The following is a 56,706-nucleotide window of genomic DNA, read 5'->3' on the forward strand; positions in this document are numbered from 1 at the left end:
CACCATCGTGTCCACAGACTTCATCAAGTCAGAGTCCAAACGTCACGACTTCCTGCGCACCGCGCCGGATCTGATCATTGTCGATGAGGCCCATGGCGTGACCGCCGATGACTCCGGTAAGGGCGGCTCGGGTCGGACCCTACGCTACGAGCTGGTCCGTGGCTTGGCCGACAACCCGGACAGGCACCTGGTCCTGGTTACAGCCACTCCCCACAGCGGGAACGATGCCGCCTTCAGAAACCTCATTGGACTGTTGGACAGCAGCTTGAAGACAACCGACCTCTCCGGTGAAGCGGGTCGGAGGAAGCTAGCGGACCATATGGTTCAGCGCCGCCGGGTGGACATCCGCACCTACCTGCAGTCTGACACCAAGTTCCCCAAGGACCGTGAAACGGTGGAGGTTCCCTACAAGCTGTCACCTGAGCACCGCGCCTTCTTCGATGCCGTCCTGAACTACGTACGGGGCCGTGTTCAGGACAAGACCGGGACGAAGCTGGAACAGCGCATACGTTGGTGGTCGGCATTATCGCTGCTGCGTTCCATGGCGTCCTCGCCTGCCGCAGCCGCGGCCACCCTGAACACGCGGGCCGTTGCAGACGAGTCCGAATCCGATGCAGCCGCCGAAAAGCGTGGCATGACCGTCGTCATGGACCAGGTAGAAGACGACGGCGGCGAGGCCATCGACGTCGTACCCGGGTCCCGGCCCGAAGGGCTGGAGGAAAGCTCCGGCGAGAAGCGCCAACTCAACGGGTTCCTTCGGACAGCTCAGGAACTGAGCACGAATCCTGCGAGCGACGCCAAGCTCCAGTTGCTCCTCGGCAGGATCCGAAAGCTTGTCAATGAGGGCTTTCAGCCCATCGTCTTCTGCCGCTTCATACCCACCGCCCACTACGTTGCCGAGTTTCTGCGGGAGTCACTCAAGAAGAAGTACGACGTCGAAGTGGTCACCGGCGAGCTCCCCGCCGAGGAACGAGCGGCGCGGATCGCAAACCAGGCCGAGCGCGCTGGAGACCTGCCGAAGATTCTCGTCGCTACTGACTGCCTCTCCGAGGGTGTAAACCTTCAGGACGGGTTCCAGGCCGTGATTCACTACGACTTGGCGTGGAACCCTACCCGCCACGAGCAGCGCGAAGGCCGTGTGGACCGATTCGGGCAGCTTGCCGACAAAGTCCGTGCGCTGACCATCTACGGTGATGACAACGGCATCGACGGGATCGTGCTGGATGTTCTCTTGCGCAAGCACGAAAGTATCCGGCGCGACCTGGGGATCAGTGTTCCAGTTCCGCCTAAGAGCGACCAAGTACTGTCCGCGCTTCTTGAGGGCATCCTGATGCGGGGCCAGAACGGCGACCAGCTGGAGCTGTTCAGCATGACCCCTGAGGCGGAGCAGCTGGAGGCGGACTGGCGCAGCAGCGCACAGGAAGAGAACGTCAGCCGTTCCCGCTTCGCGCAAAACGCCATCCACCCGGAACAGGTGCAGGCCGTCGTCGACGCCGCCCGCCGCAGCCTGGGAGACCCCGGCGACGTCTCCGTCTTTATCCGGGCTGCCTTGGAAGAAACAGGCGCGCATGTCGAGGACACGGCGGACGGTCTCAGGGCTGAGCTGCTTGCCGCGGTTCCGGGTATCCGTAACGCACTCGGCGCCAGGTCTGAGGCCAAATTCGTCAGGGACTTCCCGGCGCCCCGGAACTCCTCAGTTCTGGTGCGAACCGATCCGGCTGTAGCCAATGTCGCGCAGTATGTGTTGAACTCCGCACTCGACGAGCAGCTCGGAGGCAAGGAACGGCCCGCCCGCAGGTGCGGTTTCATCAAAACGCACGACGTCGACAAGCTCACCGTGGCGCTGCTGGTGCGTTTCCGCACCAAGCTGATCCTGCCGGCCCGGCTTGGCGACCGCACAGACATGGCCGAGGAAGCCCGCGTCCTGGCCTTCACCGGCACGCCCAACAGCCCCTCGTGGCTGGACGACGCCGAGGTGGACAAGCTCCTGCTGTCCAAGGCATCAGCGAACGCCGGCGACGTCAGCAACATGATGTCCAACATCCTCGGCACCCTTCCGTTGGTGACCGACACACTGAACGCCAAGGCCCAGGCGGTAGCCGAAGAAATCCGGGACGCCCACCGCGAAGTCCGCATCGTCGCTCGAGGCGACCGCGCTGGACAACTCGGCATCAGAGGCCTGAGTGTCGAAGCCAATCTTCCCGTGGACATTCTGGGCGTGTATGTTTACAGCCCCGCTGGAGGCAACAAATGAGTACGGCGTTTCAAGCGATTTCCGTTGTCGGCGGCGTGGTTCCGCCGTCGTTGCTGGGCCGGATCCAATCCGGAGAAGTCAACGACCCCAAGAGCCTTGACCCTGCCACCTACCACCTCATGGGCACCGAGACTGTTCGGGACGCGTCATCCCGCTCCTGGGGCTATCTCCGGACTGCCTGGCAGTCATGGCGTGAGCTCGATGCGAAGAAACGTCCGGACGGCCAAGGCGCTGGTACCGGCGACGCGCGCCAGAAGTGGCTCCTGATCCTTTTACGCGAGTTCGGTTACGGCCAGGTGCCTGCCACGGGTGGTGGGCTCCAGGCTGCGGACACCACCTATCCGATTTCGCACCGCTGGGAGTCCGTACCCATCCACCTGTTGGGACCCGGCGTCGAACTGGACAAGCGCTCACCGGGGGTGGAGGGCGCGGCGAAGCGTGCCCCCCAGGCCATGGTTCAGGAATTTCTCAACCGCGAGGCCGACTATCTGTGGGCCATCCTCAGCAACGGACTCAAACTCCGCCTGCTGCGGGACTCCACTGCCCTCGCCGGTTCCGCATACATTGAATTCGATCTTGAAACCATCTTCGACTCGGATCTCTACCCTGAGTTCCAGATTCTCTGGCAGCTCTGCCACCAGTCCCGCCTCGACAAGCGGGGCGGGGCTGAGGGCTCGCCGGCCGACTGCTGGCTCGAATCCTGGCGGGCTGAGTCTGTCGACGCGGGTGCCCGTGCACTCGACAAATTGGGTGTCGGTGTCGAAAAGGCTTTGGACTATCTGGGTACAGGATTCCTCCGGCACCCCGAGAATGGATGGTTGGTTGATGCCCTGCACACCGGCGAGCTAAGCCCGCGGGACTTCCACAAGGCCCTGCTACGTACTGCGTACCGCCTCCTGTTCTGCTTTGTTGTGGAGGACCGCAATGCGCTGCTGGTTCCCGATGCTCCGGCAGTTTCTAGAGATCGCTACGCCAGGTATTTCTCGACGCAGAGGCTGCGAAAGCTTTCACGCAGCCGGGACGGAGGTCCGCACCCGGATCTCTGGCGGACTCAGAAGCTTGTACTCTCCGCCCTCGGTGGCGACGGACTGGAAGCCGTAGGCTTGCCCGCACTGGGCGGCTTGTTCGACCCGGATTCGCGCGCTAAAAGACTTGAGCATCAGCCTCACGAAGACCTGCTCATGGGCGCAGAACTCGCCAATCAGGACTTCCTCAAAGCGATCCGGCGCCTGAGCTGGGTGCTGGGCAAGGGGGACCGGCTCCAGCCGGTGGACTACCGGCACCTCGGCGCGGAGGAGCTGGGTTCGGTCTACGAGTCCCTGCTCGAACTCATTCCCCGTATCGACACAGAAACACGCAGCTTTGAACTCGTCCGTCTGGCCGGCAACGAGCGCAAGGTCACCGGCTCTTACTACACGCCGCCCAGTCTGGTGTCGGCACTGCTGGACACGGCGCTGGACCCGCTGCTGGACGACGCAGTCAACGGCGGCACAGATGCTGCAGACCGAGAAACTCGCCTCCTAGCGCTGACGGTATGCGATCCCGCCTCAGGCTCCGGCGGCTTCCTAGTCGCAGCAGCACGCCGCATCGCACGCCGTCTCGCCGAAGTGCGCGCGGGAGAGAACGAACCCACGCCCGCCGACATCCAGCATGCTCTGCACGATGTCGTGGAACGGTGTATTTACGGCGTGGACATGAACGATCTCGCCGCCGAACTCGCGAAGGTTTCCCTGTGGCTGGAAGCCATGGAGCCAGGCAAAACGCTGGGCTTCCTGGACGCCCGGATCAAGATCGGAAACAGCCTGCTCGGGACTACACCGGCGCTGCTGGCCGGGGGAGTGCCGGACGAAGCGTTCGGCGTGCTGGAGGGCGACAACAAGAAATACGCCGCTGAAGTAAAGAAGCGGAACAGGGCAGAGAACTCCAGGAAGGCTGATAAGCTCTTCGGCTCACTGGGACAGGAAACCTTTAGCTTTGGAGGTACGAAGACGGGCGTCGCCGAGCTGATCGGCCAACGCCAGGAACTAGTAAAGCCAGTGTCCACCGCAGCTGAGGCTCGATCCCGGGCCAAAGCGTATGAAGCCTTCGATCATTCCGCTGGCATGGAACAGCAGCGCCTCCACGCAGACGCCTGGAGTGCTGCATTTGTCTGGCCGCTTAACGCCGGATCCGCCGAGCCGCCGACGTCCTCCATCGTCCGGCAATTGGCAGACATCGGGGAGTCAGCAGGATACGCCGACACGGTCATCACCGTGAGGCAGCTCGCGGAGGAATACCGCTTCTTCCACTGGCACCTGGAGTTCCCGGAGGTTTTCGGCGATCCCGCGTCCGGGGACATAGGGGCCGAAGGGTGGCCCGGGGGCTTCTCCTGCGTGCTCGGCAACCCGCCGTGGGAACGGGTCAAGCTTCAGGAGCAGGAGTTCTTTGCAGCCCGCCACGAGGCCATCGCGAAAGCGCCCAATGCTGCCGCACGAACGAGACTAATCAAAAGGCTCGTTCAAGAGGATCCGATGCTGCACAACGAATTCATCCGTGCGAAGCGCAATGCTGAGGGTCAGAGCGTCAGCATGCGTACGTCAGGGAGGTTTCCGCTTAATGGCCGCGGCGACGTCAACACGTACGCCGTTTTTGCCGAGCTGTTCCGAAGTCTCACGGGACCGCATGGCCGCTCCGGTGTAATCGTCCCGACAGGTATCGCCACTGATGCGACTACGCAGTATTTCTTCAAGGATCTTGTCGAGACGAGCACGATTGCGGCGCTGTACGACTTCGAAAATGCGAAGCCGGTCTTTGAAGGAGTGCACCGGAGCTTTAAATTCTGCCTGCTGACAATGGCCGGTCGGCTGGCAAAGGAGGAGACGGCTTCCTTTGCCTTCTTCCTCCATGACCCTGCTGACGTTTCAAAATCCGAGTTCGCGCTGACGCCCGACGAAATCAAGCTCATCAACCCCAACACCGGCACACTTCCAATCTTCCGGACCCGCCGTGATGCAGAAATCACACTCGGCATTTACCGCCGAGTTCCAGTGCTGATTAACGAGAACGATGCCGTCAATGGCAATCCCTGGGGCGTCTCGTTCATGAGAATGTTCGACATGTCCAACGACTCCCACCTCTTTCGCACCCGCGAGCAGCTCGAAGGCGACGGCTGGACGCTTGAGGGAAATGTGTTCGAACGGATGGTTAATGGCTTGCCTGAAACGATGCTTCCGCTCTATGAGGCGAAGATGCTTCACCAATTCGATAGAGCTTGGGCAACTTACGACGCTGCGACTGTTCGTGACACGACCGAAGGGGAAAAGAGTGACCCATGGTTTGAGCCGCTTCCACGGTATTGGGTTCCCCAGACCGAGGTTAAACGGCGAATCGGGGATCGCCCAGCGTCTGACTACTATTTCGGGTACAGAAAAATCGCCCGCACGACGGACGAACGCACCGTTATCAGCTATGTCCATCAAGCGGCAGGGGTGGGAGACTCGGGCATCATGATGTTCTCGGGACACCCTTTGCGGCTCGCGCTTTACGCTGGCTTTTCTTCCTTCGTTTTTGACTTCGTAATGCGGCAAAAGCTAGGGGGCACAAATATTGGGCATTTCATTACTCAGCAGATGCCAGCCCTGGCCCCTGAGATTTACGAGCGGGCAGCCCCATGGGACTCCAATGTTTCGACAGGGGAGTGGATCTTGGAACGTGCACTCGAGTTGTTCGTTTCTGGCTATAGCCTGACTGCCGTAGCTTCTGAACTCCGAGAGCCCGGCGGCCCGTTTGTCTGGGAGCGGCAGAGAAGACAACAGCTCCGGAGCGAATTGGACGCAGCGTTCATGTACCTATACCGAATTCCTCGGGATGATGTGGATTTCCTTTTGGAGTCTTTCCCCATTGTCAGGAGGAAGGATGAAGCGGTTCACGGAGAGTACCGAACAAAGCGACTGATCCTTGAGGTCCATGACGCGATTCAACAGGCAATAGACGCCAACGTCCCCTATGAGTCGCCGGTCAATCCGCCACCAGGGCAAGGTCCTCGTCATCCGGCTAGGGTGAACCACGTATGACCGACGCGCGCTGGCACGACTTCATGGAGTTCGCCGCCCTCTTCACTAAGACCGTTGATTTGGATGCCGACGAGTACAACTACAAACTGGCTTTGGCAGAACGTCTTAGGAAAACCAGGGAGATATACCTAAGCCGGGAGCCCGAGTGGTTCGAGGTGCTTCGGCGCGACATCTCGTCGTCGAATCTCATGAACCAGTACTTCATGATGCGGTTGGTGGATCTGGGCCGTTCGAAGCCTGGAGATCTGCGCCAAGCCATCGACTTGCTTTGGGAAGGGGAACCAGACGTCCGGCGAATCGACGAGTTCACAGCGCTGCTCCGTCCATATAATCCGGAGCAGTTTTCGGTCGGCGGCGTGGTGGGCTTCGCCTCGATTCTTCTGCTCGCCCGAGATCCGTACACCTATCCCCCTTATCGTGCCCGCGCCGTCAAGAAGTTTCTCAAGCTGGTCGGCTGGGAAGACCGTGGCGCGAATGGAGATCCGGCACGCAGATATGAATTGCTTCTGGAGTCGCTCGATGAACTTATCCGGCTGGCACCGGAGTATGGCATCAAACTCCGCGACCGCTTGGACGCCCAAGGACTGATGTGGACAGTGCTCAACGTTGATCCGACCGATGAATGGAGCTCCACCGATAGCGCAGCATTTCGAGCCTGGAGGGGAGACAAAGTGATGGCAGAAGACGTAACGGAGCTTGGAAACAGTGGTGCTAGCAAGGCACCCGAGGTCGAATCGACAGCGCGGCTGCTCCTCAGCGCTGGCCTACGTGGAGAACCGTCGCCGATGGACGTCAGCACTTCCACCTGGACGTCCGCAGCAGCAGCAGACCTGGCCAGCCGCATCGCCAACCCAGATGTCGGTACGGGCTCATTGATGTCAAAGCTGGAACGCCAGCTGGTCACCGCCTCCCGAGAGACAGTACTTTTGGCCGCGGAACTCCTCTACCTGCAGGTTTTGCCCCTGAGCAACGTGACACCAGCAACGAAGATCGCCCGCATTGAAAAGGTGCTGTCTTGGGTGCCCGGCGCCGCCGTCGAGCTTTCTGCGGAACTCCGCAAGGGCCTCGAGGCGCCCGGGGCGTTCAACGGGGGAGTGGGCTTCAACATTCAGGTCGCTGACCACCTCGGCTGGCTTACGCGGTTCGTGGAGCACGTCGCAGAGCAGCCGATGAGCCTCATCAACGAAGCCCTTGAGGACCCGTGGAAGTTCATTGAGCTGACGCGTGGCGTGCCCAAAGACTGGCCCACGATCCGCTACAGCATCGACTACTTGGCGTGGCCGGGCTACCTTCAACCGGTGGTCAAAAAGGATCACAGGATCAAGATCCGAAATGCTTTTGCCGACATCATCGGAGGCCCTACAGGTGATTCCGAGACTGACATCGCCAAGGACCTGCACCACATTAGGCAGGCTCAGCAGGGCGAATCCAGTGACTTCATTGAGTGGTACCGCGAACCGTACCTAAGCGAGTGGCAGCCCTCCGGTGAAGACGCCGGCCAGCGTGCATGGCTCGTCCGGCAGAACCAGGGAGGGATCGCGATGCTGGATTCCTGGCTGCAGGGTGAATTCGTTTCCACCCGGGCGCAGCACCTGGGTTCCCCGAAGCCTGGAAGCAGCTATGACCAAGTGCAGGCCGCCGTCAACGCTGGCTATCAGCACATCGACTATTCCGAGCGGAAGGCGCGGGCTCAGGAGTACTACCGCTTCCTGAGCCAGATGAAGGTGGACGACTTCGTCCTCACCGCCTTTGAAAGCAGTCTCTACCTCGGCGTCGTCACAGGCGAGGCCGAGTACGTGGATGATGAGACCTCCCGCCTGCGCCGGAGTGTTGCATGGCGGAAAAAGCCCCTGGAAAACGGAGACCTTCCTGCCCCGATGCCGCGCCTGCTCGAGGAGCAGGGGTCGGTGGTAGACCTGACAGACGGGCTCTCCGTCATAAGCGCTTGGTACGCGGAAGAGGAGCCCGGGGAGGTCCCGCCGGAAGAGGAACCGATCGCACAGCCGCAGATCGCCGTCGTGCCTCAACTCCGGGACGCGACCCCGGAGCTGGCCGCCAAACTCCATGTGGAGCGGAATGATGTCCAGGAAGTCATTCGGCTGCTTCAGACTCGGCAGCAGATTGTCTTCTACGGACCGCCGGGAACAGGCAAGACGTACCTAGCCGGAAAAATCGCCCGATTCCTCGCGGGTGAGGAACACGGGGACCACGTTAAAACGGTCCAATTCCACCCCTCGTATGCGTATGAGGATTTCTTCGAGGGCTATCGGCCCGCCAAGACGAACGGCGATAACGTCGGGTTCAGCCTGGAACCGGGGCCGTTGCGAAGGATTGCCGCCGAGGCTTCCTTGGATGGGAACCGGGACAAGCCGTATTTCCTCATCATCGATGAAATGAACCGCGGGAATCTAGCCAAGATCTTTGGCGAGCTGTACTTCCTGCTGGAGTACCGCGACCAGGGCATTAATCTGCAGTACAACCCCCAGCAGACGTTCGTGCTGCCGCCGAACCTGTTCATCATCGGCACCATGAACACGTCGGACCGTTCCATCGCGATGGTGGATGCAGCCATCCGACGACGATTCGCGTTCGTGGAGCTGCATCCGCAGGACGGGATGATTTCCGGAATGCTGGAACGATTCCTCGAGGCAAACGGCAAGCCTTCATTGCGGGCCGAGCTGCTCAATGCTCTGAACAGTGAAATCGAGGCGACGAACCGTGACCTGATGATCGGGCCGTCGTACTTTATGAAACCGCACGCCGAGTCTGACCAGGGACTGGAAGAGATTTGGAAGTACGAGCTTCTTCCGCTGCTGGAGGAGCAGTACTTCGGGCGCTTGAACCGGGACAGGGTGCGGGAGAAGTTCGGGCTGGCTGCCATGCGGAGGAAGGTGGGCGTGGAAGTAGGGCCCGTAGATCCTTCTCTGGAGCCCGGCAACTCCGGTGCCGGCGCCGGGGACGCCACAGTTGGCCCGCTGTCAGAATCTGACGAAACTGAGACGTGATGCCGTCCGAGATTGTCCTGGACGAGCTGCAGACGGTCGCTGAGCCTGTCGAGTTGGAGCGGGAGGTCGCTGCGACGTTGCGGGACACCGGTCTGGTGTCGGTGCTTCCGGCGCACGGGGGCCTCTGGACGGTGCTGCCCGCGGGGAGGGTCGGTGCGGTTCAGATTGGCGACTTGCTGGTGCGGGTGAAGCCGAAGGAGAAGGTAGGGCTGAGCCGGCTCCTGTTCCTGCTGGGCTACGCCATCAATCCGGGTTTCCGACCGGATGATGTGGCCGGCGAAGAGGATGATGACCTGTTTGCTGCCTTGGGGGAGTCGCTGACGCGGCATTGCGAGCGGGCACTGGATCGTGGGGCTTTGAACGGGTACGTGCATGTAGAAGAAGCGCTGCGGACGGTGCGCGGGCGGATCCGGGTAGGAGACCAGATGACCCGGCGGCCGGGAATGCTCCTGCCGCTGGAGGTTGCCTACGACGACTTCACGGTGGACATTCCCGAGAACCGGATTTTGAGGGCTGCCGTCCGGCTGATGATGCAGGTGCCGCGGCTTTCTGAAGGGGTGCGGGAGCGGCTGGCGCACATTGATTCGAAGCTGGACGGAGTGTCCGCTGTGCGGTTCGGGGCCCCTTTGCCCGCCTGGACGGAATCCAGGCTTAACGAACGGTATGTCCCGGCTCTGCGCCTGGCTGAGATCATCCTGCGGAACATGTCTGCCGAGGCGGGCCTGGGGCAGCACGTGGTTGCGTCGTTTGTGGTGAATATGGCGACTGTGTTCGAAGATTTCGTGACGACTGCGGTCCGCGAAGCTTTGGATCTGTATCCGGGAGAGACGCGCGGGCAGTACGAGACGTACATGGATGAATCCGAAGTGGGTTACCGAAATGGAGACCGGGTGCGGATGTTCGTGGACATTGTTCATTCCGTGGGTGGGGTTCCAGCAATGGTATTCGACGCGAAGTACAAGGCCGCTTCCGTTGCGGGAGCTTACCCGAACGCGGATCACTATCAGATGTTGGCTTATTGTACGGCGTTGGATGTACCGAGCGCTTGGCTGGTTTACGCGGGATCCGGAGAGGCTCGCAGACGCAGGATCCGTAACACGGCTGTATCGGTTGTGGAGTTTCCCATTGATATCTCTCAGCAGCCAGAAGCCCTGCTCGAAAGCATCCAAAGCCTTGCTGATCAAGCCTTCCGGGAGTTTGTGCAGCGCCACGGAGCTCCGATGCTCATGCCGGTGCAGCATAAGCAGTATGGCGCGGGTGACAGCGCTCTCGTAAGGTAAGAGTTGCACGTCTGCCTTGCCCGGGAAACGAGGGGGAATTTGTGACCAGTGAAGGTGCGCCCTCGGCTTCAGATGCCGCGTGGATCGTTCTGGACTATGCCCTACAAGGCGGCCCGTCCGGCTTAGACGAGGATACGATCACCTGGTCGAAGTCAACAGCAGCCGAACTTGAGCGGGTCGTAATTGCCATTCAGGATTCAGACGATTTCGGCTCGAAACTTGCCGACGCTATGGCGGGTTGTAAAAGGGAAATCTCGCTCTTGGCTGTCGAGCTAACTGCGCTAGCGTTACTTCCGTTGGAGCGCCCTGGCCCGGATCTGGAAGCCCTATTCGATCGACTCATTCACGTCGTTACTGGATCTCCCCCTGTTGTGCCCCCAGCGCTGCTAGACGGCATACGTGGACTCGGTTTTCGACAGGCAGGACCGGGTGACTCATTGCCTGATCGGCTCCTGTATCTGATCGGCTATGTGGACGCGTGTGGAAGCTGTCCCGATTATGACGCCCTGGTCGAACGGGGGGACGACGAATACCTTGGACACGAAGATCTCCACACTAGATGCCTTGGTGAACTAATAACGGAAAGCCCTTGGGCATGCGCTGAATTCTCAGGGTTAGTCGGTTATGAAAACTTAGACATGCGATACGATCTGGACCACATGCTATGGCCCGATTTTCTAGCGCCTCCTCATATTAGGAGATTCGCGGCACAGATCCGCAACGAGCAGTCCGACCTGCTGCAGGGCGAATTGGACCTGTCCGAAGTAGGGCTTCAAAAGGATCTATATCTGGTGAAGCAGCTGATGGGATCGTGGGGTGACTTACTCACAAAATGCGACTATCGGCCGCTTTAAGTGGGGGGTGCCCGTACGAAACTGCTGTTCCGAGGTTGAGCTGAAGGCCCCACCTTCAGTTGTTCCACCACCGTCGAAGTCGTTGGAAAAGTGGCTCTCGAGTTGCTGGCCGCTTCCGTTGAATCGCCACGCTCACGACCTCGCCGAGGCCTTCATCCATGTAGGACATAGAGCCCTTGTCCAAGAACACCAGCTGTCCGACTGGAACGGAGACTTGCCGTGCTGTTATCCAGTCCTTCGGAGATGCATTTTGATAGATCGGTTGAAGGCCGAGTACCGTGCAATCGCCAGCGTGTGCAAGGTGGACAACCGTGAAAGCCTTTCTTCTTATGGCGTCGGGTACAGGACGAAGCCGGCCGTCACTGCGATCAGCCGGTGGTCGCGAGCTTCCGGCGTTGGCCGGACCGCCGTGCCAGCAGCGTCATTCCGGCGACACCCACCAGTATGAGGAGGCACGCGGCAGAGCCAGCAACAGGCACGATTCCGGTGGATGAACGCAGCGCCCCCGTGGGGCAGTCCATGCCGACACAGCCAACGGGCTGCAGGTTATGCAGGAAGGCTGCCAAGGCAGCAAGCGCTCCGCCTAGCATGGCTGCCGCGCCGGCCCACTTGGGGAACTGCCCTGTCCAGAAAGTGTCGTCGAATCTTCCCTGGGCCACCACGGACTCCTAACTCTTCCCCGGCATGGAAAGGAATGACGGCGGCGGGACGCAAGTGCCGCCGTCGTCCTCGCCCTTCCTTCGCCTGGGGCGCCGTTGTAATGTCATGGCGTGATCGTGCCCGAAATCTCCCAGAACGCCGTGGCGGTCGCGGATCACTACGACGAGCTCGATCCCATTTACCGGCGAGTGTGGGGCGAGCATGTCCATCACGGGCTGTGGACGACGGGCCGCGAGACACCCGGCGAGGCCGTCGAGGCGCTCGTGGATACGGTCGGCGACAGGCTGGGCCTTCTGCCCGGCCAGGCGTGCGTCGACATCGGCTGCGGCTACGGCTCCACCGCAAGGCGGCTCGCTGTGACGCGCGGGGTCCGCGTCACCGGCTTCACGCTTTCGACTGAGCAGGCCCGCTACGCCGCCGCGCATGCCACACCGGAGGTAGACATCCAGGTCCGCGACTGGCTGGACAACGGGCTGGCCGATGCCTCGGCCGATGCCGCCTGGGCGATCGAGTCGAGCGAGCACATGGTGGACAAGCCCCGGTTCTTCGCCGAGGCGCACCGCGTGCTCTCGCCCGGCGGCCGCTTCGTCATTTGCGCGTGGCTCGCCGGGACCGGCGCCAGCGGGTGGAAAGTCCGCCACCTGCTCGAGCCGATCTGCCGCGAAGGGCGCCTGCCCTCGATAGGCACGCGCGAGGAGTACGAGGAGATGGCAAGGCAGGCCGGCTTTACGGTCACCGGTTACGAAGATGTCAGCCGCCGGGTCGCCCGCACCTGGCCGATCTGCGCCGGCCGCCTCGTGAAGGCCTTGCTCACCGACCGCGGGACACGGCGGCTTGCCCTTGGCGCACGCAACCGCAGCTCGTTTCTGGGCATCCCGCGCATGATCCTGGCCTACCGCACAGGAGCCATGCGCTACGGGATCTTCACGCTTACCAAGGTTGGGGAGACAGGGCGGTAGCCGGGCACACACCACAAACCAGGTTGACCGCGAACACCCTGTTGGAGCTCTGCCTCAGGGCAGCGGCTGCCGTTCGCCCACGCTGACGGAGGCCGACGGCGGCAGGTGCTCCCGCCGTCGTCGTTCCATCCGGCGCTGCTGGCCCGGCGACGGGATCCGGGCACGCTTGGCGCGGTTGCACCTGGCACAGGCCGCAACGAAGTTCTGCAGGCTGGTGGAACCGCCCTTGGACCACGGGTAAAAGTGGTCGCCGTGCTCGGCCGGGCGGGCGCAGCGGCGCCCGAACCCGCCTTCCAGCTCGCACAGCCCGTCCGCGCGGGCCATCCCTTCGCGGCGCTGTTGGCGCGTGAAACGGCGTACAGGATCCCGGCGCCGGACGTCCCGGCCGGTGATGACGGCGGCGGCAATACCCAGCACGACGGCGGCCACGCCGGGGAGCGCAACCGCGGCGGCAACGCCCTCCACCATGCCGCGCAGCACCCCTGCGGCGGCGGACGGACCAGCTCCGGTAGCCGGTGCTGCCTTGGCCGTGAGCGCCGACATCACCGCGACAGCGAGCCAAATCATCACCGCTGAGTACGCCAGGCGAAGCCCCTGCCGGGTCCAGTAGATGCGGCCGAGTTCCGGCATTGATTCCCCCATGTCGCTGCGCCGGTAGCCCTTGGCCCCGGATGTCCAGGAAATCGTATAGGCCTGGCGCAGGCCGGCGCCCCAGGTTCAGCTCAGTTTTTGCCCAGTTTCCGTATCCATGAGCGGCCGGATAAGCCGCAGGTGGTCCGAATCTGGGCGGAGCCGCGTCCAACAATGGCGCCATGACCCACGAACAGCACGAATCCGCGGAGCCCGCACTGGACAGCACCGAAGGCTACCGGGACACCACGCTGTACACCACCCTCGCCCCGTGTGCCATGTGCGCCGGGACCATCATTCAATTCAAGATCCCCCGCGTGGTGGTGGGGGAGGCGCGCACGTTCGACGGCGAACTGGAGCTCCTGCGGTCACGCGGGGTTGAGGTGGTGGTCCTGGATGATCAGCGCTGCGTGGACATGATGCGCACCTTCCAGGCCGACAACCCGGAGCTGTGGGCGGAGGACATCGCAGAGTAGCCCTCAGCCGCCGTCGTCCGTTTCAGGGTGTTGACCCGCGCGCAGGACCCGGCAGCGGCGGGGACCTTCGCCCCTTCCCTGCAATGGCTCCGGTCGCGGAGACTGGATGGCAAAAGGGGGAGCAGGGAGGTGGCTGGCGTGAGTAGCTGGGACTTGGGAATCGGCGGATTGGCACTGTTGGCGGTCATGTCGCTGGCCTTCGGCCTGGTGGCGCAGTTGATCGTCGGCTGGCACGTGGCCCGCTGGCTCTGGCTCTATTCGGCTCTGGCCTATTTCGTGGCGGGGATCCTGGTCAGCGAAGCCTGGTTCGGCTGGGCCACCGAGGAGGAGCTGCAGCCGAACATTGACGGGCTGTCCTTTGACGAAGTGCAGCTGGTGACCCTCGCCGGCCTCATTGCAGCCGTCACCGCACGGCTCGTCCTCCGGCGCAGAGGCCGCGCCGGCGGATCCGCCGGGAAACCGGCCAGCTGAACCCCTGCCCCCGGACTTAGCAGCGGGAGTCCAGGGCGTCGAACTGCTCCTGCCACAGGGACAGCTCGCGGGCCTTGTAAAGCCTGTGCGACGGGCTCCACTTCGGCCAGATCCCGGACGCGGGCTCTGCTTGCGCCGGCGGCCGGTTCTGGACGCGGGCGACTCCCGGCGGGGAGGGCGCGCGCTGCACGTTCCGTCCGCTGGCCACGGCGGGCCTGGCCAGCGCTTTTGGCCGGGTTCCGGGTCCGGCGGGCAGGGGTTTCAGGTCCATCGCCCAGAGAAACAGCTTGCGGCCCGTCCAGATGATGCCGAACAGGACCATCGCGGCGAACAGGACGGCAATCCACAACAGGAGTCCGATCGCGGACAAAATTACCACCATGGTCCATTTTACGGACGTGGCCGCCGTTAAGGGGAGGGCTGAATCTCCCGAAGAGGGACCGTGGCCCCCACGAGTTGGAGCGTGAACACCCACAGCAGCACGTCCTCGCCCGGCACGTACCAGTCCCGCTCCGGTGCCCGCCGGAAGCCCAGTGACTCATAGAGGCGATGAGCGCGTTCCATGAACGTGGCGCTGGTGATGCTGATTGCCCCGATGCCGGGAAGCTGCCGGGCGTGGTCTACCACCTCGCGGACCACCGCGCGCCCCACGCCGCCGCCCTGGCACGCCGGGTCCACCGCCAGCATCCGGAACTCCAGCTCCCCGTCCCCGGCGATCTCGCTGTACGGCTGGCCGGCGAACGTCAGCGTCACCGCCGCCACCACCCGCCCGCCGGCCTCCGCCACTCACACCTGCGCATGCTCCGCGCGGTGCTCCACATCCTCCAGCACGCCCATGTACGGGTGGTCCGCGGCGAAATGCCCGGCCCGGAGGTAGGCATCGCGCGTGATCCGCCGGACCTCCGGAAAGTCCGACGGCGCCGCCCGCCGGAGCGCGACGCTCACCGCACGCCTGCGGTTGCGGCGGTCCGCTCCACGTAATGGCCCAGCTGTGCCAAATCCGGCTGCGAGGACGGATCGCCCACGGCATCGCCGCCCACCGCGTTGGCCACCGCCAGTGCCCGGGTGTAATCCAGCCCGCTGCGCAAAGCCAGGACCAGGGCGGCGCAGAACGCGTCCCCCGCGCCCACGGTGTTTGCCACCGTCACCGCGGCCGACGGCGCCTCGGTCACCTTCAGGCCGTGCTGGAACATCGCGGAGCCGTCCCCGCCGTAGGTCACGGCCACCAGCTTCGCCGACGCAAGGGCGGGGATCAGGGCGTATTCGCTTTCGTTGACGATCACCAGATCGCACCGCTCCAGCAGCTCGGCCGGCAGGTCCATGGCCGGAGCGGCGTTCAGCACAAAATACCCCGGAGTCTTCCGGGCCGCCTCCAGCACCACCGGCAGGCCCACCTCCAGCTGGCACAGCACCGTCTCCTCCGGGCCGAACTCCACCCCGTCCAGGGACAGGTGCGAGTTGGCACCCGGGCACACCACAATCTGGTTTTCGCCGTCGCGGTCCACCACAATCAGCGCGGTCCCGGTGGCCCCCGGAAGGACCGCCACGTCAGCGGTGCCGACGCCGGCACCCGCCAGGGCGTCCAGCATCCGCTGCCCCTGGGCGTCACTGCCCACCGCACCCACCATCCGGGCGCTGCCTCCCAGCCGCGCGGCAGCCGCGGCCTGGTTGGCGCCCTTGCCTCCGGGCTGCTCGGACAGCACGGCGCCGCCGATGGTTTCGCCCGCCGTCGGGAGCCTTTCGGCGGTGGCGATCAGGTCCAGGTTGATGCTGCCGACGACGGTGACGGCAGGAAATGGATTGCTCATGGGAAGTCTCTCTCGAGGGGAAGCCGGAAGCGGCCGAATTAGGAAATAGTGTACGCCATGGTTGTACTTGTGCGTCATACATGGTTGTATAACAACTCGAATCGCCATTCAGGCGTATCCCCGTTCGAACAAAGGAGTTTGATGTGAACACCCCCACCCCGGTCACCGCCTCCCCGCCGGTTACCGCGGAACAGCCCGCCTTCGCCGGCCGCCGCGCCGCCCTGCTGATCTCCACCCTGCTGCTGGGCGTGCTGTCCTTCCAGCTCAACGCCAGCATGGTCACCCCCGCGCTGCCGCAGATCGCCGCCAGCTTCGGCCAGGGTGCCGACAGTGCAGCCCCCGTCCAGTCCATGTTCTTCCTCGCCGGGGCCATCGCGGGGCCGGTGATCGGCCGGTGGAGCGACTTCATCGGCCGCCGCGCCGCCCTGCTCCTGGTCCTCGGCATCATGGGCGCCGGCACCATCCTCTGCATCACCGCCCCCACCCTGCCGCTGCTCATCACGGGCCGGTTCCTGCAGGGCGTCTCCAGCGCCGTCTTCGCCCTTGCCTACATCGTGCTCAGCGAAAACCTGCAGGCCAAGGTCTTTGGCACCTCGGTGGGCATCATCGCCGCCATCAACGGGGGAGTGGGCGGCGTGGACGGCTACGTGGGCGGGCTCATGGCCGAGACCCTCGGCTTCCGGTCCATCTTCGTCGTGGTCCTGGTCCTCACGGCCATCGCCGCGGCCTGCATCATCAGGATCGTCCCGGCCGGACGCCCTGCCGGAGTGCGCGGTGCCATGGACTGGTGGGGCGCCGGATCCCTCTCCGTGTTCCTGGTCTTCATCACCTACTTCGTCTCCGGCGGCTCGGCCGCCGGCTGGACCGCACCGAGTACCCTGGCCCTGCTGGCCGGCACCATCGCGTCCTTCGCCGCCTTCTGGATCATCGAAAAGAAGCGCAGCCACCCGCTGATCGCCGTCCACCACCTGCGCTCCCGCCAGGTCTGGCCGGTCATCGCCACCACCGTCCTCACCCTGGCCGGCATCTTCGCCATCATCAACTTCACCGTGGTGCTTCTCAGCCAGGACGCCGGCGCCGGCTTCGGCCTGACCGCGTCCGTCTCCGCGCTCCTGTTCCTCACCCCGGCCGCGCTCATCGGCGTCTTCGCCGCACCCCTTGCCGGCTGGCTGGCCGACCGCCGCGGCTGGATCAAAACCCTCCGGATCGGCACCGGCCTGAGCCTGGCCTGCGCCATTGTTGCGGCCACTTTCTCCGAGAACCAGGTGGCGGTGCTGATTGCCGTCGCGGCCCTGGGCATCTTCTACAACGGCTTTTTCCTCACCGCCATCAACGGGCTCTCGGTGCTGCTGTCACCCAAGGAAGCCCCGGCTGCCCTGCCCGGCATCAACGGTGCCTCCTTCGGCATTGGGGCGAGCCTCGGCGTCGTGCTCGTGGCGCCGTTCGCAGCGCAGGCCACCGCCGCCGGGTACGCCGCCGCCCTCTGGATTTCGGTGGCCATCACGGCCGCCGCGTTCATCGTCAGCCTCTTCGTCGCCGCCCCCAAGGGCAAGACCCTCTGACCAACCCCACCCTCAAAGGAAAGATAAACACCGCCATGACCACCACCAGTCACCCGTTCTACCTGGACTGCGACACCGGAATCGACGACGCCCTTGCCCTGGCCTACCTTCTCGCCGCGCCCACGGCCGACGTTGTGGGGATCGGGAGCGTCAGCGGCAACGTCAGTGCCGCCGTCGGCGCCCGCAACACCCTGGACCTGCTCCAGCTCGCCGGCCACACGCACATTCCCGTGGCGCTCGGCGCGCACCATCCGCTGGCCGGGCAGTTCGGGGGAGGGGCGCCGTGGGTCCACGGGGACAACGGCATCGGCGGGGTGCAGCTGACGACGGCGTCTGCCGGGCTTGCGTCCGAGTCGGCGGCGGAGATGCTGGTCCGGCTCGCCCATGCGTATCCGGGAACGCTGCGGGTGCTGGCCATCGGCCCGCTGACCAACATCGCCGAAGCCCTCCGGCTGGAACCGGACCTGCCCGCGCTGGTGGACTCGGTCACCATCATGGGCGGCGCGGCCCTGGCCCCCGGAAACATCTCGCCGGTGGCCGAGGCCAACATCCACAACGACCCCGAGGCCGCCGCCCTGGTGCTGGCGGCTGGCTGGGATGTCATGCTGGTTCCGCTGGACGTGACCATGGCCTCGGTGCTGGAGGAGCCGCACCGGCAGGCGCTGCTGGCGTCCTCCGCGCCGGTGCCGCAGGCGCTGGGGGAGATGCTGGGCTACTACTTCCGGTTCTACGAGGGCATCTTCGGGCGGCCCTGTTCCGCCATGCACGATCCCCTGGCTGCGGCGCTCGCTGTTGGCGCGGTGCAGGCGGCTGTTGCACCCGTGGTGCGGGCCGCCGTCGACACTTCCGACGGGCCGGGCCGCGGGCAGACCGTTTGCGACCTGCGCGGGCTGTACGCGGGCTACCCGCCGGTGAAGGGCGCGCGGTGCCGTGTGGTCCTCGCGCTGGAAGAGGACTTCGCCCCGCACCTGGTGGAGACGCTCCTTGGCTTCTTTGAGGGCACGACGGCGGGACTCGCCTCAGCGGGCTCCGCCGCCTGACGCCCTCCTGCGGTGGGGAGAGCGCGTTGCCCGGCACGTCCGCAGGGACGAGCCGGGCAACGGTCGTTCAGCTCACGTGCTCCGGGACCGGCCGGGTGGTGTTCGCAACGGCGTGCGGGACCGCCACCAGGGCCAGCACCGCGAGCGCTCCGGCTGCTGCAAAGACGTAGAAACCCCAGGGATAGGCGATGCCGGCAGCGACCAGCCCGCCCGTCACCGCAGGTCCGGCGATGGCGCCGACGCGGCCCACACCGGCGGCGAACCCGAGGGCCGTGGCGCGCAGGCGGGCCGGGAACAGCTGGCTCACCCAGGCGTAAACGAGCACCTGGGAACTGAAGACAAACACCCCGGTGACGAAGACGAGGGCGTTGAGCAGGACGGCGTTCTCAACCTTGATGCTTAGCAGGGCAAGGCAGGCCGCGGAGAGGCCGAACCAGAGCAGCACGATGGGTTTGGTGCCGTGCTTGTCCGCCAGGATGCCGGCGATGATCAGGCCGGCTACGGCGCCCAGGTTCAGCACCAGAAGCAGGGAAAGGCCGGCGCTGACAGGGTAGCCAGCGGATGCCATGAGCTGCGGAAGCCAGGTGTTCAGGCCATAGACGAGCAGCAGCCCCATGAATGAGGCGGCGGCGATGGCCGCGGCAACCAGGGGGTAGGGCTTCTTCACCAGGTCCCGGAACCCGGTCTGTTCCTGCTTCTCGGCCGTCTGTGCGGCCGGCAGGGTCTCGGGCAGCTTGAACCACAGGAACGGCAGCAGGACAAGGCCGGCGACGCCTCCGACGACGAACATCGTGCGCCAGTCCGGGATGACCATCAGCGCCAGGAAAGCAGTTGCCACAGCCCCGACGTGGTAGCCGGTCATGGTGCGGGTGGTGGATTTTCCTGCGGATCCCGCCGGTGCGTAGTCGTTCATGTAGGCGAGGGCCACCGGAAGGCAGGCGCCCAGTCCGACCCCGGCCAGGAAGCGAAAGACGCCGAACATAGCCACGTTGGGCGCCCACGCCACCGCGAGGGTGAAGATCGAGAACCAGAGCACGCAGGCAACCATCAGTTTGCGGCGCCCGAAGCGGTCTGACAGCGGGGCGATAAAGAGCGCGCCGAGGCCGACGCCGACGAGGGAGATGGTGGCAACCAGGGTGGCGCCGACCGCGTCGAAACCAAGTTCGCCGGTCTTGATAAGTGTGGGAATGACGGTGCCAAGCACCACCAGGTCAAAGCCGTCCAGGACCATGGCCAGCCAGCAAAGCCACACGGGCCACTGGGACCTGCGGATGGAGGGTGAAGTTGTCATTTAATCCTCATTGATCAGGTAAAGGGATAGGCGCACGCCGCAGCTAACAGCCTCATCAGCTGATGTGATGCGCGGCATACGATCCGCCGACGAGGATACCCGAAAGTTCATTGAACGCACAAATGTTCGCATGTCGAACACTTAAGAGCATGGAGTTGCTTAGGCATGAAGCATTCAGGTTCCTGAAATCCTGTTAGCTGCCGGGAAACTCCGCGGTGGCGGGTGGGTTTAGGACTGGAACTGTTGCATCACCGAGAGGTGGCCGGCCCGTGCCGACACCAGGCACTTGGCCAAGTAGAAGGGCCGGTTGCCGTTCCGCACGTACTGCGTCAGGACCAGCACCGGGTCCGACGCGCGCAGGTCCAGCAGCTTAGCCCGGCTGGGTCCCACCTGGCTGAGGCTGATCTGGCACTCGCCCGGTCCGGCCAGCCGGCCCAGCTGCTTGTTGAGCGCGGCAAGCAAGGTGGCGCCGCCGTCGTCCTCTATCTCAAGGGGCGCGGCCGCACCCTTGCCAACGCTGACCGGCTGGGCGGTGACGTTTTCCTGCAGGTGGGCGATCGCCTCGCCGTCGCGGATCAGGACCGATTCCCAGAGCCAGCAGTCGGTGCCGGGCTCCACGCCGATGCCGGGGGCCACGAATTCGGAGGCCGCCTGCCGGACCACCTGCGTGCGTTTGACCTCCACCTGCTGCCCGGGGCTGCCGAGGACGTCCTCGAACGGCTGGATGCGCTCGATGCCGATGCGGGGGAGCGTGTCCGAGACGAATCGCCCGACGCCGCGCCGCGCCCTGATGAGCCCGTCCTCCTCGAGCAGCATAAGGGCCTCGCGGACCACGGTACGGCTGACCTTCATGTCCGTGCCGAGTTCGGTTTCGGTGGGGATCATGGACCCGGGCGTGAGCAGGCCGTTGCGGATGGCTGCGGCGATCCGCGAGTACACCGCGACGCGAAGAGGAGCGCCGGGCTGGGCGGCCACCGGCTGAGACAGGAACCGGGCGGCGTCCTGGTGCACGATATGCCTCGCTTGCTTGTGGGTGGTCCGGGGGTCGGTCCGGGGATTCCAGCCTAGTGCAAACGTCTGACGCGTGTGTTGGACAAGTGTGGGTTGCTGGCTGGGCCGTCGTCGTTCCTGATTCTTCCTGGTGGAAGCCTCTGCAGGTTTCTACTTGCGGGGGGTTGCCGGGCGGGCGCTGTCGCGCACCACCAGGGTGGGCGGAATGGGGGTGCGGTCCACGTCCCGTCCCTCCATGGCACCGAGGAGCACCTCGGTGCTCATCAGCGCCAGCGCGTTGAAGTCCTGGCGCACGGTGGTCAGGGGAGGCAGGAAATAATCCGACCCCTCAACATCGTCAAATCCGACGATGCTGACATCGTCCGGAACCCGGATGCCGTTTTCGGTGAAAGCGCGGATCAGCCCCAGCGCGGTGTGGTCGCTGGCGGCAAAAATGGCCTGCGGAACCTTTTCCTCGCGTACCAGCCGGAGACCCGTTTCGTAGGCCCACTTGGGGCTCCAGTCACCTTCGACGCAAAGCCCCGGCTCCAGTCCTGCATCCCGCAGCGTCGCTTCCCAGCCGCGCTTGCGGACCCGGCCATCGAACCAGTCCATGGAACCGGCAATATGGGCGATGTCCGTATGGCCCAGGTCTATGAGGTGCTGGGTGGCGAGCCTGGCTCCGAGCTCCTGGTTTTCGGAGTAGGTGAAGACATTGGGAGTTGAGGAGGCTCCGGCAGCGATCATCTCCACCGGTACGCGGCATGTGGCGTTCCAGACTGCTGCCGCCATATCAACAACCGGCGCGATGACGATGATCCCTCCGACGCCGGTATCGTCCAGGCTGTCGAGGGCGGCTTGCACAGACTCCTCATAGGGTTTCTCAACGCTGATGACCGTTGCCGCATAGCCCTTCTTCCGCGCAACGTTTTCCAGCGCCAGGAGCGTTCCCACCGGGCCGAACCGGGGCGAGCCGTCGGAAAGTATGCCGATGGACGTCGAACGGCTCGTAACCAGTGCCGTGGCCGCCCGGTTCCGCCGGTAGCCGATGTCCTTGATGATCTGGAGGACGCGTTCGCGGGTCGAGGCGCTGACGTCGGGCGCGTCGTTCAGGACCCGCGAGACAGTGCCAAAGGAGACGCCGGCCAGCTGCGCCACATCGTTGATGGTGGGTTTCCTGCGCGACGGCGTTGCCGGAGGCCCGTCATTGCCCTCCCGGCGGACTGCCATGCCTGCCATGCCTCTCCTTGTCCTGCACTGTGCCAGCTGAGCCTGGGACAGCTTGTGAGCCTGCTTAAGCTTACGTCCCTGCCCCCGCACCAGCCTGCCACGTGATCGTTGACACTATCTCCGTTAGCGTTTACGCTAATTACCGTAAACGTTCACGGAAGCGTCGTAAACGATAACGGAAGGCAACCGGGACGGAGAGTGAGCGGGATGAGCGACACAATCGCGGCCGCTCTTTCGCTACATCCCGGGGCCAGCTTTCGGAACGTTGATGAAGCCCAGTGGGCACATCTTGAGGTACTGCTTACGGGCACAGCATCTGATGATCTCGGAGCAGCTGTCCGCACTTTTGTCCCCGCCGGTTCCTCGGCTGTTGTCGGCGTGTTCGATGACAACACCCTGTGGGCAAGCCTGGTTGTTTCCCTCGACCAATCCGGCACGCCTGTGTCACTGACGACCATCCAGGGGTCAGTAGCCGAGGCCGCCGGCGGCATGGCAAAGGCGGCAGGGGAGGCGGTCAGGTGGGTGCAAGCCCACCACGGACCGTGTTCACTGGGCCTTTTCGTAGACAAGGTCCACGCGGAAGCCTTCGTGAAGGCTTCCGATAAGGCGGCCGCTGTCCGCACGGCCGCGGCCGCAGGCGGCCTTGTCCTGTCGCCGGTTCCCCCTGCCCTCGCCATAGCGCTGGCCTGACCCAAACAACCACACCACCCATTCCATACAAGCACTGGAGAACAACGATGATCCGCAGGCTTCCCCTGGTGGCCCTGGCCGCAGCTCTGTCCCTTTCCGTCGCATCCTGCAGCAGTTCAACCGCGAGCACCTCCAACGCCCCTGATGCCGGCGTTTCCGAGAAGGCCCAGCAGGCCCTCGACAAGATCAAGGGACAGGTCCTGAGCAAGGGCCCCAACGGTGAATCTCCGTCTCCGGCCTCAGTTGCAGACCTGACGCCGGAGGAGATTGAAAAGGTCAAGGCACTCAATGCCAAAGCCGCCATCGTGATGCACTACGGCGGCAACGACTGGGCCACCGCCCAGACCAACGGCCTCAAGAGCGAGTTCGAAAAGCTCGGCATCCAGGTGATTGCCACCACCGACGCGAACTTCAAGCCGGACAAGCAGGTCTCGGACATCGAGACCGTCATGACGCAGGACCCGGACATTATTGTGTCCATCCCCACCGACCCCGTGGCCACCGCCTCGGCCTACAAGAAGGCCGCGGCCGCCGGAACCAAGATCGTCTTCATGGACAACATTCCCCAGGGACTGACCGCCGGCACGGACTACGTTTCGGTCGTTTCCGCGGACAACTACGGCAACGGCGTCGTCTCCGCACACCAGATGGCCAAGGCCATCGGCGGCAAGGGCAAGATCGGGCTTGTATTCCACCAGGCTGACTTCTTTGTGACCAAGCAGCGCTACCAGGGCTTCAAGGAAACGATCACCAAGGAATACCCCGAAATCCAGATCGTCGAAGAGAAGGGGATCGCGGGTCCGGACTTCGCCGGTGACGCGCAGGCAGCCGCCAACGCCATGCTGAGCAAGTATGCCGACCTCTCCGGCATCTGGGCGGTATGGGACGTCCCGGCAGAAGGTGTCATGGCCGCCGCCCGCGCCGCGGGCCGGCAGGACTTGAAGATCGCCACCGAGGACCTCGGCAAGAACGTCGCCATCGCCCTGGCCAAGGACCAGCTCATAGTCGGCCTCGGCGCCCAGGTTCCCTTCGACCAGGGCGTCACTGAGGCCCGGCTGGCCGCAGGAGCCCTCATCGGCAAGCAGGCACCGGCCTACGTGGCGCTGAGCGCACTGCCGGTGGACCACTCCAACGTCCTGGAGGCCTGGAAGCAGGTCTACCACGAGGACGCTCCCAAGGACATCCAAGAGTCCTACAAAAAGTAGCCAGACCTGACGGTGCGGGGGCTGCCTGCCCCCGCACTGTCCCGAAAGGGCAACAATGAACACCGCAGACAATGCCGTCGAAATGCGTTCGATCTCCAAAGGCTTCAACGGTGTCTCCGTGCTGAAGGACGTCAGCTTCGACGTCCGGAAGGGCGAAGTCCACGCCTTGGCAGGCGGCAACGGCGCCGGAAAATCCACGCTCATGAAGATCCTCCAGGGCGTTTACCAGATGGACGCGGGCGAGATCCTCATCGGCGGGAAACCCACCGTCATCAACTCGATCCAGGAAGCCAAAGCAGCCGGCATCGGCATGGTCTTCCAGGAATTCAGCCTGGTACCCAGCCTGACCGTGGCCCAGAACATTTTCCTTGCCGCCGAGCCCCTCAGCGCGGGCGGGTTCATTGACGACAAGGCCTCGGCCCGGCGGGCCAAGGAAATCTTCGCCGAGATGGAAGTGGATGTGGACCCCCACGCGGAGGTCTCCCGGCTGGGTACCGCGTACTGGCAGCTGACCGAGATTGCCAAGGCACTCTCGCAGAACGCCCAGGTACTGATCATGGATGAGCCCACCGCCAGCCTTGCCCGGCACGAGTCCGAAGCGCTCTTCGAACTGATTGACCGGCTCAAGCAGCGCGGCATTTCCATCATCTACATCTCCCACCGCATGGACGAGGTCTACCGGCTCGCGGACCGGATCACCATTCTCCGCGACGGCCGCCGGCTCCTGACCGAACCGCTGAGCGCAGTGACCCCAGAACAGATCGTGGAAGGCATTGTTGGCAAGAAAATTGAAGGCCAGCTTGCATACCGCGAACGGGACACGGTGGCCGATGGGGGAGTGCCCCTGCTGGAGGTCCGCGGCCTGAACGTCGGCCAGCGGGTGAAGGACATCTCCTTCACGCTTCAGCCCGGCGAAATCCTGGGACTGGCAGGGCTCATGGGGAGCGGGCGCACCGAACTCGCGCGCGCACTGTTCGGCATCGACCGGCGTGACAGCGGTGAAATCCTCATCAGGGGGAAAAAGGGCACCCTAGCCTCACCGCAACAAGCCATCGACGCCGGCATCGCCCTCATCCCCGAGGACCGGCGTGCGCAGGGCCTTGTCCTGGACCATTCGGTCCGTGACAACCTCCTGCTGCCGCTGCTGGGCCAGATCAGGCGCGGACCGCTGCTGGACGCCACCAAAGGCAAGGAACTTTCGGCGTCCCTCATCAAGAAGTTCGCGGTCAAGGTGGCCCACCCCCACCGTCCGGTGCGGCTGCTCTCCGGCGGCAACCAGCAGAAAGTGGTCATCGCCAAGTGGCTGGGCACCGACCCGGACATCCTCATCCTGGATGAACCGACGGCCGGCGTCGACATCGGCACCAAAAGCGAAATCCTGGACATGATCCGCGAACTCGCCAGTGCCGGCAAAGCAGTCATCGTCATCTCGTCCGAGTACCCCGAACTACTCGCGGTCAGCGACCGCGTCCTCGTCCTCAAGGACGGCTCCATCATCCGTGACATCCCCCGCAGCGAGATCGCTGACGAGGAATATCTTCAACTTGCAGTCCAGGGAGTCTGACCAGTGAGCAACGCCAACACCATCACCCCCCGCGATGCCGCGGTAACCCGCAATTTTGGGTCCAAGCTGAAAGAGCTGGACTGGCGGCGCTACGTCATCTACATCGGCTTCGTCGTCGTCTTTATCTTCTTCGCCATCCTCCTGCGCGACCAGGGCTTCCTGTCCCCGCAGAACCTGCTCAACATCTTCCGGCAGACGGCCACCATCACGGTCATCGCCGTCGGCATGACGTACGTCATCTCGTGCGCGGAAATCGACCTCAGCGTCGGCTCCGTGGCCGGTCTCTCCAGCGTCTGCACAGCCATGGCGCTGGCACAGTGGGGCATTGTCCCTGGCATCCTCGCGGGCCTCGCCGTCGGACTCGTGGCGGGCTCCGTCAACGGCGCGCTGGTCAGTCTCCTCGGGATCCCCTCCTTCCTGGTGACACTGGGCACGCTGGGCATCGCCGTCGGCGTCGCGCAGTGGATTACAGCCTCGGCCCCGCAGCCGATCCTGAACGACACCTTCAACATGCTGTTCGGATCAGGAGACTTTGGCCCGGTTCCCGGCCTGGTGGTCTGGAGCGCAATCTTCGTCGCCATCGGCGCCGTCGTGCTGAACCGCACCAGGTTCGGCCGGCAGGTCCTCGCCACGGGCGGCAACCGCAACGCGGCCGAGTTCACCGGCATCAACACCAGGCGCATCAAATTCCAGGTGCTCCTTATCTCGGGCATGGTGGCCAGCGTTGCCGGCATGCTGTACGCCGGCCGCCTGCAGTCCGGCCGGTTCCAGTGGGGAGCAGGCGATGAGCTATCCGCCATCGCAGCCGTCATCCTGGGCGGAACCAGCCTCTTCGGCGGGTTCGGCTCGATCATCGGCACCCTCTTCGGCGCCCTGCTGATCGGCCTCATCAACAACGGACTGATCCTCGCCGGCCTCGACAGCAGCCAGCAGCAAGTGGTCCGCGGCGCAATCATCATCCTGGCCGTCGCGCTAGCACGAAAGAAGTAGCACCCGTGACCCCCACATCTTCCTCAGCAGCTGAAAGGCAGAAGCAATGAAACTCGGTTACTGTTCCATCACCTGGGGCGGCGTCGTCGGCCACCCCCAAGGTGTAACCAGCGTGAAGGACCTTTTCTACCTGACCCACGGATCCATGCGGGACGCCGTCGCGGACATCGCATCAGTGGGCTACCAGGGTGTTGAAATGTTCGACGGCAACCTCGCGGAATACGCGGAAAAGCCCGAAGAACTCAAGGAAATCCTGGATACTGCCGGCGTCGAACTGACAAGCGTCTACACCGGGGCGAACTTCATCTACGCGGACATCCTTCCGGACGAGCTGCACCGGATCCGCCGTGCCGCCGAGCTGGCTGCCGGCTTCGGAGCGGAACGGCTTGTGGTGGGAGGCGGAGCACGCCGCGCTGCCGGCACCACCGACGAAGACTACCGACGGCTCGCCGAAGGGCTGAACCAAGTAACCGATATCGCGGAAAGCTTCGGGCTGTCAGCCAGCTACCACCCGCATCTGAGCACCATCGTGGAGAGCCCGGACGAGCTGGACAAGCTGATGCCACTTACCCGGATCGGATTCTGCCCGGACACCGCCCACCTTGCTGCCGGCGGGGCGGACCCGGCCGCGGTCATCCGGAAATACCCGGACCGTATCCGGCACGTCCACCTCAAAGACTTCCAGCAGGACCCCTTCGCCTTCCTCCCGCTGGGGCAGGGCGAGCTGGACTTCCCGGACATCATCGCCGCCATCCGCGAAAGCGGGTATGACAGCTGGCTCATGGTGGAACTGGACAACTACGACGGCGACCCCCGCGAAGCAGCAGCCCTCAGCAAAAAGTACCTGGACAACCTCCTCTCCAACTGATTTTTCAACCGAAGGGGAGTGCCACAGCCGGCATCTGCCCCGCCTTCCGGAAGGAACAAGATTCACATGCAGAACCTCAACGTCGGCCTCATCGGAGGCGGCTTCATGGGCAAGGCCCACTCCCTGGCGTACGCCGCCATGCCCATGTTCTTCTGGCCTGCACCGGCAATGCCGGTCCGCAAGGTTATTGCCGAAGCCAACGAAGACCTCGCTGCCGAAGCAGCCCGACGCTTCGGCTTCGAAAAATCCACCTCGGACTGGCGCAGCATCATCGACGATCCGGACATCCACGTGGTGGACATTGCAACGCCGAACCACCTCCACGCCGAGATCGCCATTGCCGCGGCCGAAGCCGGCAAGCACATCATCTGCGAAAAGCCCCTGGCCCGTACCGGTGAAGAATCCAAGGCCATGTACGACGCGGTCAAGGACAAAAACATCGTCCACATGGTTGCCTTCAACTACCGGCGCACCCCTGCCGTTGCGCTGGCAAAGAAATACATCGAGGAAGGCGCCATTGGCCGCATCCTCAGCTTCCGCGGGACCTACCTGCAGGACTGGAGCGCCGACCCGAACTCGCCGCTCTCCTGGCGCTTCCAGAAATCCATTGCTGGTTCCGGTGCCCTGGGTGACATCGCAACGCACGTCTTCGACATGGCCCGCTACCTCGTCGGCGAGTTCAGCGCCGTGAACGCCGTCCTGTCCACCTGGATCCCCGAGCGGCCGCTCCAGTCCGGCGGTGCGGACGCATTGGGCACCGTTCGCGGCGAAGAAGGACCCCGTGGCGACGTTGATGTGGACGACGAAGTCATGACCATGATCCGTTTCGCCAACGGCGCAGTGGGATCCGTGGAAGCAACACGCAACGCCCACGGCCGGAACAACTACATCACCTTCGAGATCCACGGAACGGAAGGAAGCATCGTCTTCAACTACGAGCGGCGCGACGAGCTGCAGGTCTGCTTCGCTTCAGACCAGTCCGACCGCCGGGGCTTCCGCACCGTCTACACCGGCCCGGCCCACCCCTACGGAGAAGGACTCTGGCCCATCCCTGCCCTGGGCATTGGATACGGCGAAACGAAGATCATCGAGGCCTACGACTTCTTCAAGGCCATCGCGGAAGGCGGCAGCGTCAGCCCGAGTTTCGCCGACGGCTACCAGGTGGCACTGATCGATGACGCAATCGTCGAATCCGCCGCCAAGGAATCGTGGGTAGAGGTTCCGCTTATCAATTCATGACCGAACAGGAGGGGCGGCCAAGCCGCCCCTCCTGAACGCACAGGACCACCCGAGGACGTCAAAATTGCCACATACAACAGTCAGCCAAGAAGCAGCGGAAGTCTGGCTCATGCCAGTGTTCATCGCAAAAGAGGGGCACGAAGCGACACTTCGGGAAGCCCTCGGGGAGCTGGAGTCCGCGAGCCGCCAGGATGCCGGATGCCTGGAATACACCGTCTTCTCTGAAGACCAAAGGCCCGGCGCGTTTGTCCTCTTTGAGGGATGGGCACCCGCGAGGACCTCAAGTCCCACAATGAAAAAGACCATGTAAGGGAATTCGTGAAAGGTGTGGAGTCCCTGCTGGCCGCACCGTTCTCCGTAACTCCCATAACCCCTCTTACCGGGGCCTCCAGCTGAAACTGCTGAGCCTGGCGGGCCGGCGGGCCTGTTAAAGTCGGGAACCATGACCCATCCACGCAACGGTGCCGCCGGTAGAGTCGGCTTCCTCCACACGGCGCAGGTCCATGAGGCCACGTTTGAGGCCCTTGCCCGGGAGTACCTGCCTTCCGCCTCCACCGTCCACCGCGTGGATCCCGATGCCCTGGAGCTTGCGCGGCAAGACGGAACTGAGGAGAGCGTGCGGGCCGTCGTCGCCGCCCATCTCGCGGAACTTCGACGTGCTGGATGCGAGGTGGTCTTGTGCACCTGCTCCACGCTCGGCGAGGTAGCGGAGCACCTCTCCGGCGATGGGCTGGAAGTGGTTCGGATTGATCGGCCGATGCTTCGCCGTGCCGTGACGCTCGGTCCGCGCATCGGAGTCCTCGTGGCTCTCGCGAGCACCGTGGAACCAACCAGCCGTGTCCTCGCCGAGGAGGCTGTGGACGCGGAAGCCGGCATCACCGTGGAGGTCAGCGTTGTGGAGGGGGCGTGGGACGCCTTCCTGGCGGGGGATGCGGAGGCCTACCACTCGAGCATCGCCCAGGCGGCGGATAGGCTCGCAAGCCGCTCCGACGTCGTCGTCCTTGCCCAGGCCAGCATGGAACCCGCGGCGGCCCTGCTGACCGGGCTCGCAACGCCGGTCCTCACGAGCCCCCGATCCGCCGTCGAAGCAGTGGCACTGATACAAATCAGCAGCCCGCCGAAAGGCCCGTCCTAGCCGGAAACCTCAGCCACCTCAACCGCAACCCCCGCGTCCCGGAACTTCTGCACCTGCACCGGGTCGGCGCCGTCGTCCGTCACCAAGGTCCACGGCAGCGCCAGCCGGGCCCAGGCATGGAACGGCCGCAGGCCGAGCTTGGACGAGTCCGCCAGGACATACACAAGATTGCCGCGCCGGGCCATTAGCTCCTTGAGCCGGGTCTGCTCGTGGCTAGCCTCGCAGATGCCCTCCTCGGCGGTGACGGCGTCGGCACCCAAGAACACCCGGTCGAAGCTCATCCGCTCCAGCGCGGCCTCGGCCAGCGGTCCCACGAAGCTCTGGCTGACGGTGCGGAGCCGACCGCCCAGGCAGTCCACCTCGATGCCCTCCGAGTCCGCCAGTTCCTGCATGGTGTTGATGCCCGGGGTGGTCACGGACAGCTTGTCGAACCCGCGGAGTTCGTGGGCCAGGGCACCCACGGTGGAACCGGCGTCGAGCAGGATGTTCTCACCCGGCCGGATCACGGACGCCGCCCAACGGGCGATGGCGTGCTTCTGTTCGAACGCCTGGCCGGTGCGCTGCCGCAGCGACGCCTCGGGGTGCGCGCCGAGGGCCATGGCGCCCCCGTAGGTGCGGGCCAGCCGGCCCTGCCCGTTCAGCAGCGCCAGGTCGCGGCGGATGGTGGACGCGGTCACCTCGAACCGGGCGGAGAGCTCCTCCACGGAGGCCAGGCCGGTGGTCACGGCAAGACGGTAGATCTCCTCGCGTGGTCGTGGTATGCGGCCACCACCACGCCGTAAGCGCTCCGGCCGACGCGGGTTTAGGATCTCTTAGGGTGAACCAGCGGTGGGTACACCCCATCGGGGACATCCCGCTGGATGAGGCGGCGCTGATCGAGCCGCTGTCCGTGGCGCACCACGCGGTGGCGCGCAGCGGCGTGAAGGCGGGCGACACGGCGGTAGTGGGCGGGTTGGGTCCCATCGGCCTGCTCACCGCCCCGGTCCGAAGGGCATGGGGGTGACCACGATCATCAGCGAGCTCACCCAGGCGCGCAAGGACAAGGCCACCTCCAGCGGGGTGGCGGACCACGTCCTGGACCCCAGCAAGGAGGACGTCCCGGTCCGGGTGCGGGAGCTCACCGGCGGGACCGGGGCCGACGTCGCCTTCGAATGCGCCGGCGTAAACGCGGTGCTGGACACCATGCTCGACGCCGTCCGGCCAGGCGCCGTGGTGGTCAACGTGTCCATCTGGGGCGCGCCCGCCACCATCGACATGCAGAAGATTGTGCTCAAGGAGATCGACCTGCGCGGCACCATCGCCTACGTCCGCGACCACCCCGCCGTCATCAAGATGGTGCAGGAGGGCAAGGTGGACCTCAAACCGTTCATCACCGGCCGGATCGCGCTGGAGCACCTGGTGGAGCAGGGCTTTGACACCCTTATCAACCACAAGGACACGGCGGTGAAGGTGCTGGTGCACCCGTAGGAGTGCTTGAGGCTACGCGGAGTAACTGCACTGCAACAGTCGCGTAGCGCGGCATAGCAAAGCCCCCGCCTCTGGCGGGGGCTTTGCGAACTTCCTCTGAGTGTTATTTGGCTGCGACGAATACCTTGTCACCGAGCATGCCCGCCCTGACGGCGAGAACGCCTTGAGCCGCGGTGGCCGACGGCACTTCAAAAGCCTTGTTGCCTGTTGCCGAGCCGCCCTTAAAGAGCGCGTTCGAGCTGATGGGATCCGGTTCTACGACGGACTTGTCGTAGCTATTCACGGTCCTGCCGTCAGCTGTCACGTATTCGACTGACACGAACGAAGGCGTCTGCCCGTTAGCGTCATCGCCGATGTAGGTGACGGAGTAGTTCACGAGGATGTACTCCGAACCCGCGGCAGGCGGGTCGTTGAATTGGTTGGCAGCGACAACAGCGTCTGTGGCGGCAAGGGTGACCGAGTTGACCACAACGCGCCAGTCCTTGGATTCAATGACCGAGCCGATCGGATGTGGAGTCTCGCGGGTCCCGGTCTTGGCAGCGGGAGCCTCCGCTGCCTCGCCGTTAGTGGCACCCTCGCCGGACGGTGCTACGACTTTGGTGTCGCCGCTGCCGAATGCGTTGTCGAAGGACGACCCGACTACGGCAAAGAACACGACGACCCCGACAATTGTTCCAACGATTGACAGGATCAGGGCGGTGATACCCAGCCCTTTGGGCTTGTCCTTTAGGAACAGAGATACGAGAGCCAGAACGAATGCGATCGGCAACAGTATCCAGCCAACGATGAGGGCACCAGGCATACAGGCGAAGATGAACCCGAGCACGGCTGTGATGAGGGCGATGAGCCCAACGACGTTCAATGGCTTCTTTGCCCTCGTCGGCCGGGGCGGGAGGGTCTGCGTTGACGCCTCGTAAGCCGGCTGCGCGGCAGGTGGATGGTTGGGCGAAGCCTGCTGTGAGCCCGCCCCAGGGAACTCTGGTGTAGTCATGGCTCAAATATCGCAGACGCAGTAGGTTTTCCGGTGTTACGACAAGATGCAATCTCAAATATGACAAGCATGAGTGGCTTTTCATTTGTTATTTACAAAGAGTATGTATGCTTGAACCTTTGAATTTGAGTCTCAGATCCTTTGGCCGGGTGTAATGAGATCTGCGCCCGCACCGGACCCGGGCGGCACAAAGATGGACCCTCTTCGACGGATCGTTCCAGCGCTCATTGGGAACGTTGAAGGCCCCCGGCGCGATGGCGCCTAGGCCCGAATGGCAGCCATTCCGAGTCCGTTCCGTACCCGTAAATCGTGGTCGTGGCTCATCTCATGGCTTTCGACACCTAATTTCGACACACATGTATTTCAATCAATCGTGCCGTAATTTCTTCCCATGGAGCAGAATAAAGTCGCACGAGAGCAACAGGTTGCCGTATTCGGCAAGAGCGGAAGCGGCAAGACAGTGCTCTTGTCGTCCTTTTACGGACTCGCGGCAGCAGGTACTCTCCGTCACCGAGCTGTTTGACGTTCTTGCAGGCGATAACGCTCAAGGTCGACGTCTGCATCAAAACTGCCTCGGCATGAAAAATTCAGCCTTGCTACCGACGACGAATAGGTTTTCTGCCACGTCGTAGGCGTTTTCGATCAAACGGAAGCCGGGGACGAGTTCATGAAGTGCCTGTATGACGTGCTGCGGCCAGTGCTCCCGCAGCAGTTCCAGGACGTCGGCGACGTCATGCAGATGCCGCGGATTGTGCCAGAGCTCGGATGGAAGGGGCTGGAACGCCGGTAGACGAACTGCAGCCAGCACAAACACCCGCTGAGACACTTTGGTTGAGCTTGTCTAGACCCCGGGTTCCGGGACGGCCCAACCCCGCCGCAGTTTGTCTCTCCAACGTTCTCTCCCTTCCTGCACGTTTCCCAACGCTCTATCACTTTGGGGCCACAGAATGTCTAGTCCGAAATCCCGTCAACGAGAGTATGGCCAGGGATAACAGACGTTGAATGGTTCAAGCGGTCCCTGCGTTCAATGGCTTACTTTTGTTCGGAAGGGCTTGCCCGCCCCTGTATATCCGGATTGCGGCCAGAGTGGTTACGACGCTCGTTATCGCAACGACCGTCATGCTGATGACGAGTTCCAACAAGCTGATGTTTCCGAGTGCATTCCGGAACAGCAATGTACTGGGTGCAGTGAGTGGGAAATAGGTCATTGTCTGAACCGCCAGCGATCCGGGATTTTCCGAAATCACACCCAGAATGTAGCTCGGAGAGAACATCGCGATGATAAACAGAGTTCCGAATGCTGATCCTTCACGCACGCTCTTGATTTTTGCGCCAACAGCCGCATGAACCGCGATCATCATGGCGACGCCGAGCAGCAGCGTCGCGAAACCCACGAGCATCTTTGAACTGTCAAGGACCCAAGTGTTAAATGCCGGGAGTGGCAGTCCGAGACTAGGTCCGATGGCAAAGTAGGCGATTATGAGCGGAATTGCCATGATGGCAAGCTGAAGGGCTCCCAACACAGTGGTTGCGACCATCCTTGCAAGAAACACGCTCGAAGCGGTCACGTCGACGAACAGCACCTCGCGTATCTTCTGTTCGCGTTCCTCGGCAAAGCCTCCGATTATTTGGTTGCCGAGAAAGATCGTCATGGTGAAGTACACGAACAAGAACAGCATTGGAACCGCCACGGCTGCCAACCCTGGATCAGGAACTCCGTTTCGATAGCCGGCTCTGGTCACTTCGGCACTGGCAGTTAACGATTTCACAATCTGAGGCGAGTCGACGGTTCTTGCAACCGACATCTGGAGGAGTTGTCTGGCAAAAGCGGTTGACTTTTGATCCCCTACAAGACCCACATTGTTCTCGAAAATCTGGATCTTCCCGCGAGCCACGTCGCTCGGGTAGACGATCAGCGTCTGTATTTTGCCAATCTTCACTTCCTCTTTGGCCTTGTCCACGTTGGTAGCGATACTTCCACCAACCCGTTTGGCCAGATCAGCGTCGATCAAGCCGGAGTAGTCGGCGTAGTGAAACGCAAACGACGTTAGGCCGGATACGTCCGAACTCTTCCGGATGGCACTTTCGCTGGACTGGACCAGAAAACCCAAGAGAACCATGAATGCAGGCACCATTAGTGACGCAATCCAGAAACTCTTCCTTCTCAGATGGCGCCTGACGTCAAAAGCGACAAGCTGCCGGTTTGGGCCTGTCATCCGGTGATCTCATCCTCCACTTGCACCGATTCTCCATATGTGCGCACAAACACTTCATCCAGGGTTGATGACCGAGTCTGAAACCCAGTGAGCCGGACGCCGGCATTCATCAAGTCCGAAAGCAAACGCTCGGGCATCCCCTGACTATGCGTGTGAATCAAGGCAGCACGCCCTCGTCCTTGGCGTACTAATGGCCAGTCAGTTATGAGAGAGGGGAGGTCTCCAAGATATGTGAATTGCGTTCGGGTCTCACCGAGGTCGGTTTTGGCGTCATGCACCGTTCCCAAGTAATGCTGAGCCCCATTGTCTAGAAAGAGGATGCGCTCAGTTAGGTCTTCGACCTCCTGCATCTGATGAGTGACTAGGATCAGTGTCGCCCCTCGGCTAGTGCGTTCTGCCACGTACTTGTTGAAGGCGGCCTTGTTGACAGGATCAAACCCCCGTGTGGGCTCATCCAGCACCAACAGGTCAGGATTCCCCATGAAGGTGATTCCCAAATGGACCTTTTGCTGCTGGCCGTTCGATAGGGCCTGGATCTGTGTGAAGGCCAACGATCCCAACCCCATCTCTTCAAGATATTCGTGAGCCTGGCTATCGGCCGCCCTCGAGTCGAGACCCCGCAAGGTGCCGAAAAGCCGCAGCACGTCAATCACTCGGTCACGCTGAAAATGCCCTCGATCTTCTGGTAAGTAGCCGATCCGGGTCGGGTCGGCAGGCTGATACGCTCTCCCTGCAATATCCACAATCCCTTCGCTCGCTTCGACCAAGCCGAGCAAGCACCTGACCAGAGTCGTCTTGCCAGATCCGTTGGGCCCAACTATCGCCATCGACTCTCCTGCGTTGAGGTCGAATTGGATGCGTTCAATTCCTCGGACTGAGCCGTAATGCTTTGATAGCTCCTTGACTCTTACCAGTGCCATTTGCCCTCATTGGTTGGCTGTGTATGTGGCTCAACACGTGTCCGAGTCTGGAGCGGACCTCTGTCGACTCCAGACACAGCCACGTAGAGACGCAGTACAGACTTATTTTGCTTGCTTCTTGTAGACGAACCACGTCGCGAGACATGCCCCCGCCGCGGCCAGGGATAGGACCCCCATGATCTGGTTGCTAAAGAACGCAATGATGGCAACGATCGAGAAAATGACAGCCGCGGACAGGGTTAGAAATTTCATAGATCAGTTACCCACACCCCAAGGCCAGTGACAGGCCGCTAAGTGTGTACGAAATACCAGCAATGACAAGTGTTGCACCACCAGTAAATGCAGCCGCGATCAGCGAACCCGTCGTAATGATGTGTCCCAGGAATCCCAGTATGCAGTTGAATTGTTGCCAGTTCACAATTCCTCCAAAAGGTATGATTTCCATAATTTTGATTAGGAAAGATTGGCCACATATTGAACCCAATGACCGCTCCTTCCTGAAAGGAAAATACGGCCGTAAATTTCATCTAGGTATGGACTGGGTCATTTTTGGGCTGATCTGGGACCGATTTAGGTGTGATTCCCGCAAAGATAAGTGGAGAGCGGCCTGCTTCTAGGTGGAGGTCTGCGCCCCCTTGAGACGAGGTTGCCGTCGTCGGCTACTTCCTTCCGCTCTGGCAACCGTAGCCGCGACATTCTCCCGCGCAGGGTGGATCCGCACGGGAGACCTGCGCAAGAGCCGGAAGTACTCCTCCTACCTGGGCCTGCAGCTTAAGGCAGGATGGAAAGACTGGAGGCGCCACCGCCTGGCCTGCCGGGTCAAATGCCGGCATCCTGAACTCCAATTCGCCGTGGGCGGCGATCTCGGGCTGTGAGCACCATGGCATACGCTGGCCGCCCACGCCGCAGCAGGCACCGCCCTGCTGCTGCCAGGCCGCAGCCGTGTGTGTGACGGGCGGTCGCGTGGCTCGGCGCCCTCTAAATCCTGGGTATCTCGTGGGTACGGATCACGCGGGAGTCGTTCGGGCACCCGGACCGAGAGACCACCCCGCTGATAGCTTCAGGGCTTGTCCTGTCTATTGCTGTGGCGCTGCTCGAGCTCGGACGAAAGCGGCGGCAGCTGGCCCTTCGGCCACTCGTACGGGGGATTAGATCCTGTCGTTGTCACAGGTCGTGTGGACAAATTTCAGCGCCGGCCAGCCCAGGCGTTCCTTGTCCGAAGGCGGGCTCGTCCTCACTTCCGGCCCACACAGCACCGCCGCCAGGGCAAGGCATCACCTCGAACGCCAGGCCATCATGCTCGGCCCGCAGGTGGCGTCCGTCATCCTCAACCACTTCCCAGCCCGCCTCAGGCAGCGCTGCACGATAATGCTGCAGCACATCCACGTCTTCTGAGATCACTAACCACCGGACACAACCGCCCACACCACTTACGCCGCCACCGCTGAAAAGGCCGATGTGTTCGATGGAATCGAACGCCCGCTGGGACTCGCGGTCTGCACTTGCCATGGGCTCATCCGTACCCTCGGTCACGCACTGCGGAGAGGAGTCGTACTTCCCCACCTTCTGCGCCAAGGCCAAGGGGGTGACAGCGAGCATCACGAGCAGCAAAACTACCGGGATGGCCACGGCCGTCAGCCGCATCCACAGCCGTGGCGAGAGGACCAAACCGACCACGGCAACCACAGCGACCACACCGAGCGCCATTCCGGAGGGACCGGCCGTCAACCCCCAGGCGAGCGCCTCAAGTGCGGTATCGGTGACATTGCCGTATACGGACATGAAGCCTTGGTGGACCAGTACAGCCAGCAGGGCCAGTCCTGCCTCGACGGCGAGCAGTAGCACAACAGAGACAGCTCGGCCGGTTATGGGCATGGCTTATTGTAGGGTCCGCCTGACGAGCCGTACATGGGTCGACAACTCGCGGCAACGCGAACACCCGCCGATCAGATCCGGTCAGGCAAGGCGGGTGCCGTCGAGCAATTCGACGGAAAGCAGGTCACCCGTGGTGGTGCCGGGGAGAGCCTGGACAGCGAAGACGAGCGCCCCGGACACTTCGGTCCTTGCCTCTGCGGGGACGGCGTATTCAGTAACCTCGGCCCACTGCTCGACGCCGGAGCGCAAAGCCTCGGTCAGGGGCACACCATTGAGGCTGATCCGCTGTCCGCCTCCGGTGGCTGGCCGCATCCTCACCCGGACGATGGCAGCTCTGCCGCCGGGATCCTTGAGGACATACGAGAACCAGCCCGTCGCGTTGCGCCAGTGCACGCCGTCCTGACCGCCGGCCCGGGTGGCAACGCCCGCGAAGAAGTGGTCGGACTCCGGCTGCTGCTCACCCGCGGCAACGGCATCGATGACATCGCCTCTCGTGCCGGCTGCCGCGTCAATTGCCGCAAGCTCTGCCGTCCGCACCTCGGCGGAGGCACCCGTGGGCCAGTACACGGTGTAGCGCTCGTCGTGGATCCCGGCAAACGGCTCGAGCTTGAGCTGAACGGTTGCGCCGTTCCGGACGGCAGTCAGTTCCGCGGTGATGGCCGCCCGGTTGGACAGTTCGACGGCGGCTGCCGGGTCCGCGGAAACCACCACCGGTGTGCCGGCCAGGGGATCCTGGGGACCGGAGGCAACATGGCCCATCCGCTCGTCGGGCGCCTCCACGGCTTCCACACCGGCGGTTCCCTCCCGCGCGGCCAGGACCACGGGCCCGTAGAGGAAGGAAACCCAGGGAGAACCGTCAGGCAGGGTTTCGGCCGTCATTTCGGCCTGCAGCCGAACGGTGACCGTGGTGATTCCCTCCCACACGCGATGGACGGCGTTTCGGCCCACCGCCTGTGGCCGCCCCCCGCCGGCCGGATGCACACTGACCTCCATGGCCGTTGCCCATTCCGGGCGGCGGAGCTGCAAGGTGAAGGCTGTTGGACTGTCCGCCGTGACGGTCAGCTGGACGGTGTCCGAGTACGGGAAGTCTGTCTCCATCCGGACCTTCACTCCGCGCTCGGCCCAGTTGAGTTCCGATGCGATGTAGAGGTTCACCGCCAGGTTGTCGCCGCTGTGGCTGTAGATCAGCTCGCCATAGCGGGCATGGTTTTCCAGGCCGGAGCCCACGCAGCACCACATGGATTCATGAACGGTGGAGTACACACGGTAGTGGGACGGACGCATCGGCGTGAAGTACACAAACCCGCCGCGCTCCGGGTGCTGGGAGGAAAGGATGTGGTTGAAGGTGGCGCGCTCGTAGAATGCCATCGCTGCAGGATCGCCGGCCCGCTCGAAGCGCAGCTTGGCGAGCTTGAGCATGTTGTAGGTGTTGCAGGTTTCCGGCCCCTCGACGTCGAGCATCATGGGCGTGAAATCGCGCGACGGGTGGAAATGCTCCCGGACGCTGTTGCCCCCGATCGACACCGTGCGCTCGCGTGTGACGGTTTCCCAGAAGTAGTCGGACGCCTCGAGATGCTCCTGGCTGCCCGTGGCCTGCGCGTACCGTTCGTACCCCACCACCTTCGGTATCTGCGTGTTGGCGTGGAGCCCGTCCAGCCGGTCTTGGCCTGCGGCAAGGGGTTCCAGGAGGGCGCGGTGCGAAAACCGGCAGGCCTCGCGGAGATAGTCATCCCGCCCTGTCAGCTCGGCAAGGGATGTCAGGGTGTCGTTCATTCCGCCGAACTCAGTGACCAGGACATCCTCGAACGCATCATCGTCCAGGCCGGCGGAAACCGTGAGCCACCAGTCCGCCAGGCGGGTGAGCATGGGCAGGGCGGATTCGGCCCCGGCATACGTGTAGGCATCCAGGAGCCCGGCGAAGGTCTTGTGGAGGCTGTAAAGCGGGACCCAGCGTCCGTTGAGCGTGAAAACATCAGCATCAATTTCTCCTGCCCGGAGTTCCTCGCCGAGGCGGCGGCCGCCAGGGACCCCGCCCAGGTACCCGGTGCCAGCCGCGTTCTGGCACTCTTCGAACACAGCCAGGACGTACTGCAGCCGCTCGAGCAAGCGGGCATCGCCCGTTGCCGCAAACAACTGCGCACAGGCCGAGAGGTAGTGCCCGCCGATGTGTCCTGCCAAGCCGTCCGATTCCCACCCGCCGTACGCCGCCGCCGTCGTCGGAAGTCCTGCTTCCCTGCGGTAGGGAGCACAGAGGCGGTCAGCATCCAGTGCCAGGACATAACGGATGCTGGTGTCCTGCGCGTTCTTGAAGTCGCTGGCCAGCAGCCGGACGCTGTTCAAGGCAAAGGACGACGGCGGCGCGGTGGTTTCCGCGGTGGCGGTAGTGGGGTGCATGGAAAGTGCGGCTTTCTTGGCTTGGGTCTGTGGGGAACGGGACGGCGTGGTTCTTAGCCCTTGACGGCCCCCGCGACGAGGCCCCGCACGTAGTAGCGCTGGACGGCTGCGTAGAGGATGAGGCAGGGGAGCATGAGCAACACCGCGCCTGCGATCACGTAACCGTAATTCACCGTTCCGAACGCTCCGGAGGCGACGTTCTCCACCGCGACGGGCAAGGTGAAGAGCTCCTGCCTGGTCAGGAAAGTCAGCGCTCCCAGGAAGTCTCCCCAGGCGCCGAGGAACGCGAAGAGGAATATGGTCACGGCGCCGGGGACAATCATGGGCCTCAGCACGGAGAACAGGATCCGGAGGGGTCCCGCGCCGTCGATCCGTGCCGCTTCCACAACTTCTGCCGGGATCTGGGCGAATGAGTTCCTCATCAGGAAGACGCCGAAGGGCAGGTTGAAGGTGAGGTGGAAGACAATGATGCCGGCCAGGGAGTCTGTCAGGCCCAGGGCGTTCATCTCCAGGAAGAGCGGCGTCAGGATGGCCTGGAAGGGGACCATCATGGTCAGCAGGATGAGCGCGAAGGCCACGTTCGATCCCCGGAACGGATAGTTGACCAGGGCGTAGGCCGCAAGGGTGGTGATGACCACGCTCAACACGGCGGAGCCCAGCGCAATGGTCAGGCTGTTCCAGATGTAGGAGCCGGCGCCGATGTTGTTGATCAGGCCGATGTAGTTCTCGAGGGACAGGTCCGTGAACGATTGCCCCGCCGCCGGGCCTGCAATCTGGGCGCCGGGTTGAAGGGAACGGAGGACGGACCAGAGAACCGGGGCAACGAAGAGTATCGATACGACGGTGCCAATCACCGCGTACAGCGCCGTCCTGATCCGTGCCGACGCAGGTGCTTTCTTGGCATGTGGGGCGTTGGGGGGAGTGCCGGGCAGCCGCGACGCAACCGGCGGCGGCGCTTGGGTGGAAGTTGTCACGAAATCTCCTTTGATCGGACTCGGACGAAGAGTTTGTGCTGGTCAGTCCTCGCGCATGACGCGGAACTGGATGAGGGTGAGGCCTGCTGCGATGACGACGACGACAAACGACAGGGCGGTCGCGTAGCCCACCTGCAAGTCGCCGAAGGCTTTGTTGTAGACGTAGAGCATGGTGGTGAGGGTGCCGGTTCCCGGGCCTCCGCCCGTGATGATGAAGAACTGGGTGAAGGCGAGGATGGCGCCGATGAAGCCCATCACGGTCAGCAGCCCGAGGTACCGCTTGAGCAGCGGAACGGTGACCAGGAATTCCTGCTTCCACCGTCCGGCGCCGTCTATCTGGGCGGATTCGTAGAGTTCCTCCGGGATGCTCTGCATGCCGGACATCAGGATGATCATGGTAAATCCGGCGCCCACGTAGGTGCCCAGCAGGACTATCAGCACGGTGGCGCTGGTACCGTCCAAGAGCCAGGCCGTGGGCGCCGAGGTGATGCCAAGGTTAAGAAGCAGTTGGTCGAGCGCGCCACTGTCGGGCCGGAACTCCAGGATGGCCACGAAGCTCAATGAGGTGATGCCGATGACGTAGGGCAGGAACACTGCAGTGCGGATGAGCCCGGCACCCCGGCGGTTAGAGCGGACCAGCATGGCGAGCAAGTAGCCGACGGCGATCCCTAAGGCCGTGGAGACGACGGCAAAACCCAGCGTGTAGAGGATGGACCCCCAGAAGACGGTGTCGGCGAAGGCGGTGACGTAGTTTTCGACGCCGTTGAACTCCACTTCGCCCACGAGCGGCCAGTTGGTCAGGGAGATGACCACGGCAAAGATCAGCGGGACGATGACGAAAACAGCTACGAGGAGCACTGCCGGGGCGAGCATAAACATCCCGGTGTAGGCATCACGGCGCGATGCGCGCCGGGGTGCCTTCTTCCCGGTCTTCCCGGTCTGGAGCTGGGTCTGGTACGGGGTTGCGGTAGTCATGCCTGATTCACCTTCAGAACTCGGGCAGTCTCTTCATGCGCCCGTTGAAGAACGTCGTCGAGGGCGTTCTGGCTGAAGACTGCTTCGCGGAACATCGCAAGCCAGGGTGACTGAACGGTGTTGGTGAGCTGTGTGTAGAGCGTGGTGGGAGCGGCGAAGCCTTCGTTCATGCGCTCCATGCCCGGGACCATCAGGGGGAATTTCTCGGCGAAGCCGGTCTTGAGGATGTCGCTGCGGACCGGGTACCAGCCCAAGGCGGCCAGTTCGGACTGCTGTTCAAGCTCACCCACGAAGCGGATGAAATCCCAGGCGGCCCCTGGATTCGCGGCGCCCCGGGGAATGGACAGCACCGCTCCGCCGGAAAATTGCGAAACGTTTCCGTCGGGGCCAGGGAAGGCGCTGACGCCAAGCTTGTCCAGGAACTCCGGTGTGGCGCCCCCTACCACCAGGTCGTAGGACCCCGGAAAGAGCCCCACAGTTCCTTTGAGGAAGTCCTGCCCCCACGCCGCACCGGAGTCCGCCTCGGCGCCTGGCTGGGCGAATCCTTCCGTGTAGAAGCTGCGGTAAAGCTCCAGCGTCCTTCGGAGCGGCTCGTTGCCGAGCACCGCCGCCTGCTGGTGGCCCAGCGGCCCCTTGTAGAACGGGCTCTGGTCGGCCCAGAAATGCGGTTGGATGACGTAGCCAAGGATGCCGGCGGAGTTGCCGGTGAAGGTCACTCCGGAAACCCCGTTGATGGACCGAACCGCCGCGGCGTGCTCCAGGTATTCCGCGTAGTTGCTGGGGCCTTTTTCCGGGTCCAGCCCTGCCTTCTCGTAGAGCTCCTTGTTCCAGAACAGTTGCGAGACGTTGGAGAGCGCCGGGAGCCCGTAGATTTTTCCGTTGAAGGAAGCCACGTCAAGGAGTGGCTTGTTCAGGTACTCCGCGTAGGGGAGCTCGTTGATCAGCGGCGTGAGGTCCGTTAAGGCGTCACGGGTGCTGAAAACGGGAGTCGTGACGGAGTCAGGGGCTACGACGTCCGGCACGGAACCGCCCCGGATCGCGGTGGCGAGCTTTGTGGTCATCTGGCCCTCCGGCAGGACGGTGAGTTCGATCCTCACTGCCTGCTGGGCCCGGTGGTATTTCTCCACGATGAGCTGGGCGGGCTTGAAGGCCGTGGCTCGGCACCAGAAGCGGATGGAGCCGGACGGGTTCTTCCCGAAGTTGGATGCAGCAACATTTGTTTCCGGCAGGACAGCCGAGCATCCTGACAGGCCGAACGTCGCTGCCACGGCTGCGGCTCCGAGCGTCAGTGCAGAGCGGCGGCTGAAGTCCCGGCTGCCGCCGTCGGGGGAATTTTGGGCGCGGCGAAGGCCGGCCGGTGGGGAGTGCATCATTGGTCCCTCGTGGTCGTTGACGTTAGTGGGGCTGGATGGATGTTAAGTGGAATCGCGGACGATGAGTTGGCACGGTTGTGCTTCCACTCCGGTCCTGCTGTTTCCGCCGATGGCTTCAAGGACACGTGCTCCTGCGGCGCGGCCCAGTTCTTCAAGGTTCATGTCGACGGTTGTCAGGGATGGCCTGCAGTTCATGGCCGCTGCTGCCCAGTTGTCGAAGCCGATGATCGCGACGTCATGGGGCACCACAATGTTTGCCTCGCGGAGTCCGTCAGCCACACCGCGGGCGATCTCGTCACTGCCGCAGAGAACGATGTCCACAGGTTCCACCCGCTGGCGCAGCATCTGGGCGGCTTGCCTGCCCCAGGCCTCGGACCAGTTTCCGTAGAGGGGACGGTCGCCCGCAAGGGTGAGCCCGAAGGCTCCGGCATGTTCCTGTACGGCCTCGGCGCGGATGCGGGCAGAGTAGTCCTGGCGCGGCCCCGCTACGTAGGCGATGTTCTGATGGCCCAGGTTGGCTGCATGTTCAAGCGCAAGGAGTACGCCCTGCACCTGGTCGACCACCACTGACATGTCTTCGGGGTCGGAAGAATGTCCCATGACATAGACGATCGGGACCGATGTCGGGGGCAAGGGGGCGCGCGGGCCGGTGAGATTCGTCATGACCACGATTGCATCGACATTGCGGGAGGCCAGCGTCTCCACGCAGTGGCGCTCGCGGACCAGATCGCCCCGTGAGTTGCTGATGAGCACCGATGCCTGCTCCGGGCCGAACGAATCCTCAAGACCGTACATAACGGGAATGCTGAAGCGTCCGATGTCGTCCGACGTCACCAGGCCAATGGTGAGGACGTCGTTGTGGTTGCCTTCCGCAGCGGGGGCCTCGAAACCGAGTTCCCGCGCGGCAGCCAGGACGCGGTCCCGGGTATCTTCACGAAGCTGGCCCCGTTTGTTGAGCGCCTTGGACACCGTGCCTATGGAGACGCCAGAAGCGTTGGCGACGTCGGCCATGGTGATCCTGCGGGACGTGAAGCTCACGGATCCTCCTGGAAGTGATGAGATGTGCAACACGTTCAGAATAGGTTGCGGAAACTTTTCCTGTCAATAGGAAACATTTCTGCGACTTCTTTTCCGGGCGAACGTTTCGGGATGGGCTGGCGGAAATCATCGCAGCGAGCTGTATAGGCTGGATAGATGCCCTCCGGTCCGCTAAGAATCGTTGTCCTCCTCTTCCCCAGAGTCACCCAGTTGGATTTCACCGGGCCGGCTCAGGTTTTCTCGAAGTTCCCGAATACAGAAGTCCACCTCGCGTGGCACGATCTGGATCCCGTCATCACTGACGCCGGCTGGTGCATCGTGCCGACGACGACCCTTGAAGATTGCCCCCAGGCCGACGTCCTCTTTGTGCCCGGAGGCGCCGGGGCGTTCGAGATGTTCGACGACCCCATGGCCCTCGAGTTTCTCCGTGTACAAGCACGGAGTGCCCGCTGGATCACGTCCGTCTGCACAGGATCATTCACCCTCGCCGCAGCGGGTCTCCTCACCGGCTACCGCGCGACCAGCCATTGGGCATCCCTTCAGATGCTCGAACACTTCGGCGTCGAACCGACGTCTGATCGGGTTGTCCGCGACAGAAACCGGATCACGGGTGCCGGCGTCACCTCGGGGATCGATTTTGCCTTCACGCTGGCCGCTGAGCTCTTTGGTGACGGTGAAGCCCGGAAAATTCAGCTGGCCATCGAGTACGACCCGGATCCCCCTTTCGACCACGGTTCGCCCAGTAAGGCAGACCCCGAGACCGTCAGAAGCATCATCGCCGCCACGGAGAACCTCCGTATGGCGACCGTTCTAGCGTCGGCTGATGCCCTGGCGGCCTCGCAGCCCTCTTCGTAGCCGGAGCCGCACCTCGCCCGAACCAGATTTTCCTGCTGGTGCGACACACTTGGTCGGATAGATCCACCTATGAAGCGGTCTATCCGGACCTGATCAGGTTCGTTCAACGCCGGGCCCACCCGGATCATGCCGAGGACGTGGTTGCCGACGCTTTCCTTGTTGTCTGGCGCCGCCTCGATGAGGCGTGGAAGACTTCGACTATGGGCATCGAGCAGTGGTGGACAAAACTACAGCCATCAACGCAGGAATGGCTGATCGAGAACAACGGCGACGTGGTACCGGCTGACGTGGTGGCCGAGATTGCCAGCGTTGGAGGACCGGCCAGCGCCGATCCATGGTGGGCTGACCGGATTGAAGAACCGGGCCACTACTTCCCTGACGAAGGCATCGACTGGGTCGAGGCGATCGCAAATGACGAGGATCCGGGCTAGAACCACAGTGCCCGCTGCAGCCATGGGAGGTGGCCTTGAACGGAGTGCCGGGCCTGAGCGGACCGCACTGGCGCCGGGTCATGGCGGCGCTCGCGAACCGGGATGCGCGCACCGCCTATGCACAGATTGTGCTCGGTGAAGAGGTCCTCTCCGGCGTGAAGGAGCAACGGCGCACCAGGGCCATCGCCGTCCTGCTGGAAGCCGGCCTGGCCGAGTGGACCGGGAGCAAGGGACTGGAAGCGTCGGATGCGGTCTTCCGTGAGCTCCTGACCCAGCAGCCGAAGCGTCAGCCGAAGACAGGGGTGGACCGCTTCCTGCGCCTCGGCCGGATCGACAGGTACCCCGCCAGCCCGGCGGACCGGCGCGAGCTCCTGGGCTGGATCGTCGCGCAGGCGATCCAGCCGGGGGAGAATCTTAGCGAGCGGCAGGTCAACGAGCGGCTGCTGAACTACACCGACGACGTGGTGCTGCTGCGCCGCTACCTGGTCGACTTCGGGCTGCTGGAGAGGACAGCGTCGGGTTCCTCGTACCGCCGGCCAGCCGGCGAATCCACGTCTTAGAAACAGCCGCGTGCGAGAATGACGCCATGACCCACGACCATCACCAACCTGCTGCGCTGGAACCACAAGCCGCCTCCGACTCGGCATTCGAAGCCGCCTACCAGGCCGCCCAAAAGAGCCTGGCGGAAGGCGGCATCCCCATCGGAGCAGCGCTCGCCCGGGGCGGCCTGGTCATTGCCAGCGGACACAACGAACGGGTCCAAAACGCCGACCCGATCGCGCACGGAGAAATGTCAGCGCTCCGTACAGCAGGCCGGCAGAAGAATTACCGGGACACCACGCTGTACACCACCCTCGCCCCCTGTGCCATGTGCGCCGGGACCATCATTCAGTTCAAGATCCCCCGCGTGGTGGTGGGGGAGGCGCGCACGTTCGACGGCGAACTCGGGCTTCTGCGGTCACGCGGGGTTGAGGTGGTGGTCCTGGATGATCCGCGTTGCGTGGACATGATGCGCACTTTCCAGTCCGAGAACCCGGACCTGTGGGCGGAGGACATCGCAGAGTAAGAGGGCTGGCTGCACTCCTGCCGCCCACCACCCCTCCCGCTGGCTGCGATTCCCCGGCACGGAAGGAACGACGACGGCGGGAGGCATTCCCGCCGTCGTCGTTCCTGGGGCCCGTGCCCTCGATCGGATCGAACCGCAATAGTCGGGTGTGAGGTTGAGTCGATGAGCGAGGCTTGATGCGAAGGGGGAAACCGTGATCGCAGTTCTGAACCAAGTCCTCGGTTACATCGAGGAGCACCTCACCGAGGAGATCGACGTCGCTGGCCTGACCAGCGGCCTCGGTACCACCGAGTATCACGTCCGCCGGATGTTCTCGTCGCTGGCTGGCATGCCGCTGTCGGAGTACATTCGGCGGCGGCGCATGACGGTCGCCGCGGCCGATGTCCTTGGAGGCAGCGATCTGTTGGGGACTGCGGTGCGCTTCGGCTATGGCTCCACCGAAGCATTCAGCCGGGCTTTCCGTGCGGTGCATGGCGTCAGCCCTGCGGCCGTGCGCCGGGACGGTGGCCCCCTTCGGACACAATCACAGCTCAGGTTCCGCCTGACGATCGAAGGAAACACCACCATGGATACCCGCATCGCAGATCAACCGGCCTTCCGGCTGGTCGGCCACGCCGCTCGCGTGCCCCTCATCCACGAAGGCGCCAACCCGCACATCCAGGCGCACATCGCCGCGCTGCCTGAAGCGGAACACGTTCGCCTTAAAACGCTGAGCAACACCGAGCCCGCCGGACTGCTTCAAGTGAGCGCCGACGTCGACCCCGATTACACCGAGGGGAGCGAGCTGACCTACCTGCACGGCGTTGCTGTCAGCGAAGGAACGCCGGTGCCGGAGGACCTTGACACGATCGACGTCGCGGCCGGCGCCTGGGCGGTGTTCCGCACCAGCGGATCCTATCCGGCAGCCCTCCAGTCCACGTGGGCTGCGATCGCCGCCGATTGGTTCCCCTCCAACCCCTGGCGGCTGAGGCCCGGCCCGTCGGTGGTGGCCATTCTCGACCGCGCCGCCGACTTCAGCACCGCAACCACCGAGTTGTGGCTGCCCGTGGAACGCGCCTAACGGCGAGACCTATGCGCCTCGCCACGAGTTACTTAGGGCAGGAAAGGCAATGGCCCCGATAACAGCCGAAGCTGAGATCGGGGCCTTTGCCCTCCGCATGTTGGTATGGGATTACGCGCGCGCCTTGTGGCCTCTGGTGAGGATCAGGGCCAAGGCAATCATCCCGACGCCGAGCAGCAGGTGCAGGCCGTTGTCGAAGCCGTTGAGCGGCACGAAGTTCCCGGCCGAATCCTGGGGGACCACCAGGCCGTAGACGAACAGGACCAGGTAGATGATGCCGCCGTAGAGCAGGAACGAGCGGGCGCCGGCGGCGGTCCTGGCCAGGGCGATGCCTGCCGCGCCGAACAGCAGGTGAACGATGTTGTGCAGGGCCGAGACCTGGAACAGGCCCAGCAGCATGGCCTCGGAATGGTGGCCAGCGAAGTGCAGCTGGTCGAAGTTGGCCGTGATGCCCGGGACGAAGCCCAGGATGCCGACCAGCAGGAATACGGCACCCACAGCCAGGGATGCCTTCTGGACGTTGCTGCGGGCTGCGATGCCTGTGCTGGTGTGTGTTGCCATGGTGATCTCCTGAATGCGATATGTGTTCATGGGCCGGCCATTTTCTGATGCCAACCCAAGGGGTTATGCCAGCTATTCGGTCGTTATGGCATGTCGGATGGGTTTGTTCAGCAAAGAAGTTCCAAGCCAATGGCGGGCGGAGCACTCAAGGTGCGTGCCGCCGTCGTGCGTTACAGCTCCAGCCGGAACACCCACAGCACCGCCAACCACTAGAACCCGATCAACGGCACCTAGATTTCAAATTCTCGCCCTTAGATTCACTTCTCCCGGCACCTAATTTCCCCGTTTGTCCACATGGGCTCGTGCTTGCGCCCATATTCTCCAATCACTCGCTCAAACGAAAGGGGGATGATTCAATGCCAGTCAGCGTCTCGGCTCCGATTTATGATCCGCGGACTGCAGGGAAATGGGTCAAACGAGGGACGGCGGTTTTGCTGGCGGGGATCTGAAGTGGCCCAGCGCTTGGACCCGTGCCGTCTTGGCACCCTGCGTTCTGCAGCTTGTGCGGAACCGGAGCCAAGCCTAGGGCTATCAGATTGTGCAGGAGTTGAACGCACATGGCCTGCCCGGAATCGGCGGCGGCACCGTCTACCCGGTGCTGAGCAGACTCGAGGCCGACGGTCGCGTTTGCTCCGAATGGCGCGAGGGGAACGGCGGCCCCGGCCGCAAGTTCTACAGGACCACTGAGGAAGGGGAAGCTTGGCTGAAAGAGACGGCCGGGTCCTGGCAGGACTTCACGGCAAGGGTAGCGACAGTAATGACATTGGAGGGAAGCCCGGAATGACGGCATTGGGCTATTTCAAGACGTTGGCCATGGAACTGCGCAAGCGCAGGCTTAGCGAGGACCAGGTAGCCGATGTGCTTCGGGAACTCCAGAGCCACCTGCTGGAGACGGGAGAGCGGCCGGAAGGGGCCTTCGGCAGTGCGAGGGAATACGCAGCCCGGTTCGCACACGGGACGACCGTCTCCCAAGGGTCCCAGATCGCTAACCTGGCCGCCGCCGTGCTGATTGTCCTTGTCGCCGTGAAGGTCGTCCTCGGACTCGTTCTCGGGGTTTCCTTTGGCATCGCAGCGACGGTCACCTACCTTGCGGCGACCCTCCTCGTAACTGCCGTTCTGATCGGGTGGAGCGCTGCACTGCAGCGGAAGCTTCCCGAGCTCATGACGGAAGAACTCGACCGACAGGGCTAAGCCGGACGCGGTTCGGGCTTCAAACCATGCCAGGCGGGGTTGTGGCTTCTAAAGTTTGTTCAATCAACCCGAAGGGGGAAAGCATGAAATGGTACCGATATGTTCACGCTGTTCTGTTCGTTGCGTCATTTATCCCTTTAATTTTTTCACTTTGGCCTTTCTGGCATGGGGTCGCGCTTCCCTTACTAGTAGTGATCCCTTACTCGCTCAATGAGATTTGGCTTGACAGAAAGAGCAAATCTTCTGAGTTGTTGAGGCGCGGCGAGAAGCCTCAGTCGCCGATACTGCATGCATATCAAGAGTCCTAACAGCTGAAGCAATAAGGCAGTGGATGCTACTCCTGGCATCTGCGTGCGTGCCTGTGCTCCCGCTTCTGCCTTGTACGACCTGTCCGGAATCTGCGCCTCGAGATCGGAAGGGCCGATCCCGCCGCCACTACATGATGCGACGGATCCACGGACGAAAGGCTACGAGTCCGTTGGGTGCCGATTCCGCCCACTGCACTAATTCAGAAGTCAGGTACGGGACGTACACCCTGACTTCTATTTCTCCTGTCGGCCCGAGGCCTTGGCCGGCCGCATGGAACGGCCAGGGAGCGTGGCTGAGCGAGGCCTGGGTTCGTTCGATCTGGGCTCTGGAGTATGAACTCTGCTGGATCACAAGCGAGTTCGTGTGAAGAGGGCCAAGAATCCTTCGTGCTCGATTTACGTCGGATGCGAGAACAAACGTGCAGCGTGTGGGCGCATCCTCGCGTGTTCTGACCGGCACATCCACGCGCCAAAGAACACTGCCGTCATCAAAGAGTTCGGCCATCCGGTCCGATGCCCGGTCATCATTGTTGCCGGTAGCGGGTAGCCATCCCGTTGGAGGGATATACGACTCAAGCATTCCTGGGAGGGGTATGCCCGGCTCGGCGGGCCAAGGGGTCGTTCTGCTGCCCCGGAGGCGGATACTCGTTTGGGTCCAGTCACCTTCAATGCTAATTACTGACTCGTGACGGAAAGGAGCCAGAAGTGATTCTGGGTCTTCGAGCGTGACGCTTGGGTAGTTTCTATTGATGGTTCCCTCAGATTCGGCCTGATGGGGTGGAATGGCAAACAGGACTGGCAGCGGCTGGCTGAGGTCTAGCTGGCCAACGGCGCTAACACGATGATTCTTTTCCAGAGGACGCTGCACCATGGTCATCATCCTTACATTGTGGGTGGAACGACCGGATGCCGGCTGCAGGCTGGGACCGAACAAGAGATTTTCCCCTCGCCGCGCAGGTTTCGTTGCTGTAGAACCAATTGACTTCGTAGGGAAGCCAGGTGTTTGCCTGCGCGGGAGCGGCGGACACAGGCCGCCGCTCAACACGCAAACGGCCAAGCCAATGCTGGTCGCGACTTTACGTACTGAAATTTTCAGTTTCATTTTTCCCCCTGGAATGATGGGTGTTCGCTGACAAGCGACAGGCTAGGGTTCGAATTGCCAACTAGGTGGATAATGACCCAGAAAATGAGTGCAGCTGCGTCAAAATCAGGTGGCACTCAGGCAGTTGATTAGGGGTTGACAGGAGCTGAAGCTACTAACCGTCATATGACACCCAGAGATCTTCAGGTCCGTGGTCGGAAGTCCTCACCAGCGCGGCAGTAGCGAGAACACAAACCCCGGAAATCAGCGGTGAGCGCGTCTTCGGTCAGGCGCGCGTGTTTATGAGGACCCGCGGTTGCCATCGGCCCAGTTCTGATGTGGACCCGATAAGTAGCGAACTGCTCCACCTAGATTCCGCGATTCCGCCATCAGATTCACGCTTCCCAATGCCTGGGTTTTCCATTTCTCCACCTAAGCCTGCCGCCCTTCGGCGCGTCCAGAACCCGCCGTTACGGGTCGAGGACTGGCTAGCGGAGCGACTGCCGTTCGCCGACGCTGACGGAACCATCGGGCGTGACGTAGTCCCGCCGTCGTCGTTCAATTCTTTCCTGCTGGCCCGGCGAGGGAATCCTGGCGCTCTTGGCACGGTTGCACCGCGCGCAGGCAGCGACAAAATTCTGCAGGCTGGTGGATCCGCCCTTGGACCACGGGTAGAAGTGGTCGCCGTGCTCGGCAGGCCGTGAACACCGGCGCCAGAACCCCGCCTCCATCTCACACTGGCCGCCAGCCCGGGCCATGCCCTCACGCCGCTGCTGCCTGCTGAAGCGCCGAGCAAGGTCCCGGCGCCGGACGTCGCGGGCATTAATCACGGCGGCAACGACTGTGAGGGCCAACGACGAACACGGCCGGGAGCGTGACTGCGGCTACAACAACGTCGAAAAGGCCGCGCACAACGCCGATTCCGGAGGCCGGTCCCGGCACAGTGTCTCCGCTCGCCTTGGGCATGACTGCCGAGATAGCAGCGACGAACAACCAAATGGTCACCGCAAATAGGGCGCCGCGAAGAGCCTGGCGGCTCCAGTAGATCCGCTTCAGTTCAACCATCGCGTCGTCCCCTCACAACCATGGAATGCCGACGAAGCGAGTGCCCGACGGTGAGACAGATCGTACCGCCCTGGTACGGCAATGGAAGCCTAGATTTGCCAACGGTCAGGCAGCACTCCCGCAGGCTACAGCGTTTCGGGAATCGGGCGTCCCGGGAAGAGTGTCGCGTACTGTTTCCGGTACATCCTGCGGCCCACGAGGCGGTAGCCGAGTCGGACCGGGCGGGGATCTCCTTGAACATTTCCTTTTGGTCTTGGGGCGGGTTCGTGGACAACACCATCCCGAGGTAGCCGACCAGGAACTTCTTGTCGAGCTGGTCGATCCCTTGCTTCCCGGCCTCCGGCATTTCCTTCTCAGTAGGCACCCTGTCCACCACGGGCATCACTTCGGTCACCTCGCGGCGCAAGTGGACGTTGAGTACGGCCTTCAAGTCCTCGTAGCGCTCAGCGAGTTCCCGGCCAACGTCTGCGTCTGCCGTTTCCACCCAACGAAGGCGAAGCGGCTCGATGTTCTCGAGCCGCTGCGTCACCTGCCGGTGCTGCTCAAGCATCTGCGCTACGTGCAACGCACACGCCGGCACCCTTGAATGGATCGGTGCGGAGGCCGGCGTCGTAACTCCGTGACGATACAGGCCGAACCTGTCCACACGCGGGACACTGATCCTGCCGTCCACGGGCCTTTGGACTCTGGCTGGGCGGAGGGCAGCCGGTCAAAGTGAAGGCGGACCTTATCAGGCTAGGGAAGGAAGGCGTCATGTCCCGCACATCTGTCTTCACGGGCGTCGCCTCAGGCATCGGGAAGGCAACGAAGGAACTCCTCGAGCGGCCTGAAGAAGCTGGTGCATCCCGAGGGGCCGGAGATTGACCTGGCTGGCCCGCCGCGGCAAACGGAGATCAAATGAAGGACTCACAATGAGGAAACCAACCGCCTGGCGACGCGTTGCGGCCACAATCCTGCCAGCCGCGCTGCCGGCAGTGATGGTGCCGGTCTTCAAATACACCGTCCGAAGGTTCGGCGACCGGCGCGGCTACCAGGCAGGGTTCGCCGTCTACTGGGCAGCGTGCTGGGGCCTGGCAGCAGCCATCGCGGGACCGCACCGGCTCGTCGGATTATGGAGGCCTGCCAGCGGTCCGCAACCGCAGCCGCAACGCCGGCCCCGGGCCCTGCTGTGGAGCGTCCTGATCATTCCGCCGGCCGGTGCCGTCGCCACCGAACTGATCCCGAACGCGAGGAAAGCCGGTCTGCCGGCGGCGCTCGCGGCCGTGGGTGTCGGCTTCACCAACGCCATGGCTGAAGAGGCGCTGTGGCGGGGTGTTCCCGTGGCGGTCTTCCCCGGCCGCAAGATCCGTGGCTGGCTCTGGCCCTCCCTGTGGTTCACGGCCTGGCACCTCGTCCCGCTCTCCGTGCGCCCCCATCCGCGCGGACGCCGGCCGGTGTTGCTCGGCGCATGTCTGACCGGGCTGGGCTACGGCTGGGCTGCCCAGGGCAGCGGTTCGCTCCTGGCCGTGTCCATCGCCCACGCAGCCACCGATTCCTGCGGTGTCCTCGTCGCACGCAATGTATGGCTCCCCACCGACAATGACTGAAAGATTCCCGCGCTACCATCAGACATGGACGAGGCTTCAGATGTGGCCACGCAGCGGCGCGCAGCATCCGAGCACCTGATCGAGAGGCTGTCCGCTGCGGATGATCCGGTGCTGGCCTACAAGGCCCGCCTCCTGCGGGGCGGGTCCGCCGATGCGGCAGAAGCCCGCGCGTTGCAGGCGCGGATTCCCGGTTCGCCTTCCGCACGCGCGCTATTGCGGATCTTCGATCAGGACGAGAAGACCCTCCACCATGTCTATCGAAAGTGGCAGGGTCCGCACTGGACACTGGTGTGTCTCGCACTGATCGACTACCCGCCCGGCGACGCGACGTTGCTGCCGTTGAAGCAGCGCGTCTATGCCTGGCTCTTCTCCAGGCACTTCCTCGAGCCGCCCCTGACGGCGGCCTACCCTGGCCAGGAAAACCGGGTCCGCCACTGCGCCTCGATGGATGGCAACGCAATTTGGTACTCGGTCCGGCTCGGACTGGAGGACGAACGCACCCGCTCCCTGGTCGACCGGCTGATCAACTGGCAGTGGCCGGACGGGGGCTGGAACTGCGACAAGCGGCTCCAGGCTACCGCGTCGTCGTTCCAGGAATCGCTCATCCCCGCACGAGGTCTGTGGGCGTACGGGCACGCGCACAGCTACCAGCCGGCCCTGGACGCCGCCCAGAAGGTGGCCGACCTGGTGCTTGCCCGGCGGCTTCTGTGGCACCAGCGTGACGGCACCCTACTGATGCCTGACTGGGGCGGCCGCCCCGACCGCATCCATTACCCCATCCAGTTCTACGACGTGCTGTTCGCCCTGCAGGTGATGGCCGAGTTGGGACGCATCGGCGACCCGCGATGCGCCGATGCGCTGGCACTGCTTGAATCCAAGCGGCTCCCCGACGGGGGTTTCCCGCTGGAGCAACCCAACGCTTCCACCGCCGACTCGGTGGCCAGCCGCCGCAGCTACGCCAGCTGGGGCCCGTCCGGTCCGCGCCAGAGTAACCCGCTGGTCAGTCTGGCGGCGCTGGGCCTCCTGCGAGCAAGCGCTCAAAGTCGTCAATGACAACTCTTCCGTTCCGGCCGCCCGCGCAGGCTACAGTGTCTTGGGAATCGGGCGACCCGGGAAGAGTGTCGCGTACTGTTTCCGAAACATCCTGCGCCCGATGAGGCGGTAGCCAAGGCGGACCGGGGCGGGGATCTCCTTGAACATTTCCCTCTGGTCTTCGGGTGGGTTCGTGGCCAACACCATCCCGAGGTAGCCGATTAGGAACTTCTTGTCGAGCTGATCGATCCCGTGCTTTCCGGCCTCCTGCATTTCCTTCTCGGTCAGTACCCTGTCCACGACTGGCATCACCTCGGTGACTTCGCGGCGCAGGTGGACGTTGAGGACGGATTTCAGGTCCTCGTAGTGCGCAGCGAGTTCCCGGCCGACTTCTGCGTCTGTCGTTGCCATCCAGCGAAGGCGGATCGGCTCGATGCTCTCCAGGCGCTGCGTCACCTGCCGGTGCTGCTCAAGCATCTGCGCTACGTGTAACGCACACGCCGGTGCCCTTGCCGCGAGCTGCGGGTACATGAGTTCGTCCTCGCCCTCGTGGTGAATATGGAGCACCTTATCGAAGTTCCCCAGCACTTCGCCCACGTACGCGGCACGGGCGGTGTCCCCGGCCGCGGCGGAGCGCACCAGGCCCGGCGCCTCTTCGTACGCCCACAGGAAAAAGCGGTGGATGCGCCGCATGCCGGCCGTTCCCTGACACAGGACGGGTCCCTGGGGCAAAGGCGCCGCGGTCTCGCCGGGCTGCATGGTGAAGAAGTCAGTCATTGGATTGCCCCTAACGGTCGACGTGCGAGACGAGGACCTCTCCCCGGCAGCATGGTATCGCTGGGCCTGATGGCGCACAATGGCTAGAGGCCAGCGGCAGCGCGCCAGCATGGCCTCACCCGGGCCTGGAATCGGCAGGCCCCGTGATCCTTAGCCCAAGGCCCGGCGGGCTGTTCCACCGCTCAACAAGTCGGCTGCCCGGGCCGGCACCAGTTCGGCCAGGAAACCGATGCTTTCCTTGGCAGGTATGGTTGCCGCTGCCTCGGCAACGGACTCCAGGACACCTGCAGCCGTAGTCCTGGCATCATCGGCGTCCATGCCCCAGGGGGTGCCCTCACGGACCAGATTGTCCAGGGTCAAATAATTCAGTCTCGCCTGTCCGCCCAGCGTGTGGCCGGCATTGACGCTGGGAGCGTAGAGCAGATGGGTGGGTGGTATACATCAAGGCTTTGGCGCTTCACTGCCGCACCTGGAGTTTGGCGAAACGAGGAACTAGGGCAACGTCACGGCCTACGGCCCGGATAGCGTTCATGGCAACGACGCTGGACACGGGTCCGCCCTGTTCAAGCCTGACGATCGTTCCCCGGGTAACCCCTAGTTTCTGCGCGACGTCCTGCTGGGTCAGTCCGGCTTCCTTGCGGGCGTCGGCGATGGAACGGCCAAGTGATGCGGCGTCTACTGCCCGATAGAAGCTGGTGATGTCCGAATGTTCCATAAAACGATCATATGCCATTCTCATCAGAATGTTTGATTAATCGAACATTTTTCATTTAGCTTCTACTGTTCGATAAAACGAACATCTGGGGATCCTGGTACGTCCATTGGCTTGCAGGTGGCGAAGTCCGGCAGCAGTCGTAAGCTCGTGTCTAAGTCATACATGCGGCTGGATCGATGTGGAGGATCGCAGATGCACGCTGTGGATGTCGTCGTCGTGGGCGCAGGCCTGGCCGGCCTGAGTGCAGCCCGCAAGCTGGTTGCGGCCGGTAGGACAGTTGCCGTGCTGGAGGCGCGCGGCCGGGTGGCCGGCCGCACACTGGGAGGCTTTCTCAGCAACGGAGTACCGGTGGAGATGGGCGGGCAATGGGTCGGCCCGACACAGGACGTTGTGCTCGAGCTCATCGACGAGCTGGGCCTCGAGACCTTCCCCAGCTTCGACGAGGGCGACGCCCTGACCGTCTTCGACGGCAACGTGGTTCGAAACGCCGACGAGACTTTCG

54 protein-coding genes and 3 pseudogenes (2 of these 57 running past the window's edge) are annotated in these 56,706 nt (G+C 63.3%); 30 read left to right on the forward strand and 27 right to left on the reverse strand.

What is annotated here, in order from left to right:
* The 5 genes from ACFC25_RS10810 to ACFC25_RS10830 all read left to right on the forward strand — a co-directional run.
* Positions 1-2,254 carry the 3' portion of a helicase-related protein gene (locus ACFC25_RS10810; protein ID WP_376045154.1) on the forward strand. It extends 608 nt beyond the left edge of the window, so the window shows 2,254 of its 2,862 coding nt (coding positions 609-2,862); the start codon falls outside the window, past its left edge; it ends in the stop codon at positions 2,252-2,254.
* A gap of 419 nt (positions 2,255-2,673) precedes the next feature.
* Positions 2,674-6,306, forward strand: a complete 3,633-nt coding sequence (locus ACFC25_RS10815; RefSeq protein ID WP_376045155.1) for an Eco57I restriction-modification methylase domain-containing protein — start codon at positions 2,674-2,676, stop codon at positions 6,304-6,306.
* Complete coding sequence (locus tag ACFC25_RS10820) at positions 6,303-9,311, forward strand: McrB family protein (protein ID WP_376045156.1); 3,009 nt, start codon at positions 6,303-6,305, stop codon at positions 9,309-9,311. The genes ACFC25_RS10815 and ACFC25_RS10820 overlap by 4 nt, the downstream gene beginning before the upstream one ends.
* On the forward strand, positions 9,311-10,591 hold the full coding sequence (locus ACFC25_RS10825) for an McrC family protein (protein WP_376045157.1): 1,281 nt from the start codon (positions 9,311-9,313) through the stop codon (positions 10,589-10,591). The genes ACFC25_RS10820 and ACFC25_RS10825 overlap by 1 nt, the downstream gene beginning before the upstream one ends.
* A 41-nt stretch (positions 10,592-10,632) precedes the next feature.
* On the forward strand, positions 10,633-11,445 hold the full coding sequence (locus ACFC25_RS10830) for a hypothetical protein (protein WP_376045158.1): 813 nt from the start codon (positions 10,633-10,635) through the stop codon (positions 11,443-11,445).
* Positions 11,446-11,813: 368 nt separating this feature from the next.
* On the opposite strand, the gene ACFC25_RS10835 is transcribed toward ACFC25_RS10830, so the two are convergent.
* Positions 11,814-12,104, reverse strand: coding sequence for a hypothetical protein (locus ACFC25_RS10835; RefSeq protein WP_376045159.1), 291 nt, complete (start codon positions 12,102-12,104; stop codon positions 11,814-11,816).
* Positions 12,105-12,215: 111 nt separating this feature from the next.
* Between ACFC25_RS10835 and ACFC25_RS10840 the strand changes: the two genes are divergently transcribed.
* Positions 12,216-13,064: a class I SAM-dependent methyltransferase gene (locus tag ACFC25_RS10840; RefSeq protein ID WP_376045160.1), complete on the forward strand. Its 849-nt coding sequence runs from the start codon at positions 12,216-12,218 to the stop codon at positions 13,062-13,064.
* A 54-nt stretch (positions 13,065-13,118) separates the two neighbouring features.
* Here the strand turns inward: ACFC25_RS10840 and ACFC25_RS10845 are convergent, their stop codons facing one another.
* Entirely contained in the window at positions 13,119-13,694 is a 576-nt protein-coding gene (locus ACFC25_RS10845; protein ID WP_376045161.1) for an HNH endonuclease, read from the reverse strand.
* Positions 13,695-13,834: 140 nt separating this feature from the next.
* On the opposite strand from ACFC25_RS10845, the pseudogene ACFC25_RS10850 reads away from it, so the two are divergent.
* Positions 13,835-14,170: pseudogene (locus tag ACFC25_RS10850) on the forward strand (deaminase); the annotation flags it as partial.
* Between the two features lie 138 nt (positions 14,171-14,308).
* Positions 14,309-14,641 carry a hypothetical protein gene (locus ACFC25_RS10855; RefSeq protein WP_376045162.1) on the forward strand — a complete coding sequence of 111 codons (333 nt, stop codon included), beginning with the start codon at positions 14,309-14,311 and terminating at the stop codon, positions 14,639-14,641.
* Positions 14,642-14,657: 16 nt separating this feature from the next.
* On the opposite strand, the gene ACFC25_RS10860 is transcribed toward ACFC25_RS10855, so the two are convergent.
* The 3 genes and pseudogenes from ACFC25_RS10860 to ACFC25_RS10870 all read right to left on the reverse strand — a co-directional run bounded on the left by ACFC25_RS10860 (position 14,658) and on the right by ACFC25_RS10870 (position 16,449).
* Positions 14,658-15,023: a hypothetical protein gene (locus ACFC25_RS10860; protein WP_376045163.1), complete on the reverse strand. Its 366-nt coding sequence runs from the start codon at positions 15,021-15,023 to the stop codon at positions 14,658-14,660.
* Between the two features lie 26 nt (positions 15,024-15,049).
* A pseudogene (locus ACFC25_RS10865) lies at positions 15,050-15,586 on the reverse strand (GNAT family N-acetyltransferase).
* Positions 15,583-16,449, reverse strand: coding sequence for a ribokinase (locus ACFC25_RS10870; RefSeq protein ID WP_376045164.1), 867 nt, complete (start codon positions 16,447-16,449; stop codon positions 15,583-15,585). The pseudogene ACFC25_RS10865 and the gene ACFC25_RS10870 overlap by 4 nt, the downstream one beginning before the upstream one ends.
* 143 nt (positions 16,450-16,592) lie before the next feature.
* Between ACFC25_RS10870 and ACFC25_RS10875 the strand changes: the two genes are divergently transcribed.
* Both ACFC25_RS10875 and ACFC25_RS10880 read left to right on the forward strand, forming a co-directional pair.
* A complete protein-coding gene (locus ACFC25_RS10875) occupies positions 16,593-18,011 on the forward strand; it encodes an MFS transporter (protein WP_376045165.1) in 1,419 nt (472 codons plus the stop codon).
* A gap of 35 nt (positions 18,012-18,046) precedes the next feature.
* A complete protein-coding gene (locus tag ACFC25_RS10880) occupies positions 18,047-19,051 on the forward strand; it encodes a nucleoside hydrolase (protein WP_376045166.1) in 1,005 nt (334 codons plus the stop codon).
* A gap of 67 nt (positions 19,052-19,118) precedes the next feature.
* Here ACFC25_RS10880 and ACFC25_RS10885 read toward each other — a convergent pair whose 3' ends face one another.
* The 3 genes from ACFC25_RS10885 to ACFC25_RS10895 form a co-directional block, all read right to left on the reverse strand.
* Positions 19,119-20,342: an MFS transporter gene (locus tag ACFC25_RS10885; protein ID WP_376045167.1), complete on the reverse strand. Its 1,224-nt coding sequence runs from the start codon at positions 20,340-20,342 to the stop codon at positions 19,119-19,121.
* A gap of 228 nt (positions 20,343-20,570) precedes the next feature.
* On the reverse strand, positions 20,571-21,353 hold the full coding sequence (locus ACFC25_RS10890; protein WP_376045168.1) for a GntR family transcriptional regulator: 783 nt from the start codon (positions 21,351-21,353) through the stop codon (positions 20,571-20,573).
* Between the two features lie 150 nt (positions 21,354-21,503).
* Positions 21,504-22,571, reverse strand: coding sequence for a LacI family DNA-binding transcriptional regulator (locus ACFC25_RS10895; RefSeq protein ID WP_376045169.1), 1,068 nt, complete (start codon positions 22,569-22,571; stop codon positions 21,504-21,506).
* Positions 22,572-22,769: 198 nt separating this feature from the next.
* Here ACFC25_RS10895 and ACFC25_RS10900 point away from each other — a divergent pair, with 198 nt between their 5' ends.
* The 8 genes from ACFC25_RS10900 (at position 22,770) to ACFC25_RS10935 (ending at position 30,253) form a co-directional block, all read left to right on the forward strand.
* Positions 22,770-23,252 (forward strand): hypothetical protein, encoded by a 483-nt coding sequence (locus tag ACFC25_RS10900; protein ID WP_337348423.1) that lies wholly within the window; start codon positions 22,770-22,772, stop codon positions 23,250-23,252.
* Between the two features lie 47 nt (positions 23,253-23,299).
* Entirely contained in the window at positions 23,300-24,457 is a 1,158-nt protein-coding gene (locus ACFC25_RS10905) for a substrate-binding domain-containing protein (RefSeq protein WP_337348422.1), read from the forward strand.
* Between the two features lie 55 nt (positions 24,458-24,512).
* On the forward strand, positions 24,513-26,021 hold the full coding sequence (locus tag ACFC25_RS10910) for a sugar ABC transporter ATP-binding protein (protein WP_376045170.1): 1,509 nt from the start codon (positions 24,513-24,515) through the stop codon (positions 26,019-26,021).
* A gap of 3 nt (positions 26,022-26,024) precedes the next feature.
* Positions 26,025-27,011 (forward strand): ABC transporter permease, encoded by a 987-nt coding sequence (locus ACFC25_RS10915; RefSeq protein ID WP_376045171.1) that lies wholly within the window; start codon positions 26,025-26,027, stop codon positions 27,009-27,011.
* 46 nt (positions 27,012-27,057) lie between these two features.
* The gene (locus ACFC25_RS10920; RefSeq protein WP_376045172.1) at positions 27,058-27,879 is read left to right on the forward strand and encodes a sugar phosphate isomerase/epimerase family protein; all 822 of its coding nucleotides are present in this window, start codon (positions 27,058-27,060) and stop codon (positions 27,877-27,879) included.
* Positions 27,880-27,945: 66 nt separating this feature from the next.
* Positions 27,946-29,118, forward strand: coding sequence for a Gfo/Idh/MocA family oxidoreductase (locus ACFC25_RS10925; RefSeq protein ID WP_337348418.1), 1,173 nt, complete (start codon positions 27,946-27,948; stop codon positions 29,116-29,118).
* Between the two features lie 109 nt (positions 29,119-29,227).
* Positions 29,228-29,428 (forward strand): putative quinol monooxygenase, encoded by a 201-nt coding sequence (locus tag ACFC25_RS10930; RefSeq protein WP_376045260.1) that lies wholly within the window; start codon positions 29,228-29,230, stop codon positions 29,426-29,428.
* A gap of 132 nt (positions 29,429-29,560) precedes the next feature.
* Positions 29,561-30,253, forward strand: coding sequence for an aspartate/glutamate racemase family protein (locus tag ACFC25_RS10935; protein WP_376045173.1), 693 nt, complete (start codon positions 29,561-29,563; stop codon positions 30,251-30,253).
* Here ACFC25_RS10935 and ACFC25_RS10940 read toward each other — a convergent pair.
* Entirely contained in the window at positions 30,250-31,014 is a 765-nt protein-coding gene (locus ACFC25_RS10940; RefSeq protein ID WP_376045261.1) for a DeoR/GlpR family DNA-binding transcription regulator, read from the reverse strand. The two genes, ACFC25_RS10935 and ACFC25_RS10940, sit on opposite strands and share 4 nt — an antisense overlap.
* A 56-nt stretch (positions 31,015-31,070) precedes the next feature.
* Between ACFC25_RS10940 and ACFC25_RS10945 the strand changes: the two are divergent.
* Positions 31,071-31,720: pseudogene (locus ACFC25_RS10945) on the forward strand (zinc-binding dehydrogenase); the annotation flags it as partial.
* A 103-nt stretch (positions 31,721-31,823) separates the two neighbouring features.
* Here ACFC25_RS10945 and ACFC25_RS10950 read toward each other — a convergent pair.
* Positions 31,824-32,711, reverse strand: a complete 888-nt coding sequence (locus tag ACFC25_RS10950; protein ID WP_376045174.1) for a hypothetical protein — start codon at positions 32,709-32,711, stop codon at positions 31,824-31,826.
* A 391-nt stretch (positions 32,712-33,102) separates the two neighbouring features.
* Here ACFC25_RS10950 and ACFC25_RS10955 point away from each other — a divergent pair, with 391 nt between their 5' ends.
* Entirely contained in the window at positions 33,103-33,234 is a 132-nt protein-coding gene (locus ACFC25_RS10955) for an ATP-binding cassette domain-containing protein (RefSeq protein WP_376045175.1), read from the forward strand.
* Between the two features lie 39 nt (positions 33,235-33,273).
* Here ACFC25_RS10955 and ACFC25_RS10960 read toward each other — a convergent pair whose 3' ends face one another.
* From ACFC25_RS10960 to ACFC25_RS11005, 10 genes are all read right to left on the reverse strand, one after another.
* The gene (locus ACFC25_RS10960; protein ID WP_337348414.1) at positions 33,274-33,519 is read right to left on the reverse strand and encodes a hypothetical protein; all 246 of its coding nucleotides are present in this window, start codon (positions 33,517-33,519) and stop codon (positions 33,274-33,276) included.
* A 199-nt stretch (positions 33,520-33,718) separates the two neighbouring features.
* Positions 33,719-34,927 carry an ABC transporter permease gene (locus tag ACFC25_RS10965; protein WP_376045176.1) on the reverse strand — a complete coding sequence of 403 codons (1,209 nt, stop codon included), beginning with the start codon at positions 34,925-34,927 and terminating at the stop codon, positions 33,719-33,721.
* A complete protein-coding gene (locus tag ACFC25_RS10970; protein ID WP_376045177.1) occupies positions 34,924-35,847 on the reverse strand; it encodes an ABC transporter ATP-binding protein in 924 nt (307 codons plus the stop codon). The genes ACFC25_RS10965 and ACFC25_RS10970 overlap by 4 nt, the downstream gene beginning before the upstream one ends.
* 102 nt (positions 35,848-35,949) lie before the next feature.
* Positions 35,950-36,099, reverse strand: a complete 150-nt coding sequence (locus tag ACFC25_RS10975; protein WP_337348411.1) for a hypothetical protein — start codon at positions 36,097-36,099, stop codon at positions 35,950-35,952.
* 912 nt (positions 36,100-37,011) lie between these two features.
* Positions 37,012-37,722: a hypothetical protein gene (locus ACFC25_RS10980; RefSeq protein ID WP_376045178.1), complete on the reverse strand. Its 711-nt coding sequence runs from the start codon at positions 37,720-37,722 to the stop codon at positions 37,012-37,014.
* Positions 37,723-37,803: 81 nt separating this feature from the next.
* On the reverse strand, positions 37,804-40,116 hold the full coding sequence (locus tag ACFC25_RS10985) for a beta-L-arabinofuranosidase domain-containing protein (protein WP_376045179.1): 2,313 nt from the start codon (positions 40,114-40,116) through the stop codon (positions 37,804-37,806).
* A gap of 53 nt (positions 40,117-40,169) precedes the next feature.
* Entirely contained in the window at positions 40,170-41,090 is a 921-nt protein-coding gene (locus tag ACFC25_RS10990; protein WP_376045180.1) for a carbohydrate ABC transporter permease, read from the reverse strand.
* 42 nt (positions 41,091-41,132) lie between these two features.
* Positions 41,133-42,065 carry a carbohydrate ABC transporter permease gene (locus ACFC25_RS10995; protein WP_376045181.1) on the reverse strand — a complete coding sequence of 311 codons (933 nt, stop codon included), beginning with the start codon at positions 42,063-42,065 and terminating at the stop codon, positions 41,133-41,135.
* Complete coding sequence (locus ACFC25_RS11000) at positions 42,062-43,435, reverse strand: ABC transporter substrate-binding protein (RefSeq protein WP_376045182.1); 1,374 nt, start codon at positions 43,433-43,435, stop codon at positions 42,062-42,064. The genes ACFC25_RS10995 and ACFC25_RS11000 overlap by 4 nt, the downstream gene beginning before the upstream one ends.
* Positions 43,436-43,480: 45 nt before the next feature.
* Complete coding sequence (locus ACFC25_RS11005) at positions 43,481-44,476, reverse strand: LacI family DNA-binding transcriptional regulator (protein ID WP_376045183.1); 996 nt, start codon at positions 44,474-44,476, stop codon at positions 43,481-43,483.
* Between the two features lie 156 nt (positions 44,477-44,632).
* Between ACFC25_RS11005 and ACFC25_RS11010 the strand changes: the two genes are divergently transcribed.
* The 5 genes from ACFC25_RS11010 to ACFC25_RS11030 all read left to right on the forward strand — a co-directional run bounded on the left by ACFC25_RS11010 (position 44,633) and on the right by ACFC25_RS11030 (position 47,888).
* Positions 44,633-45,331, forward strand: a complete 699-nt coding sequence (locus tag ACFC25_RS11010) for a DJ-1/PfpI family protein (protein WP_376045184.1) — start codon at positions 44,633-44,635, stop codon at positions 45,329-45,331.
* Between the two features lie 38 nt (positions 45,332-45,369).
* Positions 45,370-45,762: an RNA polymerase sigma factor gene (locus ACFC25_RS11015; protein WP_376045185.1), complete on the forward strand. Its 393-nt coding sequence runs from the start codon at positions 45,370-45,372 to the stop codon at positions 45,760-45,762.
* Between the two features lie 29 nt (positions 45,763-45,791).
* Complete coding sequence (locus ACFC25_RS11020) at positions 45,792-46,322, forward strand: DUF2087 domain-containing protein (RefSeq protein ID WP_376045186.1); 531 nt, start codon at positions 45,792-45,794, stop codon at positions 46,320-46,322.
* 26 nt (positions 46,323-46,348) lie between these two features.
* Entirely contained in the window at positions 46,349-46,828 is a 480-nt protein-coding gene (locus ACFC25_RS11025; RefSeq protein WP_376045187.1) for a nucleoside deaminase, read from the forward strand.
* 193 nt (positions 46,829-47,021) lie between these two features.
* The gene (locus ACFC25_RS11030; protein WP_376045188.1) at positions 47,022-47,888 is read left to right on the forward strand and encodes a GyrI-like domain-containing protein; all 867 of its coding nucleotides are present in this window, start codon (positions 47,022-47,024) and stop codon (positions 47,886-47,888) included.
* Positions 47,889-47,999: 111 nt separating this feature from the next.
* Here the strand turns inward: ACFC25_RS11030 and ACFC25_RS11035 are convergent, their stop codons facing one another.
* Positions 48,000-48,449 (reverse strand): DUF4383 domain-containing protein, encoded by a 450-nt coding sequence (locus ACFC25_RS11035; protein ID WP_376045189.1) that lies wholly within the window; start codon positions 48,447-48,449, stop codon positions 48,000-48,002.
* A gap of 538 nt (positions 48,450-48,987) precedes the next feature.
* Here ACFC25_RS11035 and ACFC25_RS11040 point away from each other — a divergent pair.
* Both ACFC25_RS11040 and ACFC25_RS11045 read left to right on the forward strand, forming a co-directional pair.
* The gene (locus tag ACFC25_RS11040) at positions 48,988-49,233 is read left to right on the forward strand and encodes a PadR family transcriptional regulator (protein WP_376045190.1); all 246 of its coding nucleotides are present in this window, start codon (positions 48,988-48,990) and stop codon (positions 49,231-49,233) included.
* On the forward strand, positions 49,149-49,640 hold the full coding sequence (locus ACFC25_RS11045) for a hypothetical protein (RefSeq protein ID WP_376045191.1): 492 nt from the start codon (positions 49,149-49,151) through the stop codon (positions 49,638-49,640). Before ACFC25_RS11040 ends, ACFC25_RS11045 begins: the two co-directional genes overlap by 85 nt.
* A gap of 1,877 nt (positions 49,641-51,517) precedes the next feature.
* Here the strand turns inward: ACFC25_RS11045 and ACFC25_RS11050 are convergent.
* The 3 genes from ACFC25_RS11050 to ACFC25_RS11060 are packed head-to-tail and all read right to left on the reverse strand — an operon-like array spanning position 51,518 to position 52,644.
* The gene (locus ACFC25_RS11050; RefSeq protein WP_376045192.1) at positions 51,518-51,859 is read right to left on the reverse strand and encodes an HNH endonuclease; all 342 of its coding nucleotides are present in this window, start codon (positions 51,857-51,859) and stop codon (positions 51,518-51,520) included.
* Positions 51,852-52,094: a hypothetical protein gene (locus ACFC25_RS11055; protein ID WP_376045193.1), complete on the reverse strand. Its 243-nt coding sequence runs from the start codon at positions 52,092-52,094 to the stop codon at positions 51,852-51,854. Before ACFC25_RS11055 ends, ACFC25_RS11050 begins: the two co-directional genes overlap by 8 nt.
* The gene (locus ACFC25_RS11060; RefSeq protein ID WP_376045194.1) at positions 52,087-52,644 is read right to left on the reverse strand and encodes a hypothetical protein; all 558 of its coding nucleotides are present in this window, start codon (positions 52,642-52,644) and stop codon (positions 52,087-52,089) included. Before ACFC25_RS11060 ends, ACFC25_RS11055 begins: the two co-directional genes overlap by 8 nt.
* Before the next feature lie 361 nt (positions 52,645-53,005).
* Here ACFC25_RS11060 and ACFC25_RS11065 point away from each other — a divergent pair, with 361 nt between their 5' ends.
* Positions 53,006-53,680 (forward strand): CPBP family intramembrane glutamic endopeptidase, encoded by a 675-nt coding sequence (locus ACFC25_RS11065; protein WP_337348395.1) that lies wholly within the window; start codon positions 53,006-53,008, stop codon positions 53,678-53,680.
* 24 nt (positions 53,681-53,704) lie between these two features.
* Positions 53,705-54,733, forward strand: a complete 1,029-nt coding sequence (locus ACFC25_RS11070; RefSeq protein WP_337348394.1) for a hypothetical protein — start codon at positions 53,705-53,707, stop codon at positions 54,731-54,733.
* Positions 54,734-54,763: 30 nt separating this feature from the next.
* Here ACFC25_RS11070 and ACFC25_RS11075 read toward each other — a convergent pair whose 3' ends face one another.
* From ACFC25_RS11075 to ACFC25_RS11085, 3 genes are all read right to left on the reverse strand, one after another.
* The gene (locus tag ACFC25_RS11075; RefSeq protein WP_337348393.1) at positions 54,764-55,489 is read right to left on the reverse strand and encodes a hemerythrin domain-containing protein; all 726 of its coding nucleotides are present in this window, start codon (positions 55,487-55,489) and stop codon (positions 54,764-54,766) included.
* A 150-nt stretch (positions 55,490-55,639) separates the two neighbouring features.
* Positions 55,640-55,849: a hypothetical protein gene (locus ACFC25_RS11080; protein ID WP_376045195.1), complete on the reverse strand. Its 210-nt coding sequence runs from the start codon at positions 55,847-55,849 to the stop codon at positions 55,640-55,642.
* 97 nt (positions 55,850-55,946) lie between these two features.
* Entirely contained in the window at positions 55,947-56,204 is a 258-nt protein-coding gene (locus ACFC25_RS11085) for a helix-turn-helix transcriptional regulator (protein WP_337348391.1), read from the reverse strand.
* Positions 56,205-56,396: 192 nt separating this feature from the next.
* On the opposite strand from ACFC25_RS11085, the gene ACFC25_RS11090 reads away from it, so the two are divergent.
* Positions 56,397-56,706: the 5' portion of a flavin monoamine oxidase family protein gene (locus ACFC25_RS11090; protein WP_376045196.1), read on the forward strand. It continues 1,040 nt past the right edge of the window; 310 of the gene's 1,350 nt are visible here — the first part of the coding sequence; it begins with the start codon at positions 56,397-56,399; its stop codon lies beyond the right edge, outside the window.

Origin of the sequence: Pseudarthrobacter sp. NPDC055928 (assembly GCF_042270935.1) — a bacterium.
Taxonomy (GTDB): domain Bacteria; phylum Actinomycetota; class Actinomycetes; order Actinomycetales; family Micrococcaceae; genus Arthrobacter.

What these genes read in the sequence shown, in the direction of transcription:
- ACFC25_RS10995 (WP_376045181.1), bottom strand. Translation starts at nt 42,065, where the DNA reads ATGACTACCGCAACCCCGTACCAGACCCAGCTCCAGACCGGGAAGACC.
- ACFC25_RS10860 (WP_376045163.1), bottom strand. Translation starts at nt 15,023, where the DNA reads ATGGTGGTAATTTTGTCCGCGATCGGACTCCTGTTGTGGATTGCCGTC.
- ACFC25_RS10930 (WP_376045260.1), top strand. Translation starts at nt 29,228, where the DNA reads ATGCCAGTGTTCATCGCAAAAGAGGGGCACGAAGCGACACTTCGGGAA.
- ACFC25_RS10870 (WP_376045164.1), bottom strand. Translation starts at nt 16,449, where the DNA reads ATGAGCAATCCATTTCCTGCCGTCACCGTCGTCGGCAGCATCAACCTG.
- ACFC25_RS10935 (WP_376045173.1), top strand. Translation starts at nt 29,561, where the DNA reads ATGACCCATCCACGCAACGGTGCCGCCGGTAGAGTCGGCTTCCTCCAC.
- ACFC25_RS10980 (WP_376045178.1), bottom strand. Translation starts at nt 37,722, where the DNA reads ATGCCCATAACCGGCCGAGCTGTCTCTGTTGTGCTACTGCTCGCCGTC.
- ACFC25_RS10965 (WP_376045176.1), bottom strand. Translation starts at nt 34,927, where the DNA reads ATGACAGGCCCAAACCGGCAGCTTGTCGCTTTTGACGTCAGGCGCCAT.
- ACFC25_RS10975 (WP_337348411.1), bottom strand. Translation starts at nt 36,099, where the DNA reads ATGAAATTTCTAACCCTGTCCGCGGCTGTCATTTTCTCGATCGTTGCC.
- ACFC25_RS11070 (WP_337348394.1), top strand. Translation starts at nt 53,705, where the DNA reads ATGGACGAGGCTTCAGATGTGGCCACGCAGCGGCGCGCAGCATCCGAG.
- ACFC25_RS11010 (WP_376045184.1), top strand. Translation starts at nt 44,633, where the DNA reads ATGCCCTCCGGTCCGCTAAGAATCGTTGTCCTCCTCTTCCCCAGAGTC.
- ACFC25_RS10910 (WP_376045170.1), top strand. Translation starts at nt 24,513, where the DNA reads ATGAACACCGCAGACAATGCCGTCGAAATGCGTTCGATCTCCAAAGGC.
- ACFC25_RS10955 (WP_376045175.1), top strand. Translation starts at nt 33,103, where the DNA reads ATGGAGCAGAATAAAGTCGCACGAGAGCAACAGGTTGCCGTATTCGGC.
- ACFC25_RS11055 (WP_376045193.1), bottom strand. Translation starts at nt 52,094, where the DNA reads ATGGTTGAACTGAAGCGGATCTACTGGAGCCGCCAGGCTCTTCGCGGC.
- ACFC25_RS11085 (WP_337348391.1), bottom strand. Translation starts at nt 56,204, where the DNA reads ATGGAACATTCGGACATCACCAGCTTCTATCGGGCAGTAGACGCCGCA.
- ACFC25_RS10985 (WP_376045179.1), bottom strand. Translation starts at nt 40,116, where the DNA reads ATGCACCCCACTACCGCCACCGCGGAAACCACCGCGCCGCCGTCGTCC.
- ACFC25_RS10950 (WP_376045174.1), bottom strand. Translation starts at nt 32,711, where the DNA reads ATGACTACACCAGAGTTCCCTGGGGCGGGCTCACAGCAGGCTTCGCCC.
- ACFC25_RS10920 (WP_376045172.1), top strand. Translation starts at nt 27,058, where the DNA reads ATGAAACTCGGTTACTGTTCCATCACCTGGGGCGGCGTCGTCGGCCAC.
- ACFC25_RS10895 (WP_376045169.1), bottom strand. Translation starts at nt 22,571, where the DNA reads ATGGCAGGCATGGCAGTCCGCCGGGAGGGCAATGACGGGCCTCCGGCA.
- ACFC25_RS11060 (WP_376045194.1), bottom strand. Translation starts at nt 52,644, where the DNA reads ATGCTTGAGCAGCACCGGCAGGTGACGCAGCGGCTCGAGAACATCGAG.
- ACFC25_RS10900 (WP_337348423.1), top strand. Translation starts at nt 22,770, where the DNA reads ATGAGCGACACAATCGCGGCCGCTCTTTCGCTACATCCCGGGGCCAGC.
- ACFC25_RS10825 (WP_376045157.1), top strand. Translation starts at nt 9,311, where the DNA reads ATGCCGTCCGAGATTGTCCTGGACGAGCTGCAGACGGTCGCTGAGCCT.
- ACFC25_RS10820 (WP_376045156.1), top strand. Translation starts at nt 6,303, where the DNA reads ATGACCGACGCGCGCTGGCACGACTTCATGGAGTTCGCCGCCCTCTTC.
- ACFC25_RS11000 (WP_376045182.1), bottom strand. Translation starts at nt 43,435, where the DNA reads ATGCACTCCCCACCGGCCGGCCTTCGCCGCGCCCAAAATTCCCCCGAC.
- ACFC25_RS11065 (WP_337348395.1), top strand. Translation starts at nt 53,006, where the DNA reads ATGAGGAAACCAACCGCCTGGCGACGCGTTGCGGCCACAATCCTGCCA.
- ACFC25_RS11025 (WP_376045187.1), top strand. Translation starts at nt 46,349, where the DNA reads ATGACCCACGACCATCACCAACCTGCTGCGCTGGAACCACAAGCCGCC.
- ACFC25_RS10970 (WP_376045177.1), bottom strand. Translation starts at nt 35,847, where the DNA reads ATGGCACTGGTAAGAGTCAAGGAGCTATCAAAGCATTACGGCTCAGTC.
- ACFC25_RS10925 (WP_337348418.1), top strand. Translation starts at nt 27,946, where the DNA reads ATGCAGAACCTCAACGTCGGCCTCATCGGAGGCGGCTTCATGGGCAAG.
- ACFC25_RS11075 (WP_337348393.1), bottom strand. Translation starts at nt 55,489, where the DNA reads ATGACTGACTTCTTCACCATGCAGCCCGGCGAGACCGCGGCGCCTTTG.
- ACFC25_RS10885 (WP_376045167.1), bottom strand. Translation starts at nt 20,342, where the DNA reads ATGACAACTTCACCCTCCATCCGCAGGTCCCAGTGGCCCGTGTGGCTT.
- ACFC25_RS11035 (WP_376045189.1), bottom strand. Translation starts at nt 48,449, where the DNA reads ATGGCAACACACACCAGCACAGGCATCGCAGCCCGCAGCAACGTCCAG.
- ACFC25_RS10880 (WP_376045166.1), top strand. Translation starts at nt 18,047, where the DNA reads ATGACCACCACCAGTCACCCGTTCTACCTGGACTGCGACACCGGAATC.
- ACFC25_RS10845 (WP_376045161.1), bottom strand. Translation starts at nt 13,694, where the DNA reads ATGCCGGAACTCGGCCGCATCTACTGGACCCGGCAGGGGCTTCGCCTG.
- ACFC25_RS10905 (WP_337348422.1), top strand. Translation starts at nt 23,300, where the DNA reads ATGATCCGCAGGCTTCCCCTGGTGGCCCTGGCCGCAGCTCTGTCCCTT.